This window comes from Escherichia sp. WS1265, assembly GCF_046487585.1.
GTDB classification, from domain to species: domain Bacteria; phylum Pseudomonadota; class Gammaproteobacteria; order Enterobacterales; family Enterobacteriaceae; genus Escherichia; species Escherichia coli.
On sequence record NZ_JBJQJE010000020.1, the window covers coordinates 1 to 55,371 of the forward strand.

A 55,371-nucleotide genomic window follows, 5' to 3' on the forward strand; every position below is an offset into this window, starting at 1 on the left:
CTGGTTGTTCCACTGATTCACCATATCCAGAAGCTGACTGAAAGAGTTGATGAACTTGAGTCAGAATTAAAGTTGTTATCCGTTTCCCGAAGCGATATCGGATAAAGGAGGCGTAATGGATATAACACCTTTCCTTCATGCACTTTGTGCTGTGGCTGCGCAGGTACTGGTTGGTCTTTTTACCGGAAACTGGGCTTACGGGGCGATAGCTGGTTGTACGTTCTTCATTGCGCGTGAACACACCCAGGCAGAATATCGCTGGATTGAAATGTTTGGGCATGGCAAGCGAATGAATATGCCGTGGTGGGGCGGTTTTGATCCGCGCGCTTGGGATGTGGCAAGCCTGATGGATTTTGCGATTCCACTTTTAGCGTGCACATTATTATATATTTTTATTTAATATAAGATTAACTGAGATATAGCTTACGCAAAGAAGGCAATAAATATAAAGAGAGATGTTCTGAGGTAATTTATTGTTGGTGTTTAAGTTTATTTACAGATAGGTAAGTGCATACCTATATAAAAAAGATAAAATGTGATATAAATCCGCCATCCCGATTTGACTTTTCATGGAGGAAAATATGTCGAACGAGATGGCGGGCGTAACAACAGAGCAAGTTGAGCGCATTGCCGCGATCGTTGCTCGGGAGGTTGTCGGCAAATTAGGTAAAGAGCTACGTGAAGAAATTGGCCAGGAGGTCAACGATCAGCTGAAAACCTACTTTGGTGATATGACCCCGGCGCAACATAGTATTCAACACTCCAATCTGGACAAACTCCTTAACCGGTTGGACTCCATCTCAAGTGGGTTCTTTGGCGGCATTGTTTCTAAAATAACGTCGTTCATTATTACCGCACTGCTTTTGGGGTTAGCCGCGTATGGCGTAAAAAGTGGACTGCAATAACAGGAGATCAAGGATGAAGACTCCGAGAGGCATTCGTAATAATAACCCCGGTAATCTGGATAAAGGATCACCGTGGCAAGGTCTGGTTGCGAATCCAGACGAACCGCGCTTTTGCACGTTTAAAGACCCTGTTTGGGGGATTCGTGCGCTGGCGGTGACTCTAATTACCTACCACGATAAACGTCGCGCAAAAGACGGCTCAAGTATCGATACCATTCGTGAAGTTATTGAACGCTGGGCACCGCCGAATGAAAACAATACTGACGCCTACATTAATGAGGTGTCTAAAGCCGTTGGTGTAACCGCAGACATGATCATCGATCTGCATGATTACGACATCCTTCGACCTTTGGTTGAGGCAATCATTCGCCACGAGAATGGCCGAGGCCCGCTAAAAACGCTGAACACCTGGTATACGGCAGAAGTTATTGAGGAAGGTCTGCGTCGAGCTGGCGTCGTTAAGCCGGTGAAAACCGTGAAGGCTGTTCCTGTAACTAAAGAAACCGCTGGCGCAACTGTTACAGCAGGTATTGGTCTGGCGCAGCTTGCCGATGTTATGCCGCAGGTTTCCGCTGCTATGGATAAGGCACAAGGTCATATCTCTAGCGGGGATACAGTACGCATCATCTTCGGTATTGCCACTATTGTTGTGGCAGGATTCATTGCCTGGTCGCAGGTAAGAAAACACCAGAAAGGGATGGTCTAATATGCTAGGCAGCCTGATGACAAAGCTAAAAGTTGCTTTGATTACGCTGGCTGCCGTTCTTTTCGTTCTGGTCGGCGCTTACACGATGGGCGGAAATGCGGCGCGACGAGCAATGGAAGAGAAGGCAAAACAGGAAGACAGAAAACGACTTCAAAGCACAGTGGAAGTGGTGAATGAGACGAGCAATAAAATACGTCAGAAAGATGCTTCTGCCGTTCATCGTGAGTTGTATGATAAGTGGGTGCGTCATTAAACCACAAACCGCCAGCGTATTGTTCTGCGATGGAGCTGAGCCTATCTATATCAGCAATAATGATGTAATGACTGAAGAAACCGAACGCCAAATCCTTTTTCACAATACGATGGGAGAGAGGGTTTGTGGTTGGTGATGTCGAAGTTCCCCTCAAATGAGGGGAACACATTATTCTTCGAACAATTTTTCGATAGATTTTGTAGGATAGAACAAAGAACGCTCGTTGTTACCAACCAGCTGGATAAAGCCTAAACTTTTATAAAACGCCTTGGCTTTGTCATTTAACGCCTCAACGAAAAGTCCATGAATGCCTACAGCAAGAGATGCATTGTACACAACGCGCATTGCATGTGTTACAAGCATTGAGCCAAATCCTTGACCTTGAAGGGACTTGTCCAAAGCCAGCCTACCCAAAGTAACACTTGGAACATTCCGATAAGGAACCTTCTTTTGTTTGCTTCGTGAAGGTAAGGACTCCTTTTCAAAACAACTACCTGACAAAGTGTAATACCCTAACACTTTTGGCCTTTCTTCTTGAGTGCAAAGCACATAAGCACGAAGAATTTTTCCCTCATGCTGCCTTTTTAAGTGGTTGGCTAAAAAGGCGTTTAGTGACTCTTCGCCGCAATCAAAACCGTTTAGATCATAATCTTTCTCTCCAGAGAAAATCTCTATCGTCGTATTGCTCACGAGTAAACTACTCCATGCTTTTCAGACGATTAGCAGCTCGTTTCAGCTTATCGTTCGGTGCCGGAGGATTGCTTATAGCGTCCATAACCAGATTCCAGGATTCTTCATTCAGAACTAGTCTACGGTGTTGCTCTATAACTTTCACGGCACGTTCAGATGCACTGCTAACCATAAACTGAGTAATGCTCTGGTTAGACATTGCGGCAGCTTCCTCGATGATGCTTTTATCGTCATCGGTTAATCTCAAATCGATGCGCTGCTTTTTTAGTGCTGACATGTATTCCTCCTGATGGCCGTGATGTAGGAAGGCCATCAATCTCCTCTGTTCAAACTGAGTTTTCGACTCAAAAATTACTTTAAAAGGCTATAGCCCATTACGTGTGCATTATCAAATTGTGTACGGCATATCACCGTACTTGTAATATAGAGGTCATTGTTACTTTTTTCAACAGGCAAATACAAGCAATGATTGCCAATTGTTAACCACAACCTACCATTTAACCTTTACACCGTAGCCGTAGGCATTTAGGCTATATCACATATAAGAAAACAAGTTGTTTCAGACGATAATTATATACGCAAAGGGAACTCTCCAATGACCAAGATCTTTGTGGTTGGCGGCACAAAGGGCGGGCCTGGCAAATCCACCGTTGCCCAGCAAATTGCCGTTTGCCTGAAAGTCAATAAGAAGAAGAAGGTTTATATTACCGATATAGATATTCAGCGCACGACAACGAGCTGGTGTGAAGACCGTCGACAGAACGAAGACCTTGAGCTGATTCCTTTTGCATACGTTCAGGATGACATCATTAAGCACCTAAAATCGCTTCAGGGTAGAGCTGAGTTTGTAGTGGTAGATGCTGGTGGCTTCGACTCCGAAATTCAGCGACAAGCGATGCTGATGGCTGACGTTATCATTATCCCGCTGCGTCCTAAGCGTCGTGATTTGAAATCTTTACGTGACATCGATCCTATTATCGACAATGTTCGCAATGTAAACGATAAAGTGAAGGTCCGCGCGGTCATGAACCAGTGCCCGGCTTTGCCATCACAAGTGTCTCGCATTCTGGCGGCTAAAGAGATTGTTGAGACGTTTGGAATCGAGTCTGCGCCAGTCAATCTATATAACCGCAACGTCTATGATGATGCGGAAGAGTCTGGTCGTTCTATCTTTGAAATGACCGGTAGCGAGCGCGACAAAAAGGCGGAAGCCGAGTTTGAAGAATTTGTAGATTATCTGTTGAGTCTGGAGGAAGAAGAATAATGTCCATGAAAATGGGTGACCTAGCAAAGCGCAAAGAGCCTGATGCACCGGCTAAGAACACAACTCCTTTGCGCCAACCAGTCAGACCACAGGGACGCCCGACTCGTGGCAAAGAGAAAATTAAAAGCCGCACAATGTCACTGGAGGACGAATACTTCGAACTGCTGGAGATGATGAAGTTCATCCCTCGCTTCGAGAAGTTCACTCGTTCTGACGTGATTCGAGCAGCCATTTTCCATCTGGCAGAGAAGTCACCGCAGGAAATCGAGGACATCGTGAAATTGAATGAGGCGATCACCGCTGCCGATGTCACGATGCGTACCGATGAAATCAAACGAGAGTTGATGAAGAAAGGTTAAAAATCATGCATTGGCGCGTATATTGCGCCAATGCATAACTACAGTGTCAGCTTTATGCCGCACTAACACTATGTTCAGTCCTAACCACCCCAACCTTCACAAAAGGGCTACCGTAGCTTGGTGGCTTCTTGATTAATTTGCCTACATACAGTTTTCTAATATGCTCATCGGCTATTCTGCCAACAAATTCATAACGTTTTGTGTCGGGGCCAAGAGCTATATCCCTTGTAAAGTACTGCTGAGAACCGGCTTTGACCCAGCATTCAATCTGATAAACTTCCATTATCAGCCCACCATATGTAGCGTAGGCATATTTGAGATTCTCGTCTCTTGGAACCTTTGCCCATACGCCACGCGTAGCTTCATATAATGCCAGAGCGGACATTCCTGACTTGTAGGTGCTGTTTAGCAGGAAGGCAAGACCGGCGTGCTCAGGAGCAATTTCAGTTTCCTCTTGCAGCACTAAGTGATGGTAGGCGTCCAGTGATATTCTGCCCATCATGGAACCACTTCCTCGTACCTTATTCGTAAGCTCTCCGACCCCCATAAGGTCGATGCATGTCGCCTCAACAAGTTTGGCTGTGGTTTCATCCATACCATGACGAAGAATATCTATGCCTAATTTTTTATTAGCCAAAAGTTCTTTGATCCGCATGGATTTGGGAGAGTCATCGGGATACTTGATGTGATCGAGACAACGAGTCGATTTGCCTTTTCCTATGTAAAACGGTCTTTTCATCTTGTCTTCTGTATCATAGAGACAATAAACATAGTATTTAGCCTTATCCAATGATCTCGCGTATACCGATAAATCGTCCATTATTGCATCTCTTAGCTACTGACTAATGCGTTCTATTTTACACATAAGTTTTTAATCAATTTAACAGGCTCAAAGTGTAGAGCTTCTGGGCGTCTAAGACGACAAGTTATGCCTGCTTCTGTATATATAAATAATAAGTAACTTATTAAATATATACGGAAGCAGGTCTTTTAAAAGACACCACCAGAACAACTCCCTTCCGTTTCCACTTCCAAAAACTGCCACCAGTCGCTATCATCCGCTCATTGTGATAAGTAAGTAACTACCTACCAGGTGAGCCACATGAGCCAAATCTTTTTCGATACCATCGACAACGACCAGTACGACTTCATGACAGAGTGGAATACCGCTGTTATGGACAAGTGGGTCGCTGAAAACATTGGTTTGTCGCGCTGTAAAGACGAGGCTGAACTCTTCGAGACGAAGTGGTTTGATTACCGCGACATGCATCCTCTCATGGCCACCTGCCTTTTTACGGAGGCATACAAACGTCAGTACTCAAATATCATGCTGACGCACGGTCGCGAACACTTTGAAACAGCTCCGTTCACCACCGGGTTAAAACGCCTGCCTTATCAGGAGTTGTCGACTGCCAATAAAACGTCGCTATGGAAAGCACGCCAGTTTGCGGATCGCTATTGCTGCTCATACGACTACTTTATCTCCACCGTGCTTTCCGCAGCTGCACGACGTTTGTGGGACAAGCTGCCTCGCCCACAGCATTTGTGGCAGCCAGAACTGATTGAGATATTTGAAGAGAAATTAGCCAGACGCGCAACAACCCGTCTGGATGACTCTCTGGTTAGCTTTAAGCATATGGGAGACATGCAGTTCAACCCGATTCAGGAAAGCTATTTTGAGTGGATTCTGGAGCGTTTACGCGCCATCCCCCGCAGCAAGCGCATACGCGCAATTTTCTCCGCTACCTGGCTAATGGAAATCGTTCCAGAGCGCCTTATTTCCGCCCACTTTCCAGAAGAACTGGAAGAAGCACGGCGGTTTATTGATTCCCTATCTAATTAACTAACACTAGAAAACAATTTGTTTAAAAAATAAAGGAAAGCACATGACCGAACTTTGCCATACAGGACGCGGGCTGTCCGAAGAGTTTGATGAAGATTTTCAGAACAGATTGACGGCCTATTTTTGTCGTGATCACGAGTTTCTTACTCGTGCGGGAGATCTTGTTGTGCCTAGTCAATTTGCCAATGCGGCCAATGCCATATTGGTTAATATGGTTTCGGGCTATTACCGTATGTACAAGAGCGCGCCCTCTTCATCTGCGATTCTGGATATGCTTAAGCGTGCGAAACGCGATAAGACTATCCGTGAGGAACTATTCGCCGATGTTGTTGCTGCGTTTAAGCGCATCCTTGCAGAAAAATTGTCCGATACCTCGTACATGATTGACCAGGTATCAACCTTCGCAAAAAGCGTAGCGTTTGATGATGCTCTGATTAAGGCTGCTGAACTGAAAGAGAAAGGCGACTTTCAGGGGGCGATGTCAATAATGGCCAAGGTTCAGCAGATTGGATCGAACGAAGCGACCGGAATCTATGACTACTACACCTCCGCAAGTGAGCGATTGAAAGCGCGTGAATATGAGGCTTCAGAGGAGTATGTGCCAAACAGCATTACAACTGGACTCCCTCTGCTCGATAGGTTGCTGTACCAAAAAGGCTGGGCGAAGCGTGAAATGGTGCTCTTCATGGGGTTCGCTAAATCCGGTAAATCGACCGCAATGGGTGAGTTTTCCATAAACGCTACGCTTGCTGGCTACAATGTTCTGTATCTCTCGCTGGAGGTTCACACCACCATTTTATCCGACCGTTTTGATGCAAGATTGTCGGAGACGGAAATGTCCAAGCTGGTGGAACGGCGCGATGAGGTTCATCGTAAGTTGGCAGAGTTGGGAGCCACGAAGGGGATTGGTAGTTTGTGGGTGGTTGAGCGTCCGTCAGGAAGTATGTCACCGGCAGATCTGGACCGTATGCTTAACAGCATGAAAGCCAATGGCATGGTGCCTGATATGGTTGTTGTCGACTACGCAGATTTGATGCGTGCCAGTTATGACCTTCGTGATGATCGCGCTAACATTCGTAGTATCTACACCGATTTACGTGCTCTTTATGACAAGCATAACGTTGCTGGGATCACGGCATCGCAGACAAACCGTGAAGGTGGCGCGTCAGAAGTTGCCACAATGATGCACGCCGCCGACAACATCGAAAAAGTACGTATTGCTGACCTGGTAATAACGATCAACAAAACCGAAGAAGAAGAAGCGAAAGGAGAGGCTCGTCTCTACTTTGCTGGTTCTCGTAACCAGCAGGGAGGGATCAGCATTCGCGTTAAACAAAACCTCGAACAAATGCGCTTCATTGAGCGAATCTTAGACGTTACCTAAAAAATAAGCGTGGAGAACACCTCCACGCTTGATTCATTGGTGAAACAACTTTTCTTTTGCCAAACCACAAAAGAAAAACACATGAACCTTTATATTATATCAACATTTAGGTTGGTCACAATATTGCCTATTAAAAGTGGAATTATCGTGAGCGAGCTGAAAGAGCTAATTACCGAATTAGATTTTGAACAATGGTTGGACACTGAAGGTATCGTTTATCGACGTGGAGGCGTGAGTGCTCGCGGTCGTGAAGTGAATATCAAGGAGTGTCCGGTATGTGGCAGCTCCAACTGGAAGGTATATTTCAATCTGACCAGTGGCGTCGGCAAATGCTTTGCTGGTGATCATCCCGAAGAGATTCAGTTCAATAAGCTGGTCTTCCTCAAGCACTACAGCGGTAAATCACGACGACAGTTCGAGGAATATGTGCAGAACGCGCTGATCTCACAAGGATGGGCGCCGAAGAAGGAAGAGGTCGTGCTGGCCAGCAAGGTTGAACTCGAAGGGCCAGTAGCTCTCCCTCGACATTACGAACTCCCCATTGACGGTCGTCTTCCTGATTATCTGGTGGAGCGCCATATCTCCCCGGATCTGGCCAAATACTTTGATCTGCGTTACTGCGTCGAAGGCAAGCACGCATACGTCGATCCGTACACAGACCAGGTCAAAGGGCAGATATTCGATATGCGAATACTGATACCGGTTTACGATCTGGATGGGGTAATGAAGACATTTCAGGGACGAGACATTACCGGTACAGCAGAACGCCGCTACCTCTTTCCTATGCAGCTTCCAGCTTCAGGTAAATTTCTCTACAACGGCCATAATGCGGTCGGCAAACAGACTGTAGTTGTCTGTGAGGGGGCGTTCGATGTTATGGGGGTTAAACGAGCTATTTTTGATGAAGAAACATTACGTCATTACGTGGAGCCGATAGGAACGTTCGGGATGCATCTATCTGGTAACACCACTCAGGATGCAGAAGATCAGTTAGGCGCGTTCCTGACGCTCAAGGCGCGTGGATTACGTAATGTGATCATGATGTGGGATAGTGAAAAGCAAGCTATACGAAACACTATGGCCGCAGCCAGGCGACTGACCAGTATTGGTCTTAATGTCAAAGTAGCGTGTTTGGGCGAGGAAGGACTCGACCCCGGCGATGCAACGCCAGAACAAATTATCAAAGCCTATTATCGGGCAAAACCGTATACCAAACAGTTGGAGTTGCAAAGCAAGGTTTTAGGCATTAAGGCTCTATCGTAACAAACGCCGATAAAATAAGTAGATGACTACTTATCTTTCTGTAAGAATACTTTCATCTGTTAGCTAGGAGTTGGTATGAAAGACGAAATTCAGAAATTAGCCTGCGACATCATTGATAAAACTGGTTTAGAAATCAGCGAGAGCAATCGGCTAGACATCATTGAAAAAGCCGTAAAAACAGCAATGGATCATATCGCCACTCGTTTGGTTGAGATCCCGCTACCAGGGCTACCTTATCTGAAAGTTGAGTTACACGTATGGGGTGAACCTTCTTGTGCACGGCGTTCTGCATTAGTTGTTTTTATTAGCAAAGAAAACCCGATCAGTCTTAAAGTGCAGGTTGGGGCATGGATGGATGGCAAAGTGATCTACACAAATACCGTTTTTTGTGCGTCAAATGACAGTATTATTGAAGAGGCTATTCAAGAATCACTTCTAACTATGCATAGCTTAGTTTTGCTGGAAGACAAGCAAAACTACGAAGAGTACTTACGGTCGATAAAAGGTGAGAGAACATTGTCACTTAAAGCCGATTTCGTTACCCCGACAAACCTGTTGGAAGTCTTGCTTAATAAAGGGGCTAATGATGCCGTAAATGTAATCAGAGAGAGTGAGTATGCGTCTCTTTGCGACATGTGCAAAAGCCAGTTGGATCTGGTGCATATCGTTATTGATGCTGGGAAGGCATGTGATGGCGTAATGGCGGAATTTGCTGGGAAGATGGTCAGGATTGCTAACGAATTACCGATGATAGAGCAAGAGGCTAAATCATACGCCATCAATCATGTCACAGAGCTTCTTGTCCCCTATCGCTTAGAAAGCAATCAGCGCAAGATGATTAGCTGGGGAAGTTGGTAATCTCTCCGCGCGTCGTTTTTTACGCAAATAACGATAGGTAAGTACAAGATTATTTATGGCGGTAGTTGTGAAAGCTGATTTGTCAAAAATCCCCTCTATTTCAGGAAATAATGGTTATTCACTTCGTTGTGAAGAAGTAAAGATAAACGGTGAGTCGGCATATTGCAGCTACTCCGTTTGCCAGCACACCATTCTTGCCTTCAAAGAAAACCGTCTTCCTCGAACTTCATTCCAGTCGTGCGCAACCGCTATCAAAGCAGGCAAATGCAAGGCGTTAAAAATGATGGTTGAAGAGATTCGTAAAGGAGAATCTCTGTATTTCGAAGATATGACCGCGCTCATTAAGGAGGTTGAAGAACGGAATAAACAAGCCAGAACTTTAAAACGAAAACGTGACAGTGTAACGATTAATAACATGGTTAAGAAGAGCACCACATCACAAACAGCGATCACTGACGTGTATGCGGCGTTGCTTGAAGAAACAACAAAAGAAACACATGAGCAAATCGATCAACATATGGAGGTAAAACAACAATGAAAAAGTTGATCGCACTTAAGCATAAGCTGGACGAAATGAAAGCTATGGGAACCAATGCAAAAAAAGAGGCATTGGCCAACATGGATGACTTCGAGCAAAGCATGGTTTCATTGATGCTCAACCCTTTCATCCGTTTTGGGGTAAAGAAATACAAAGTGGCAGAGCCGCTTAGTGAGTCCATCCCAAGTGACGAAAAAGCCATTGATGTACTGAATAAGCTGGCCTCTCGCGAGCTAACGGGGAACGCAGCAATAGCAGCTGTTGAGTCTATCGTGGCGTCAATGTGCGCCGATGGGCAGGACGTGTTCCGTCGTTTCCTCTTAAAAGACCCGAAAGCAGGTGTTGGGATTAGCCTATGCAACAAGGTTTTTGAAAATCCCATTCCGAAATTCGAGGTGCAGCTGGCGTCACCGTATAAAGAAAAAGGCGACAAATACCCCTTCAAGCCAAATCCTAAAGCAAAATGGCCGATGATTGGCAGTCTTAAGCTCGATGGTTTGCGAGTAATTTGCGAGGTTATTGTTGACGAGGAAGAGGTTAACTTCCTTTCTCGTACTGGTAATCCAATCACGTCTCTCGATCACCTAAAGCCAGCAATGCTCGAATTAGGCAAACTTTCAGGCCACAAACACATCTTCTTTGATGGTGAAGGAACTGCCGGTTCATTTAACCAGTCCGTATCTGCATTGCGCAAAAAGAACGTGCAGGCAATTGGCGCTATTTATCATGTTTTCGACTTCTTCCTACCGGAATGGCGAGCACAGGCTAAATCCAAAGAGTATGCAAAGACAGGTATGAAGCTGAAAGAGCGCCTGGCTATGCTGGTGGCGTTGTTCAAAAACGATCGCAGTGAAGGCTAGACACAAGACATTCACCTGCATCCGTTCTATATCATCCATAGCCACGAAGACTTCATCGAACGCTTCATGAAACGCCTGGACGATAACGAAGAAGGGGAGATGGGCAAAGATCCGAACTCTGTTTACGAGTTTAAACGTACCCGCAGCTGGTGGAAGTTAAAAGACGAAGATTCCGAAGATGGTGAAATTATCGACTTTGAGCCGGGCGACCCGGACTCTGGTTTTGCCAACACACTTGGAAAAATTGTTATTCGTCTTGAAAACGGCGTCATCGTTCGTGCGAGCGGCATTAAGCATAAATATCTGGATGAGATCTGGAACAACAAAGAGAAGTACCGTGGTCGTATTGTCGAGGTTCATTGTCACGAGAAAACACCGGACGGCAGCTTACGCCACCCACGACTGAAATGGCCGCGTTGCTTACGCGATACAGAAGATCGAATCGGAGATAAAGAATGATGCTCGGCTGGATGATTGCATTTTTAGCAGTTGGTTTTTTCATAGGTATTGTGGTGATGTCCAGTTGCATCAATGACTACATTAAAAGCGGTGTTATAGAAAGACGCGGTCGTATTTATCGCATTGTAGAAATAACCAACACCCTGAAGGAGATTAAGGATGATCGTATTAAGTAAACGGGAGAAGGAAACGCTTCATGAAATCAGTAAGTGGCCGGAGTTCCCTGAGTACTGGAAGCCTAAAACGCGAGCTAAGTTAGAGCGTTTAGGGTTGGTTGCAAACGTTTCTGAAACGTGGTGTTCGGCCAACTACCAGTTAACTGATAAAGGGAAAGTATTGCTACAGCAATTAGTAGAATCAGGAGCGTTAAAATGATTCCATACATCTCATTAGCTTTTATGGGTGGCTTCCTTATCGGCTTCGGCATCTGTCGTGATTTAATTAAGCAGGAACTTAAAACCAAAACACTGTGCATCGGAAAGCGTGTGTATCGGGTAGTTCATGAAACAAAGGTGAAAAAATGAGCAATTTAACTTCTTGGGAATGGTGGTTGGCCACCTATTTCTTAGCGGCCGGAGTCGCATTCGCCTTTTACGTAGGTCAGTTAGTCGTAAAACTGTTGCTGATTAAATTTGCTAGTCATAAACGTATCGATGATGGTCTGTGGCGTCTTGGCACCCTGGTGGAAACTCGCTACGGGCAACTTAAGGAGAACGAAACCATTACTATCCAAGCGAAACGATTCACTGCCACCATTACAAGAACACCTAGTCGCAGCGTGGCCTTGATCAAAAAAGTCACAACCGAATAAAAACATATTGATAAGTATTTACTTACTTATCTTTTGTGTATAAGATGACTTTGTTTTCGTTGAGGCGCGACTGTTTGAACTTAAATACAAGTGCAAACGAAGAAGTCTATCTGGCAGTAGCCTAATAAGCCAAACACCAGCGAGGTCAGTTTCCAGCCTCGTTACCGAAATGGGACACACTGAGCGAGTGTGATTGCAGAACGCAGGAGGGAACATTCATGTTCCCTCCGATGAAGTAACAGAATGGGCGGTTGGTATATTTTCAACTCCATATGACTCCCGGATTCTTAGCCACTGACCGCCCATTCTGTTACGTCATTTTGTTCAATTATGTCGTTTATACTGGGTTAAAAAGCGGCGACGTAGCCCGGCTGGTATGGTTAGCCAGCACACAACGTTGAGGCCATTACATTTTTATCAATTCTAAGGTTCTATTCACAGAGATACCGGCGAGCGTTGATATGTAACATGTTGGGCAAACATTCAATCGGAGTAGTGGCCTCAACGTTGTGAAGACAGGATTGTTGTGTAGGTTTAACCACTGTTGCCATTGGTGCCTGTTTTCACAACAAATGATTCCATACATCACATTGTATAAATTACAAAGTAGGTGCTGTCCTCAGAAACATCATCTACTTAAAGATTTTGCCTTCTACTATTGAGCGAAGTCGAAAGCGTCTGGCACTAACGAAAAGTGCAAGTAGCGGTGCGTTTCCTGGCAGAAACTAAACCGTCGCGATTGGCACTGTTGAGTAATAAATACTGTCAGTGCTGAATTGATGGTGTAGCTCAGCGGTAGAGCAGTTGGCTGTTAACCAACTGGTCGGTGGTTCGAATCCACCCACCATCGCCAATTTAGGGGAGTTAGTCCGTAGGGGCAGCGGGGTAGACTGTAAATCTACTGTCATTGCGACTCGGGTGGTTCGACTCCATCACTCCCCACCAAATTGCCGGTTTAGCTCAGTTGGTAGAGCGCCTGCCTTGTAAGCAGGATGTCAGCGGTTCGAGTCCGCTAACCGGCACCAATACAACGATAAGATCATTACGGTTAATCGTCGTTCATGTGCACAATGACTGGTCGAAAGGTAGTGATCTTACCGTTGTGGTGGATTCGCAGACTGATGCGATAGCTTTCTTGGATGTTAGGGAAATGCGGCCGCAAATCTTCCCTTTCGCGAGCGGTGATCGTCCGTAGTCCTAATTGGCTGCACCGTATGCCGGAGATTCAGTACCGGCCACCACAACGGCCGGAGAGTAGGGAGCATGGTGCTCAAGCGGTCTTGAAAACCGTCCCATTGCGCAAGCGATGATGGTTCGATTCCATTACTCTCCGCCAGACACAGCGTTGAGCGGTTTGGCCTTTTAATCACCCAGATTAAGACTCCGCTAACATAAACCAGACCGCTCAACGCTGTGATAGACAATTACGGCAGACGTTCTTAACCATAGCTTGCTAACATCCTAGCAACACTTTTTTTCAGCGCAAAATTCAAAGGGGCTTCGGCCCCTTTTTTGCAACTGAAAGAGTCAAGTCTACGAACTTTGTAGGAAGAAATAATGACCAGCAAAGAGAACACACCACTAAAAGTCACCCCTGAACACATTGAACAACTCATTCAAAGTGAACATTATTTCACTGCATATGATGCCAGCCACGGGGATAACTTCATCTCTGTTTACAATTCAAAAACAGATATCGACAAAGGTCATGAGTCGTTAAAACTCTTAACGTTCTGCGTTATGGTTCTCAAAAATGGATATACCGTAACGGGAAAATCTGCGTGCGTAAGACCAGAAATCTTCAACTTTGATGTTGGTCGCGAGTACGCTCGAAAAGATGCTATCGATCAAATCTGGCCCCTGGAAGGCTATCTCCTGAAGCAAAAGTGGCATGAGGCAAAGCAATGACGATCACTATCTACGGACGAGATAACTGCTCATACTGCAAACGTGCGGTCGAGCTGGCGAAGCAACTAAAGGGACATGGCTACGGTGATTATGAGTACATCGACATCACCACTGCCGGTATCGACAAGGAAAAACTAAGTGAAATTGTTGGTAAACCGGTAGAGACTATCCCCCAAGTGCTGATCGATGGCCAACCGATTGGCGGATACACAGAACTGGCTGCATACGTCAGCACCCTCTGATTTTAACGGCTCACAGGAGCCGTTTTTATTCCCACCAAACTCACTCCCGTTTCCCTTAAAATTCAAAAAACAACGTCAAAATGATTCCATACCTACTATGTATGGAATCATTACTGAAAATGAGTTACTTTTACTCTTGATCCTATAAGAATCTATGCCTAATATACTGTTTACTTATACAGTGAATCGGCGTAACTCGGTGATTGTCATATGAAAAATAGCTTTGACAGAGCACGCGCTGCGGAGAACACCTCAAAAGAGGCGATTGAGTATCTCGAAAGAGCATCTCAAATGCAGGCCGTTATGATCTCCCAGGTCAGCAATGACATGAGATTCTCGGACGCATTCATGTTATTCACTCGCTTATCTCTGCTGATAACAAGACGTCGGCCAGAGATCGCTGTTCATTGTATTTTGATACATGTTTTGCCGCACATTGCCGATGTAAAAGTAAGTGACATTAATAGGTTCATGGTGAACCAACTGGTCAACCCACTAATACTGGATGGCAAAATTGTTATGGGCCGCCGCGTTTTCTCTCTGATGAAGCAGTTCCTTAGCTGGTGCGCCTTCCAGGGGATGATAGACGTGTCACCGTTAAACGATATGTCACTTAACAAAGTTGCCGGTGGCGCAAAGCCCACACCTCGCGAGCGGAAGCTGACCGACGCAGAGGTATGGGTGTTCTGGAATATATGGGACTACTTCAATGTGTGCGCTGGTACAAAATGGGCGGCCAGGCTGTGTCTTGTATCCGCAAGACGACCTGACGAAGTACTGCGGGCTAAAAAAAGTGAGTTCAATCTTAAGCGTGGGGTTTGGAATCAAGGCAAGAGGAACAAATCTGCCCGTGAGCATTCTCTGCCTTTAAGCTCATTAATGCGCACTTGTATTGAAGAGTTGTTCGAATATGGTAAAGACAGCCAGTGGCTCGTGCCTTCGAATAAAAAAATCGGGAAAGACCTTCCTATGTCTAAAGTGGCAATAGCCCAGGCATTACGTCGTATTCTGGAACGACCAGAACTGATGGAGCTTGAGCCATTTACACCCCGAGATTTGCGCCGTACTGCGCGTAGTTACTTCCCAGCATTAGGCATAAGCCAGGAGGTATCACGTAAAATCATGAACCACAGTCTTGAGGGGATAGATCGGGTCTACGACCGGCACGATTATATGGACGAGATGCGAGACGCCTTAGAAAGTTTCTCGACGTACATCGCATCAATCGTAGAGCAACCGGATTTAGACGAAATTGACCACAAATTTAAGGGAGATCGTCTATCAACAGAGCTTATTCGTGTAAATTTTTCATAGAGACTTTATGGCCTCAACAACCTTTTGTGATGCGCCTTTCTCTTTACCGAATCGCTCGTTATATGCAGCAAGAACCTGTTTTTCGTCCTCGTTAAGAGGAGCAGTGCCTTCTTTGTATAAAAATGCTGCGAGTTCGGGTTGGCGTTCTTCCAGCACCATCATCATAAGACGACTTGGCTCAATGCCCAGTGCCAGCGCCAGCGGACGAACCTTATCGATAGGCAAAGGAATTTTGCCGCTTTTAATTAAAGAAAGGTTGTTGGCGTTTTTATACCCAATTGTTTTGGCTACCTGGGCCTGGCTCATAGGTGAGGATTCAATCAACCCTGCGATAAAAGCAGCGTAGCGACTTTCTATAAATTCAATCTTGTTATCAGACATGGTTACAACCTTTGCGCGTTCAATTCTCTCTGGTAAGTGCTTACCGATATTACATCAAAGGTTAGGGTTGTAAAGCTATTATCATTTTTTTCGATAGGCACTTAAAAGACCGGTTAAAGGCCATTGTACGGAGAAAAATTAGCCCAAAACAGGTAAGAAAATCAACTTGCATATGATATGAATGTATTCAGTATTGATACAAATTTTAGTAGTATTCCTTACCATAGTATAAGTTAGAATGGATTGATTGAATGAACACCACTATTTCCAGCCTAATCGCTCTTGAGATCGGACACGTACAGAAATTAGCTGATGAGTGTGTAGCTGACATCCTCACCGATCTACCGAATGAGCAGATTCAGGTTGGTGTGAATGACACAACTGGCTTTATATTCGAACTTAACAACAAACGCTTCACGCTTCTCAATACCGGCTCCGGGTCTTTAGCCGTCAGAATCTGTTAACCCCTCTTCTCCCTGCGCGAATGACTTAGTTCCCTGTTCGCGCAGTGCTACATTAAACACACTAGTAAATAATTTGTTTTCATAACAAAGGATTAGCCATGTCTAAAAAACGTTCCATCAAAGAGGTTCAGGACTTCCGTGACAGTGTAAAACGAGTAGTCGCTCTCCTTTCAGGTAAAAACATCCCTGTTGCAGAACGAGGGGACGACGCTTATGTACGCTATAACGATGATGGAGAGCCAATTCTCGTAAACATCCCATCAATCCCGGATAACGCAACACCGGCATTGATGAATGCTGTGCGCGGATTTCTCGATCATGAGGTTGCTCACATTTTGTTTACCGATATTCGTGTGTCCAACAAAATGAGAGAAAAAGGACGCGTTCCTTCCTGGTCGCTATGGAATGCCTTAGAAGACGTGTTCATCGAGCGAAAAATGGGGCAGGTCTTTAACGGAACAAGACGTAATCTGATGGCAACTCAGCGCCTTATAATCGAAAAAGTCTTTAAACCAAAGGCTTCAGAGGCTATTGCTTATTGTGGCAAAGATCAGCGCGCGCTTTTTCTAAACTTCTTTCTCTGTCCGGTTGTAAGAGCCTGGGATGGCCAAGCACCGTTCGTAGATTTCATGGATGAATACTGGCCTGTCATTGAGAAACCAATTTCATTATTAAAAGAACATGGTATCGATGTGGCCGTGCGTAACATGTCTTGCACCGAGGATTGTGTAAAGGTGGCTGCGACCATAGCTAAGATCCTCAAAGACACTGAAAGTGAAAGCAAAGGTAAGGAGTCAGCTCCGGGAAAAACTTCCGATCCTTCAGACGCTGACCAGACGGATGCCTCTGGAGAAAACAATGAAGACAACGAAGATCATGAGACACCCTCATCGTTAGATAACCACAAATCTATCAAATCAGAATCACATAGTAAGCACAAACATGATAATAACGACAGCGATGATTCAGATAATTCTGAATCATCAGAAACAATATTCGATGATACAGAAAATGATAAAGAGGTATCAGATTCTGATGCTTCTGATAACGCGGCGTCAGAATCATTAACCGCTGACCACGAAAAAAGAAAAACGACAGAAGACGGCTCTTCAGATATCCCAACTCCGTCAAAAATGAGTCTGGAAGAGGCTTTAGAGGAGCTGGATAGCATAGAAGATGAAGTCGGAGGCATGACAGAAGATGCTCTATCCGAAACGATTAAAAGCGAGTTAACAGAAAGCTCGAAAAGCGAATACAGGCCATACAATCGCTCATACGACTTCATCGGCTCGATTGATCAGGCAGAAGCCCATATCAAACGGCTTATTAAAACATTCTCCGATATTGATTTGGGAGGATATCCAATCAGCCGCTATCGCATCGTTCCTGAAGGCAACCAGCTCTTCGACAAATATATTGAAAAGCATCTTTCGTCAGGTGTTTCGTCGACGCTGGCAAAAGACCTGGAACGTGCAATAGCAAGCAGAAACAGAGTTCAGTTTATACCTGGCCAGCGTCGGGGGCGCATTCATGGTTCAAGTATCTACAGATTAACAATGAATGATGATCGCGTGTTTCGTAAAAAAGAAGAATCTAAAGCCGTTAACGCCTGTGTTCAACAAGTGATTAATTTATCGGGTTCAATGAGTGGCGAAACGATAAAACTAGCTCTTGCAAGTGCATATACCATCGCCGATGCACTTGATCGAATAAATGTTCCCAACATTATCACCGGCTTCACTACATTTGGCAGTCATATGGCAGCAGGAGAACTTAAGGCTATCAAATATGAGTTCTCTCGCTTTGAATCTTTAATGCTACCTATCATCAAAAATTGGAATGAAAAAGCAAATTCTCGCGAAGTTCGCTCACGTATGGGGTGCGTAGGCTACACATTCCCACTTCTTAATAACGTGGATGGTGAAAGCATAGCCAGCCTTGCATCGTTATTTTCCGGTCGCTTGGAGGACAGGAAGATCATGCTTGTTCTGAGCGATGGCGCGCCGTGGGCTGTTGGGAGAGGTTTTGACGCTCATTTGCGTTCGGTTGCGAAGCAAATTGAAACGCAGACTGACATTGATTTGATGGCAATTGGCATCATGACTGACGCACCGGAGAGATTTTACTCAAATCATGCCCTGGTAACGAGCGTTGATAGTCTTGGTTCATCTGTAGTTACTGAACTATCTCGTATCATTTTGAAGTGAATAAAACAGCCTTAATGATAAGTAAGCACTTACGATAGTTAATGGTATATTTATATAAGAAGTTGAACGCTCATTAGAGAACAAAGGAAAAACGCATGACGACTACTGCACTGCAAAATGAAAAAAATCATTCTGATTACCTTGTTTGCAAGTGGTGCGGCAAATCATTTCACTATTTTAAGTCCCATGTAGCCAATGGTAATTGCGAGGGCATTCCTGAGTCAGTAAAAGATGCCGATCCTGACACCGTACTGAAAATGTACACAACGCAGTTTCCAGATGAGCCAACGCTATCGAAAAAGGCACTTGATGCAATTCAAGCTAAACGTGCCGAGCAAAAAAGCGAAATGGCCAAATCTTCTGGCTTGACCAGTAGCCCTGGTTACACAGGCACAGTTGAGTACAAGACAGATCTGGTCGCAGCTCACGAACTGCTAAACGTAACGGTGGAAGAACTCGGAACAAAACGTGGGACGCCGCTCATGGTTAGCGTCAACGTCAATACGCCGTATCCAGAGTTCGTTCCAGAAGTGAAGAAGGGCTACGTATATGGCGACTTCGAACTGATCAAAGATATTTTCATGATGCTTGAACTTGGCATACCTGGCTATTTGTGGGGTCATGCAGGAACAGGCAAATCGTCATTGCCTACACAGCTATGTGCTTTGCTCAATCGTCCGTTGATCCGTGCCCAACATACAGCATCAATGGAAGAGGCACATGTTACGGGGCAAATTCTGGCGCGTGATGGCTCTACGTATTTCGAGCCTGGCTTGCTTGCGCTCGCAATGAAGCATGGCTGGGTTTACCTCGCGGATGAATACGACTTTGCGTTTCCACAAATTCTTGGCGTGTATCAGCCAGTGCTGGAAGGTGAGGCGTTGGTCATCAAAGAGGCGACTCCAGAATGGCGTCGCATTACTCCGCATGAACGGTTTGCTTTCATTGGCACTGGCAACACGAACGGATCTGGTGATGAAACCGGCTTGTACCAGGGTACAAACATCCAGAACGCCGCGAACTTTTCGCGTTTTGGCATCGTTTCGAATGTGAAATACATGAGCAAAGACGCAGAGATCAACATGTTGATAAATGCAGGCATCGTGGATGAATACGCTGAAAAGATGGTTAAGTTTGCCGGTATCGTTCGCGATGGATACGAAGAACACCTTATTAGTCAGCCAATTGGCCCTCGTGAACTTTTGTTGTCGGCCAAGATTGGAATGATGCGAGGCGACTTTGTGACAGGTATTGAGCGTTCTTTCATTAACAAACTCCCTTCAGCTTCTGCACAAGCGGCTCGTGAAGTTGTTCAAAAAATATTTGGTTAATCGTGCGTAAAGGATGTTTCGGCTCTCTTATCGCTGCTTCTGAAACTGGTAAGGCTTGTCTGGTGTGTCCAGACAAGCCCGATTGTCACCAATCAGCAAAAGAAGTTGCGATTTCGATGCATGGGAAGTTCGTAGGCTTCCCCAATGACAAAATCAAAAAAACCAGAAAGGTAAAAACACATGAAGGCACTGATGGTTCGAACTGACTTCTCACTTGGGGAGTCGGCTCTAAAAGCAGAAAACGCGGTGAAGATTGCCAGAGAAGCTGGCTACACCGCTGTAATTTCAGCAGATAGCATGAATATTGCGAGCGTTATTCCACTACAACGTGCCGCTGGTGACGACATGGCGGTTATTTGTGGTGTGAAACTAAACATTGTTGATGATCCCACATACGAGCACCGGGCTAAACTTGCTAAAGAATCTATGAGATGTATGGAATCATTAGAGCGGGGACGTAACTACTCGTTTACCGCTCTAATTAAAAATGAGCAAGGATATCGCGACATCTGCGAACTAATGACGGCGGCCAACACACGAGAACAGTTCTACTTTGTACCGCGTCTCTCGCTCGAACAGTTGGTTTCTACATATGCCAAAGGCAACATCATCCTGCTTACTTCCGACATCGGTAGCGTGTTCCAACGCAACGATTTTGCAAAAATCATAAGCACACTGATTACAGCGGGTGGAAAAGACAACTTCTATAGTGTGGTTTATCCGCACCCTACCCCATTCTACGACCAGATTAACGTCCGGGCGATGAAAGTCGCCAGCGCATTGAAAATAGAGCCAGTGGCGTTCTATCCCGCTTATTACGAATCGATCGACGATGCAGACATTAAAGACATTGCGCACATGGTTACGAACAACATCAAAATCGACCAGCCGCATCGTCTGCGTATCCCCCACCAGCGAGATAACGCCGTCAATGGTCGCCGCCATCTCCTTGAGGCGCTTAAAGCCTTCTCCGTTCGCATGGATGTGCCGGTAACAGCTGCAATGGCCTCAACAACGCAGGATACCATTATCGATGCCTGCACATGGCGCTGGCATGAATTGCCGCCAGCACTGCCAAAGATGGCAGACGACGAGCCTGCAACGCTTATGAAACTGGCTGTTGCAGGGCTGCGTAAACGTCTTACCACAAAAGAGTTTGGATACACACCACCTGCTTCTGAGAACAGGGTTTATGTTGAGCGGCTAAAGTACGAAATGGACACGCTGACTCGCCTGGGATTCTGTGGTTACTTCCTGATGGTGCGCGATCTGATGAATCATAGTCGTGAAACTGGCATTCCCGTTGGGCCTGGTCGTGGTTCCTCTGCCGGTTCTCTGGTGGCGTGGTGCATAGGCATAACCAACGTCGACCCAATCCGTCACGGTCTTCTGTTTGAGCGTTTCATCAACCCTGAGCGTCTCGACTTGCCAGATGCGGATTTGGACTTCAGCCAGGCACGTCGCCATGAGGTGATCGAGTATCTGAATGAACGCTACGGCGAAGATTACGTTGCAGGCATTCCGAACTTCACCTACCTGGGCGCAGCCTCTGCACTACGTGACACCGCTCGTATTTATGGTGTGGAGTCCGCAGATATGGCGGTATCAAAAGAACTGAAGAACGCTGAGGATGATAGCCTTCCATTGGAAGAACTGCGCGAACAACTGGCAAGTCTCGACAAATACGCAACAAAATATCCTGATGCATTCAATGCAGCCTGCAAGTTACAAAGCCTTATGCGTGGCTTTGGTAGACATGCGGCAGGGATGATCGTAGCAGGTGTTCCTCTGACAGAACGTACACCGGTTGAGCGCCGTGGTGACGCGCGTTGTATCGCATTTGACAAGCGTTACTGCGAGGCTATGGGCCTAATTAAGCTGGACGTGCTTGGCCTGGCAACTCTCGATTTGCTCGATAGTGCAAAACGCTACATAAAAGAGAACACAGGTGAAGATATCAATCTTGATGCCATTTCTCTTGAAGATCGCAAGGTGCTGGATGGTTTTGCTGCTGGGTACACTCAAGGTGTTTTCCAGCTTGAATCAGGCCCAATGCGCAAGCTGCTTAAAGATTTAGGTGGTGGAATTGAGCCAATGAGCTTTAAAACGGTCGTCGCTACAACTGCGCTCTTCCGGCCGGGGCCAATTCAATCAGGCATGTTGGATGACTATGTTTCTGTCGCCAAAGGCTTTATGACGCCGGAATCATTACACCCCGTTCTTGATAAACTTACCGCGGAAACAAATGGCGTGATTCTCTATCAGGAACAGACGATGAACGCGACTCGATTGCTTGCCGGCTTCACAATGGCTGAAGCTGACGCTGTGCGTTCCGCAATCGGTAAGAAGAACATGGAAAAAATGAAGAGCATGGGCGAGAAGTTCATCGTTCAGGCTCAAGCTGGCTGGATAGACGTTGAGCTGGAAGATGGCACTACACAGCGCATTCACCGTGCGGAACATTTTAAATGCGAAGACGGAACTCTGAAAACTGTCGAAGAGGCACTTGAGCACGGCGCAAAACTACCTATAAACGCAGTACGCGTTACAGCGTCACATCCAGGGCTATCAGAGATGAAAGCGAAGGAGATCTGGACCGCATTTGAGAAAAACGGAGCCTATCAGTTCAATAAATCACACTCCGTTGCTTATTCTTTAATCAGTTATCAGTCTATGTGGCTAAAGACGCACTACCCTGCTGAGTTCTTCGCAGCTGCGCTCACCATTCTGGGCGAGGATAAGCATCAGGGGCTGGTGAAGGATGCGCTGACCTATGGCATTCGCGTATTGCCACCAGACGTTAATGTGTCATCTAACCGAATTGAGATCCGCACACTCGAAGACGGCAGTCAGGCACTGTATGCGCCATTCTCTGCTGTGAAAGGCTGTTCTGAAAATGGTTGTCAGGCAATTATGCGTGCGCGTGAGAAAGTTGGTGGCAAATTCGAGTCAGTGGCACAATTCGATGAAGCGGTCGAGAAGCGTGCATGTAACAGTCGTGTACGCGAGTCGCTTCATAAAGTAGGGGCTTTTGCGTCAATTGAGCCAGGCAGTCTGCCAGCAACTGATCCTGAACGACTGCGCGACCAGGCTGAGCTGATGGGCAATCTCATCATTGACGCTGTTAAAGCATCACGTCCGTTCGAAATGAATCCTAAGCGTTCTGCCGAAATCAACGTACTCATGACACGTATGGCGGCTGAAATGGGCTTGGGTGAGGAGTTGATACGCCCGACTATTGGTATTAAACCCAAAATCATGATCATTCTGGACAATGCGAACGGCAATGACGCTCGTACCGGCTACTTCATGGAGAACGGATACGACGACTTTAAGGCAAAACTACTGACAGTTGGAGATCTGCGCATGGGCGATCTTTATGTCACGGGTGTTTGTAAGAAGGTTAAGGACAAAGAGAAAGACTATACCAAAGACGAGATAGGCCAGTTCACAGACTTTATGCGGGAAGAAATTAATCTTGTACGACCAACCTACATTTTGACGTGTGGTAGTCGTTCAACCGCACTATTTAACAATAAGAGTAAACCATCAGATCTGATTGGTCGTAAGGAGTACTTCCCAGAGCTTGATGCAACCGTCTTCTACGGATTTAACCCGAATATCCTGTACTTCCGACCGGAAGAAGGAGAGCGACTGGAGGCCATTCTGGCTGATATCGCGGAGACAATAAATAAGTAATAAAGAAAACCCGCCTGTTGGCGGGTTTATAAAGAATTATGGCGCTTGTTGAGGAAGTCACTCCTCTTACGCACTTTGTTTTGCCATGCCGGCAGTTAGCTTCTGCCTTTGACTATTCATGCGGCAACCCCGCATTTCGCCACAATGGGCAATTCACTTTTATGGAATAAACTGGCCGTTGTGTCGATTTAATTAGCATGGCCTTACCATGCTAATTTATTCAACTTGTACAATCCTACAAATCTATCCACTCAGGCTTACACCGTCTTCGTTATTGTAGAAATGAGGATCATCAGCGTTGAATCAGCTTAGAGCAACGACATTTGCTGCTGCTGGGCCTTTAGCCCCATTCTCGATAGAGAATTCGACCTGCTGGCCTTCTTCCAAAGTGCGGAAATTATTACTCTGAATTGCCGAAAAATGTACAAAAACATCTTTACTGCCATCAGCAGGAGAAATAAAGCCAAAGCCTTTATCAGAGTTAAACCATTTTACTAAACCAGTCATTTTATTAGACATAGATATTACCTTCTTAATTTTGTGAGCCACATAGTGCGGCGAGAATTTGATCTGTATAGATTGGGACTTACTTAGGCACTTAAGGAGGAGACTCACGAAGAAGGGAAATCAGAAGATAACACTGAACTGAGACTGCTTTACTAAAACTGCTTACATAAGGTCTGTCTTGCAAACCAACGATGCTATTAACGCATACCCCTTCTTTTCATGCAACCTTTATTTTTCAAAGATAACTAATTTTTGTCACCATTGGTTTAGTAAACGTTAACGAACCAGACGATGCCAGACACCTTTACAGAGAACAGATGCCCGCCAATTGGCGGGCATCATTATGCGCATTTCGCAATATCTTTGCGGCGTTTAATCAGTTTCTCCGCAATTTGCTCTATTTCGTTGAAATCTTTCGAGACGCTGTTTCGAAGCGCCAGATTCCATTTACTCAAAGTTCGGGCATTTTGGACAATTTGATCGCCCTCTTTAAGTCGTCCGTTATTCATGAGCCATTCAGCCACATCAGCCCAATCCCAGAGAGGAGACTGGCCTTTTATGCGTTGTACAGGGCAAGGGAAGTCGCCGCTTCCGCGCTTACCGTCTTTGAGCAACGCCACTGCCTGGCGAGACAGGTCTGTCAGTTCCGCGATATCGCTTAAGCCCACAAGAGCCGAGTCGACGGATTCAACAATTGCACCGATACCGGCTGATTCAATATTGTCGACCGCAGATGCGATAGCTGCATCAAGTGATTGTGCTTCGCGGTCAAATTCTACATAGACGGAGTTTCCATATGCGCAAATTAGCGCATCGTCACAGCCGTTTTGGTACAGCGCGTCTTCCAGTCCTTCCGTCTCATACGATACGCCTGAGAGCGTCAGAGTGAAGTTATAAAGCGCCATAGTTTTCCTTTGAAGATAGTTGGACAGTTTCTGCAAAAGGCGGCTAATGCCGCCTTGAAATCATTTACAACGATCAACCATTCGTTTGATCTGTTTGGCATGGTTTTCGGGATTACCCGGAGTCGACCATACGCTCATTTGGTGAGTTTTGTGTTCACCTTCTGGATTACCGCATCGCAGTCTGCAAAAACAATGTGCAGCACCACCAGCTGCTACCCAGATCCAGCCTTTACTTAATGCATAGTCAATGGCTGCTTGAATATGCTTATTCGGATGTTGCTTCATTCGCCTCCGATAATAGTATTCTATTCACAGTGTTGACATCTGTCAACGGCGACTGAATTTCATCCGTTCATGCCACACCCCCATCCATCTCATGTATGTGACCTAAAGATGGTCAGCACAGCTTACCAAAATAAGACAACTAATTATCTTCGGTGATCTCAATATTTTCCCCTGAACAAAGTTGACATGACGCCATAAACCCGTTCTCTGTTTGATATAATTGATACAGATTTTATAAGTAGGAACCTATTAGAGTGAACACTGATATTTTTTCTAAAATCATGGCCGATCTGGAGTTCGACCGCGACAACCTTGAGGAAGTATGGCGTAAACAGCCACGGCTTTTAATGGAGTATGGGTCAAAACTAGCGCAGGCAGATCGAGATGTCGCAGAGGCAAAACTTAACCTTGAAGCTGTTGAAGCAAAGCTATACGACACAGAGCGTAAGAACTTGAGTATGAACGGCATTAAGTTCAACGAGTCTGTACTGGACGCTAAGGTTAAAACAAACCCACAGTATCTGTCTAAACGGCAGAAGTTGGATGAAGCACGGCACATCGCAGACATATACAAACATGCTGTCGCCGCCTTTTCGCATCGCCGAGACATGATCGTTCAGGCGTCAAAGATGGCCATCGTTGAATTAGAGCGATTAGGCTCTGAACGCTTTATTACTCCCCGTTGATTTTTGATAGATAATAAGTAAGTACTGATCTATCATTTAACAGCTCGAAAGAGCCACGAATGAACGAAAGCCCAACGCGCATAGCGCCATCGGCCAAATCACAACAAGGAGAAACACATGTCTAAGACATTACTTGATTTGCTTAACAAAACTCGTGAAGACATTGCCGCCAAACGTGGCAACAACGTTGATCTGACTCGCTTAAAAGACGGCGTCAACTATATCCGCATCTTCCCGAATAAAGACGACCCAAACGGTAAGTTCTTCCAGACTTTCGGTATGCACTACGTTAAGTATCAGAACGAGGAAGGTAAAGAAGCAACCAACGCTTATATTTGTGAGCAACATACTCACGGTCGCGCTTGTCAGCTATGCGAAATGGTTATGGAAGGTCGCGCTCGTCACAAGGGTAACAAAGCAATGGAAGAACGCATCGGTCAAATGCGTGCCACTCCTCGCTACCTGGTCAACGGCATTCTTTCTGCTCGTGAGGATTTCGCAGATGCTGAGAAATGCCAGTTAATCGAGCTGCCGTCTACTGTATTCGATGATATCTGCAAAGCAATCACCGAAGACATCGCTGATGATATCGGCAATCCACTGAGCAAAGAGGAAGGCTACGCATTCCTGATTAAACGTACTGGCTCTGGTCGCGATACCAAATATGACGTCTCGCCTAAGCGTAAAGTCTACAAAGGCGATATCGAAGATAAATTCTGGAACACCCAGCATGATCTGATCGCATACGCAAATCAGGCTGATGAAACTCGTCTTCTGTCGACAGTTCGCACTATGGGTCGTCTGATTGGCATCGCTGCACCAACTGCCGCAGCATCTGCACCAGCAATTTCCTCAACCGCGAAAACATCGGCTGCGGCACTACCTGGATTTGGCTCTGTCACTGGTCATACAGAAGGAGCGACGGCTGTAGCAACCGCGCACACACCGGCTTCTGAACCAACCAGTCTGGTTGATGAAGAAATCCTCCGTGCCGTTGAAACTGAATTTAAACCAGAGGCAAGTTCCGCTGCCGTTGCCGTATCAGTCAAAGAGTCTGAAGCAGTCGCAGCGACATCTGTAGCAACCGCATCTGCGACGGAAGATGAAGGTCTGGATGACCTACTGAGAGAGCTGGACTCTCTGTAATCCCATTACGTGACCAGTAAGGCGTCTACGGACGCCTTACTTTTTGGAAGGAATGTACCGGTGAATTATCTCTTCGTAGATGGCAATAGCCTGGGTTATTACCATCAACAATCTGACAAATTGCACAACGGCGAAATGGAAGTACAGGCTGCTTTCGGCTTTGTTAAGAACGTCCGTCGTTATGCCTCCATCCTCCATGCCCGACCTATGATTCTTTGGGATGGATTTAGTGACAAGCGTCGCGACTTTTACCCGGACTACAAAGCAAATCGCGACGGCGATCCTGATATGAAAAAGATGAAGGAAGGCTTTGCTATCCAGAAGCCATACATCCTCAAAATGATGACCGCGCTTGGAGTTACCCAACTCATTGCAAAAGATGCAGAAGCGGATGATCTGGCCGGGCTGCTGGTATCCCGCATGGCACCGCAGCCAACCGTTGAACACATCTATCTGTTAACAGGCGATAGCGACTGGCTTCAGTTAGTTCGTGAAAACGTAAGCTGGGTAAGCCTGCGTGAAGACGCCAAAAACAAGCAGGTTAATTTTGAGCAATTTGCGGAGCTGACAGGATTCGCCACGCCTCGCGCATTTTTGGAAGCAAAAGCATTACAAGGCGATAACTCGGACAACATTAGCGGTGTTGGTGGCATTGGTGCTGGCGGTGCGAAAGAGCTGCTGCATGAATGGGGAAGTGTCGCAACGATGGTACGCGGCATCAACGACGGCTCAATCGTGGTTAATAAAGGGCGTCATAAGACCGCCTTCAACAAACTAGCGAAGAATGCCTTCAACGAGAAAACAGGCTGTCGAATGCTCGAAGCGTTCAAGAGAAACATCACGCTAATGAACCTGATTGAGACGAAGTTTCCGCCTACCGAAATCGAAACAATCAAAGGCAATCGTGACGTGAAAGCATTCGAGCAACTGTGCTACGAGCTGAATTTCCGTTCGTTCCTTGAAGACCTTGAAGTGTTTGTTCTTCCATTCGAAAGGTATTGCTAATGCTTAAATCGATTATCAATGGCGCTACAACCACCCCTGCCCAACTGGCAAAAGAGATTGTCTTTTATCACGGTGAGTACGCTGTCATCGCACTGCCGTCAATTCTGGGCGCTGTCGGAATGAAAGCGACAGATCGCGAGTTTGGATTAGTCAGCGAGCAAGTCGTAAAAATCCTCGCTCGTGTATCCAGACTCCTTAACCACGATGCGATTGTATTCGATGAATCCGCCGCTTTAAAACGAATCAACGAAACAAAAGGAGCCTGATCATGGCAAAAGGAAAATCCGCACTGGCACTTGCTCTGAAAAAGAAAATCGGTAGCAACGACGAAATTCAGAAAGTAACTCATTGGATTGATACAGGCTTTCCACCGTTAAACAAAGCTATTTCTGGTCGTTACGATGGCGGCTTCCCATGTGGTCGTATCGTCGAAGTATTCGGTCCTCCAAGTGCGGGGAAATGTGTTACCGCAGACACCATGCTGCTGACGGAGCGTGGAATGGTAACAGTGAAAGAGTTGTTTGAGATTGAAGGGTACAAAGCGACATGCACTACTCGCGATGTAGAGCATAACGTTGGACTCATCAATGAAAATGGCGTGATAGAGAAGACCTCACACCTGACATGGAACAACCGTCGCAAATTCAAGCGTATTAAGCTGGCATCAGGCGGTTATATCGAGGCTACGTTCCGTCACCCAATCCGTGTGGTTGACGACTTAGGTAATGTCGTCTGGCGACATGCTGAAAAAATCAGTGTAGGCGACACGATTCCTTCAATGGTTGGCACACATCAATTCGGCGATCAGCACCTGGATGCCAATATCGCAAAACTGATGGGCTATTTAATTGCTGACGGATACGTGGCCTCTGAAAATTCAGTGAATTTTTCTAACACAGATCCTTTCATCAAGGATGAGTACTACCGCCTCATTTCGCTGGTATCAGACAAGATGCCAGTTACGAGAAAACATAACGGCTCGGAAGACCATGTGCTGTTTAGCAAAGAGGTGCGTTCGCTGCTTTTTAAAGAATATGGTCTGGAGTATGAGAAAGCTGCTGGCAAGCAGGTTCCGTTGAGTGTGCGTCGCGCCAATAGCGAGGCTCAAATTGCATTCCTTCGCGGCTACTTTGAGCTGGAATGCCACGTCAATGATGGTCGCTGCATTGAGGTTGTGAGCGCGAGTGGGCTGCTGCTACAGCAAATTCGCCTCATGCTCCTGAATCTGGGGATTACGTCAACTATCTCTGAAAAACACGTCGCGGGTTATGAAAATACATATTACCGGCTGTCATTCAGTGGCTCTAATTACGACCTTTTTCTGTCAACGATTGGTTTCGAATCTCCGGCACGTTTATCAGTGGCAACCAAACGGGACATTGGTTTTGACCGCACTTACTCAGGCTATGTTCCGCACATCAGCGGCTTAGTGAAATCACTCTACGAGTCGCTCACCAAGACCACCCGTGAAGACTACGCTCTGGTAGACCACGTTATTGGCCGCGGCGATCGTGTCGGAATAGACAAACTGCGAGAAATCTATGTCTCCTTCATTGGCAGAAAGAATCGTTTTAACGAGCATCTGTTTGCACAACTGGCAGCGGTAATTGGCTCTAACTTGTTCTACGACGAAGTCGTGGCTATTGAGGAAGGTGAAGCACCAACGTTCGACGTAGCGATGCCGGAAACACACTCTTTCTGGTCTAACGGGATTATCAGCCACAACACATTCCTTGCAACAGCAGCGATGATCTCCGCTCAAAAACAAGATGGTCTGGCGGTATTCCTCGATCATGAAAACAGTTTTGACGTTGGCCTGGCTGTAGCCAATGGTTTGAATGCAGATGAGGATGACGGTCAGTGGGTATACAAGCAGCCTGATACCTTCGAAGACTCTGTAGAGTTGATCGGCACAATTCTTAAATTGGTACGTGATGAAGAGCTTATTCCTGAATCAGCACCTATCTGTATCGTGGCTGACTCACTTGCGTCTATGGTTCCGAACTCCAAAGCCGAGAAGTTCGAAAAGATGGCTGAAGGCACTGCCAAAGACAAAGATCAGCTAAACATGAACGACAATACGGCGCTGGCTCGTGCGACGAGTGCGAACTTCCCCACTCTGGCTTTGTGGGCACGCAAATACAACGCCTGCATCATCTTCTTGAATCAGGTTCGCACAAAAATCGGTGTAATGTTTGGCGACCCTACTACGTCTCCAGGCGGCGATTCACCGAAGTTTTACGCTTCTGTGCGCATCCGTCTCGGTGCATCGGTGATGAAGGATGGGAAAGAGAAGATCGGTCAGGACGTAGGCGCAGAGTGCATCAAAAACAAAGTTGCACCACCGTATGGCAAATGCACCTGGAAATTCTACTTCGATCCTACTCGTGGCCTCGACGTTATCGAGTCGCTCGTCGAGTACATGCTGGAAGAAGGATACCTGCCAAAGAACGCCAGCGGTCGAGTAGAAATTGGTGACAAGAAATACACCAAATCACAGATCGTCGAGATGTATCGGGAGAAGCCACTAGCTGAAATCATTGCGGCTTTACAGGCAATCGACGACCGGAGATCAAAAGACAATCCCACCGAGTCAGTAGAAGAGTAAACACAAGGCGTCCACAGGACGCCTTTTTTATTTCTTGAAAATATATAAGTGCTTACTTATCATTTTCACATAACAACCACATAGGAAAACACATGATCAAAATCTATCTATTGGCAGTAGCCACAGGCCTTTCAGTGGCTCTCATCTACGGATTACTGGTTCCGTCGCTGATTTCTACCAAGAGTGATTTAGCCGTCATGTTTGGAGTTATCGTTGGTTTTGGTGCTCCTGTAATCGGTCTTATTGCTGGTCGTAAGTTTATCAACTCATTAATCAAAGCAAAGGGGAAATAAGTAATGAAGAAAGGTTTACTTGCAGTTGCTCTGGCGGCTATTTGCACAATGGGTCTTACTGGCTGCGATCGCGTGGAGCCTGGATACGTTGGCATCAAAGTAAACAAATTAGGTGAAGACAAAGGGATTGGTGAAGTGGTTGGCGTTGGTCGCCAATGGACAGGTCTTAACACCGAACTTTACGTATTCCCGACCTTCAAACAAATGAAGACCTACGACGAGCCGTTCACATTCCAGATGAGTGACGGTACTGCTATTGGTCACAAAATTGGCGTTGCGTATCTGGTTAATCGTGACAAGGTAACGACGGTGTTCCAGACCTATCGCAAAGGCGTAGACGATATCACCGAATCAGATCTGCGTCAGAAAATTGCCGACTCTCTAAACCGTTTGGCCAGCCGTATGACCACTGACTCATTTATCGACGGTGGTAAGGCACAATTGCTGGACAACGCACTGAAAGATATTCAGAAAGAGATGTCTCCGGTTGGTATTGAGGTACTGAGCTTGTCATGGGTTGGAAAGCCTGATTACCCAAAAACCGTCATTGAATCTATTAACGCCAAAGTAACGGCTAACCAGCGTACTCTGCAACGTCAGCAGGAAGTTGAACAACGTAAAGCTGAGGCGAATATGCTGCGTGAACAGGCTAATGGTGAAGCTGATGCTATCCGTGCTCGTGCGCAAGCAGAAGCAGACGCCATTCGTCTGCGCGGTGAAGCTCTGCGTCAAAACCCGAACGTTATGGAGCTGGAAGCCATCAATAAATGGAATGGCCAGTTACCGCAGTACATGACTCAAGGGGCTAACACTCCTTTCATTACAGTGAAATAACTCCCCTTAAAAGTTCAGGCGTCCAGTTGGACGCCTTTTTTATCGCAATTATCCTATTAAGAAAACAACTTGTTTAAAGTGTTAAGAAAACATGACAGCTATTAAGAAACTCTACGATGCCGCAAACGTGGCTCTGGATGTTATTGATGATGAAGTAGCAAAAGGCTTTCCTGAACCTGATTGGGCGCATCAGCTGCGAAAAGCTATCGCCGAAATGAATCCACCAGATCCAACTCCCGACGAGACAGACTGGCAGCGATTCATCCGTATGTACGCTCAGGAAATAGGCCCAACGCCAACGGCAGAGCAGGCAATGCTGCTGAAATACTTCAAAGAGGCGGGAGAGGATTTACCAATTGATGACTCAGCATATTGGTTCCACTGCGCATGGCGTAAGTATGACGTGATATTCACACAAGGCATGGGAAGCAAAGATATGGTTGTGTGGCATCTACTCCATATAGACACAGCCGTTGACAGAGTTATTGAACAGTTTTTCCCTAAACAAGAAGATTGATCGCCTATTCATAACTAACAAAATAAGTAAACACTAACCACAAAAGGAAAAACACATGAGAGTTTTAGTTCGAATCGTTACCAGCACTGTCTATGACGTGTTTCCGGTTTTTATGGTCAAAGCCGATGGCCTTAACGACGAAGAAACTGACGCGCTGATCCAGCGTATTCTCGTTGAATATACAGGTCATGACGCTGATTCAGTGATGGTTGATGATGATGGTGTTTGTTGGCATAACGGCAACTGTTGGTACGTAGAAGAGACTCAACAAATCAGTGATGAAGATGCCGCACATCTTGAGCGTATTTTAAGCATCAGCACTTTTGAGTGAGTTTACAGTAAAATTTATATAAGTTAGTATCTACCTATCATGAAGATTTTTATTGAATACTTGTTACTCATCGTTTCAATAGCTTTTGTCATCGACTGCATTTTCACCGGTGTCATTCGTAAAGTCTTTTCCCCGGTGAACGACGTAGTCATAAACGCTTTGGCTATCGTGCTCGTATTTAATTCAGCATTTGATGTAATCAAAGAGGTGGCAGCATGAAGGCCATCCCATTCGCGCTGTTGTTCCTTTCTTCGATCGTTGTGGCCGACACCACTGTTTATCAGTGTGAAATGTCTGTAGCCGACGTTAAGAATGGCGCTCTTACCGACGTCATAAAAGCACCATATGGAGCGATGGTCGTAGACAGCGGCGACCAGTTCTATGTTGTGCGTGACGATCGAGTGTTGTCATCCCCATATCTCACAAACCGTAATGGCAAATTAACCGGCGTCGGAGAAGACCACTTCGTATACAACAAATACAAGGGCTTCTATGGCGTTCACGCTTCTCAGCAAAGCTACCTTTTCGATGACTGCAAGGAGGTTGAATAATGGCATTAACACTGGCAGGTCTGGAAATCGAGAAAACAAGCGGCTACTGGCGTGCTAAGGGTTTCAAGCAACCTGGCATTCTTGAGCGTCTGGAACGTGAAGATGGGTATATCGTCCACCAGCGGCGTGAATGGCGTATGTACGATCCAGAAACAGGAAAACTGACTACAAAAGCCGGAACACTTTGGGGTCTGTTAAAGAAAATACACTAAATGCAAACTGACTGCGGCACGTTCCGCAGTCATATTTCATAGTCGTCACCGCTGACAGCATACACAATCAACTACCGCTGATAGCATATCGAGAGTCTATCTCACCGCTCACAGCATACTTTACTCGATTTTTTACCGCTGACAGCATACTTAAGACATTGCATGAATAATGTGTACCGGTATGGGTATAACCAGAACAAAATTACCGCTGGCAGCATACGAAGGTCTGACATATACCATTAATTACCGCTGATAGCATATCCAAACAAAAATTCCTCAATAAAACACCGCTGACAGCATACGTTCTATCAGGGAGCAGCAGGCAATAAATGCCTTTCACTACAAGCAATCAGCGCAATAGCAATAGAATGTTAGTGAGCGCAAACCTATATGGAATGCACTCTTCGAGGTTAGTAACCACTGGGGAGGTATGACAGAGCATTGAGTGGTGATAGATGATTTACCGCTCACAGCATACGTTCATCTCACTATACCGCTGGTAGCATATCTTTAACCGTTCACAGCATACTTTTCAGAAAAATAGCCGCTGATAGCATACATTTCACCGCTGACAGCATATCAAAGCAGTTTGAGACTATTGGAAAGGATCTCAATCATCTTGATATTTTCAGGCGTCAAATTCTGCGAAAGCTCAGTTATCTTGTTGATAATGTTCTGTTTAGCATCAATTTCCCCGGCTTTCTCATCTGTTTTTTTGGGTTCGATGTCTTCAGGTTTTGGCGGTGCGACTTTAAGTTTTGGATTACGGCTGTGAATCTGGATATAGATCGACCGCCCTCGCTTAATCTCGCTGTATTCGAGATAGCCCAAATCTTGGAGAGCTTTTAAGCCGTTGCGTATAGTCTGATTCTGCGAGCTGACATTCCTGCTACTCAAATTGAGTCGCGCACGCAATCGAGCAAGCGACACCGGCGCAGGCTTGGTTGGAAGACTTTCGATGAAGGTGTACAGAGCCTGTGCTGTTTCTTTGCGTGGTAGCTTATTGATAACCTTTAACTGCAAAAGAACCTTATGGTCAAAGCGATATAGTTCGGCCAGCTTCGGTTCTGCATAGAACACCACCGTATCTTTCTGCTCGTTGTAGTCCACGCTATTGATGAGGTGCACCATCAGAAGCGAGATCTTGTTAGAGCCGTCGACGTTCTTTTCTTCATATGTTCTCTGGAAAGACAGAGTTGTACGCATGATCTTCAAAAGACTGTTTGTAAGCCGGTCGCGGAGTGTTTTGCGGATCTGTGACGATGGATAGCCACAAAACTTCGCAAATTTCGTGATGCTTAACTCGACACGACCGTTAGGTTCGCCGTATTCTGCCAGCGAACGCACAACGCCCACCCACGTTTTGAAATCATGATCCATGTCGAGACGAGGACCGGTTATCTTGATATCGGAATAGCCTTCAGAACGGGCTACTTCGAGCTGAACAAGCTCCTTTGAAGCATCGATCTCATTTGGCTTGTTACGCTTGCTGTATTTTGTCCCCTTGAGCGTGGGCACGAACAATCCCAGCCGCATCAACGCAATTGGTTGGACTGTATTGTTGCTATTAGGGACAAGTTCCCCTGTGTACAATTCAAGGGAACCTTCTTCAAAGTTGTCGAGATTATCTTCTACTTCTTTGTTATTTTTACCTTTTTTATTTTTTGTGGACATGTGGACACCTTTGTCATTCAACCGCTGACAGCATACTTGATTTGCCGCTGACAGAATACCAAAAACAGTTGGCAGCATACGGTGAACCGCTGACAGACTATCAATTACCGCTGACAGCATACATGAACATGGCTTCAGACCAGTCGTGGCGCGGCTTACAGCGATCGGGGATCTTATTTGATCTATACAAGGATCTATCTATGGATCTCTTTATTAGGATCTATCCTGTGGATATGTGAATAATTAAAACAGGCATTTACTACCTTCGGCGCACCTGGTGGGTTATCGTTGCCTCGGCTAACAATCACAGAAAAATGACATATGGATCTAAAACGCACGCGCTGGGTTCGTCGTCTTGAAGACGGCTCCTACACTATCGAATCAAATTCCAACCTGAATAAGCAGAAGTTGCTTTGTGACATCTGCGGTATAGCGGCGAAGTGCCCGATCTACGAAACCAGAATTAAACTTGATAAGGCTGGTGTGAATTTTCATTTAAACAGTTGCATCAGGTACGTTCCATTACTCGCATTTCGTAAACCGATCATCGGATTGGATGCCCCCTACTTCAACACACTCCGTTCAGGTGTGACGTGGCGAGATCGTTTATCACCAGACAAGCTGATTTGCCTCGTATCCGCAGACACAGGAAAAATCATCCGTTTTGGGAAAGTAGACAAGGTTTACTCAGGCCCAGTAGACGAAATGTTGCGGAAACACAGCCGGTTTAATCATCTCTGTATGGGTGGTGAGAAAATCGAGAAGGTAGAAGAAGTGATCCGCAAATCCTACGGACACTTTCTGACCAAAGATAGCCTGCTCACCGCAATCTACATCAGACATGTAAAACGTGAGTTCGACCTCGAATACCACAGTGAAGAAGAACTTAACCTTGTTGACCCACGTCCAAAAGCTGGCGTCATAAGCATAAACGCAGCGCGTAAAAAGACCACTGACGCGCTGTAACCCTCCAGATCGCATATTGGCGTAGATAGAATCTACGCCTCCTCAAAATCGCTCTCATTTCGTTCTACAGTGACGTTGTCTTATTTTTAGCCATATAGACAAGCAACTTCACGCCAAAATAAATAGGTATATACTTACTTATAAATTTTGTATATTAAGGCACTCGTTTCATTCCTAACATACCGTTATGCATAGTTGTTTACCTCCTCATTGCTCTTAGAATTTGTATCAAAATAACCACAAAGGAAAAATACATGACTTTGCCATACGGCGTCATTTCTGACTGCCACTACCACAAATGGGATGCGTTCTCCACGACGAACGCTGAGGGGCTTAACTCCAGACTTGAAATACAGTTGGAAGCAACGAAAGAAGCAGCCATCGCCATGAAGAAGGCCGGTTGTAAGTACATGTTGGTTGCCGGTGATACATTTCACGTCCGAGGAACTGTGTCCCCTTCTGTTTTGCATTACGTAACTGAAACGTACAAGTGGATTATCAACGAGCTTGATCTGACAGTAGTAATGCTGGCCGGTAATCACGATCTTGAAACCAACGATTCAGTATATAGCGCCAACGCAGCAGCATCGCTGAGTTCTATCGGCGTGGTAATCGTATGTGGCAAGCGCCCACACTCAATAAAAATTGGTGATGTGACTGTCCACCTGATTAGCTGGCGTAACAATCATGCGGAGCTTATCAGCGATCTGAAAGCATTACGTAAGAGCGTAGAAGGTGATAACCATGACGTTGTTATCCATACATCCATTAACAAAGCCATTCCAACAATGCCTGACGTCGGTATCGATGCGCAGGAGTTAAAGGATATCGGCTTTCGTCTCGTGCTTAGTGGGCATTACCACAACCACAAAGAGGTCATTCCTGGAGTTATCAGTGTCGGTGCACTGACTCATCAAAATTGGGGAGATGTTGGATCTCTGGCTGGCTACATGATCGTAAACCCGGACGGCAGTTTCAGTCACTACGAAACCAGTGCGCCTAAATTCATTAACCTGGAAGATGATGTTGCTGATGACCAAATTCGCGGCAACTACGTGCGTTTCCGCGCCGTAATTGAGAACGATGAAGAAGGCATTAAGTACCAGAACATCCTCAAAACAATGGGTGCAAAAGGTGTCGTGTGCAACTTCATCCGTAAGTCATCAATGATGGAAGGGACAGCCAGCACAACTGAAACCAGCAAAATCGATAGCCTGGGAGAGTCGGTATCTGCTTATTGCAAGATTGTCCACGATACTGACGGCGGATTTGATCTGAGCAAATTGGATATTTTGTGTCAGGAAATCCTCACCGAAGCGGAGAGTTCGGAGGCTGTGTGAAGCAAAGTCGTTATGGGAGCTTTCGAGACTTTGCCATCACGATGAAAAGACTTGAACGAGGCCAGACGGTGATGTTTCACAAGCCCTACCCCCCACAAGGAAATCCCGTAGCGTTTTATCTTGGAAGGTTAACAAGAAAAGGCGTATTGAGGCGCAGATCCTTCCCGGCGCATACGGAGTTCAGATTGAAAGAAGGCCAAAAGCTAACACACGGTATCAGAGGTGTTATATGAAGTTTTTAAAGCTCCAGGTTGAGAATTTTATGGCTATCGCCAGCGCGGAGGTCGAGTTAGATCAGCGTGGTTTAGTGCTCATTCAGGGTGTTAATAGTGATGATAGTTCCGCATCAAGTAATGGCTCTGGAAAGTCAACTCTAATGAATAGCCTGATGTGGTGTCTTTATGGCGAAACAGCTCATGGTGTGAAGGGTGACGATGTGTTGTCTACCGACCATGAAAAGAACTGTCGTGTTGCAGTAACCATCGAGGATGAAGGCAAGAGATACGCAATCATTCGTCACCGTAAACACAAAGAGTTCAAAAATCGTCTTATCGTTCGTGGTGAAGATGGCGATATGACGAAAGGCAAAGATGCGCTGACGCAGGAGTTCGTCGAGCGTCTGATCGGTGCATCTAAAGAGGTTTTCATGGCTTCCATCTATGCGAGCCAAGAAGCTATGCCAGATTTACCTGGAATGTCCGACAAAAACCTCAAAACCATCGTAGAAGAAGCCGCTGGCGTTGACAGACTGACACGCGCCTACGCTATTGCTCGTGAGCGAGCTAATGCAGCTGCCGCACGTATGGATGTGGTTAAAACCAAATTGGAGTCGACAATCTCGACCATTGAGGCAACACAGTCAGAAATTGAGTCAGCGAAAGCCTCCTCTGAATCATGGGAGCAAGAGCGTTCTAAACGTTATGACGATGCCCAGGCTGGGCTGGCCAGTGCCGAAGTTGAGTTAACGGAAGTTGAACTTGAGATCCGCACTCTTCCCGAACAGATACGTGATACCGAGAAGGCAATCGAAAGGGAGCGCAAAAAGTTAGCCTCAAAAGAAGAACATGACGCCAAGTTGCTCAAAGTTCGTGGTGCGATAACTGATATTCGGGCAAGCATCAAAGCTACAGAAAATAGTCAGGCTGATGCAATGAACCGCGCGCGTAATTTTAAGACCAAAGCAGAAGAGGTTGGTACTAAAGTGGGATCACCATGCCCTACTTGTGGCAAAGCCTACTGCGAAGAAGATCTATCAACGGTGAAGGAGAATTTCATTGAACAAGCACGTCAGGAAATTGGTCAGGCGAAGACACTTGCAGAGGCAATGGCTAAACACAAAACGAATCTTGAGAAAGCGTTAAGCATTGAGTCTGCCCTTGTTAAAACGACACCTGATGTAACTGCTATCATTGCCCGGATTGAAGAGCTTACGAAACAACTCTCATCTTTGCGTCATCGTGAGAAGGAGGTTGTTGCTATTGAGTCTCTTGTGACTCGTGCTCGCACTGAGGTCGATCGTATATCAAAAGAGATTAATCCGTTTATTGCTCTTATCGCCAGACACGAAGATAACCTGGTATCCAGTAAGTCTACCTTCAAGTCCTTAAAAGATGAGTTGAAGGCTATTCAGGAACAAACGTTGCTATTGGAAAAAGCTCGTCAGGTCTACTCTCCTGCCGGGGTGCGTTCTCATATTTTGACGTCTGTTACGCCTTTCCTGAATACACGCACAGCCGAATATCTCAATACGTTGTCTGACGGGAACATTACTGCTGAGTGGTCGACGATGGATGTCACTAAAAAAGGTGAGTATCGCGACAAATTCAACATTAGTGTGCAGAAGAAAGGTTCAAGTAAGTCGTTCCAAACCCTCTCTGGTGGTGAGAAGCGGAAGGTTCGCATTGCGTGTTCTTTGGCATTGCAGGATCTGGTTAGTAACCGGGCGAGTAAAAACATCGATTTGTTTATCGGCGACGAAATTGACGATGCACTCGATACAGCCGGTCTTGAACGCCTCATGGGTATTCTGGAGTCCAAAGCTCGCGAGCGAGGTACTGTGCTGATTATCTCCCATAAAGAGATGAAGTCATGGTTCCGGGAAACTATTACGCTGGAAGTTAAAGAGGGGCGCAGCTATGTCGTTTAAATTAAGCCGCTCGCAGTTTTTGCAGGTATTTGCAGTGATGCAGTCGATAAAACTGATCAATGGGCATACTTCCAATGGTGCGGCTCCACGTATTCTGTGGGGCAGCAACAATATTGACGGAGTACAATTCGCCGCGTTGCTTGGTCTAATATCCGAGACACCATTGATGCAAAGTTTGAAATCACTACCACCTGGATGTATTGCGCCGATCCTGATTAATCCTTTTGTTGAGGGGGGGTATCTTCCCAACGTCGGGCCTGGGTTTATTGCATCCCATGAAACTGAAGATCTTAACATTAATAGCGAAGGGTTCTTTGGGGGAATGGGTGCGCATCACTGTATGGCTTTCACGAACCTTATTCGACTTGCCAATAAGCGGGTGGATAGTTTGGCATCGCCAGGTGATGCTTTTACTGGTTTCCTTATCCAAAGGAGGGATAAAAAGTACAGTGCGGACAAACTACAGTTTGTTGGTAAGTATGGGGAAATGGTGGAAATCGAACTTCAGCTCCCTCATGTTTTAGCAAACGATAGTGCAGACAGTCGGAGGCTGTTGGGCATCATGCGTCATTTCATAGCAAGTGGCGTTAAACATGCCGTAGATAAACGTGTCACGCAGGAAAATGAGTATTCAGACTTTGCAAACTATCCCCAACCAACGTTGCAAACGGCAATAGTAACCAATTCGTTGGAGGCGAGATTATTGGAAAACCCTATATGGGGAACATGGTAAGGAGACTATATGAGTAAAAAAATCAGCGTAGTTGGTGTTGATCCCTCAATGAGCAACTTTGGGCTTGCTGTGGGCACTTTAGACCTTGAAACGGACGAACTTGAGATTCACGGCCTTACTCTTGTTGAGACTAAAGCGGGGAGTAACAAAAAGACCGTTCGTGTGAACAGTGACGATCTGCGCCGTGCCAGTGAAATATGGCGTGTTGCGAAGCCAATCATTGATAAGGCAAATATGGTTTTTTGTGAGCTACCGGTTGGGAGCCAAAACTCTCGTTCGCAGACGTCTTACGGTATTTGCATCGGTGTACTTGCGTGCGTAGATAAGCCATTGATCCAGGTTACTCCAAACGAAATTAAACATTTTATCGGCAATAAACTTACAACATCGAAAGAAGAGATTATCCAGTGGGCTACGAAAAAACACCCTAAAGCACCGTGGCTGCGTCGTAAGCAATCTGGACAGGATGTTCTCGTGAACAAAAACGAACATTTGGCTGATGCGGTGGCTGCCATCCATACCGGTATGCAAACAGATCAGTTTCGCCAGGTGCGCGATGTTCTCAAGTCTCTCATTTGATCTCATTGATAGGTAAGTGCTTATCTATTAATATGGGCCACTAAATATAGTGGCCCTCTTTATTTGGTGATACATGATAAGCATCGTAAAACGTAACGGCCAAACAGAGCCGTTATCCGAAGATAAATACAACCGCGTCGTAATGTATGGCGTAGAAGACATTCGTGGCGTAAGCGCATCCGCTGTAGCAATGGGAGCTGCGGCCAGCATTTTTGATGGGATTACCACCAGCCAGTTGCATGAGGCTTTGGTTAAATCTGCCGCTGATTTGATCTCACCAGAAGCACCAAATTACTCACAGGTGGCTGCCCGCCTGAACATTTTTAAAATCCGCAAAGATGCCTTCGGTCGTTACGACTATCCGAACTTCTACCAACACATTGTCAAGAACGTTAACAAGGGCGTTTATGACAAGGATTTGCTGACACATTATTCATTTGAAGAGATCGAAGAACTCGGCAATTACATTAAGCCTAAACGTGACGATCTTTTTGGCTATGCAGCTACGGTGCAATTGCAAAGCAAATACCTCGTTCAAAACCGCGTTACTGGTGAGATTCATGAGGGGCCGCAACATATCTATATGCTGGTAGGCATGTGTCTGTTCCAGAATTGGGAAGACGACTGCGCTGGCAAAACACGTATGGAGATGGTCAAAGGTTTCTATGACGTTACAAGTACGTTCAAACTGTCTCTGCCCACACCAATCATGGCCGGCGTCCGTACTCCAACCCGTCAGTTCTCCAGTTGTGTGCTGATTGAGTCTGGCGATAGTCTGAAAGGGATTAGTGCAGCTTCAGCCGCAATTATCGACTACGTTTCACGTCGTGCTGGAATTGGTATTGGTTTTGGCCGTATCCGTGCGCTGGGCAGCGAGATCCGCAATGGTGAAGCCACCCATACCGGAGTTATTCCATTCCTGAAGCATTTCCAGACGGCTGTTAAATCTTGTTCGCAAGGTGGTGTTCGTGGTGGCGCAGCAACAGCGTTTTACCCGATCTGGCATCTTGAAGTTGAAAGTCTGCTGGTGGTGAAAAATAACCGTGGTATTGATGAAAACCGCGTTCGCCATCTTGATTACGGCGTCATGAGTAACCGTCTAATGTACCGTCGACTCGTCAGAAGCGAGAACATCACTCTGTTCAGCCCGCGTGATGTGCCTGATATGTACGAAGCCTTCTTCACAGACCAGGATCTGTTTGAAAAGCTGTACCATAAATACGAAGCCGATGATTCAATTCGCAAGAAGTCAGTACCTGCCATTGAGCTGTTCTCATCTCTGATGCAGGAACGAGCGTCCACGGGCCGAATTTATATTGCGAACGTCGATCATATTAACGAGCATGGCGCTTTCATTCCTGCTCTTGCACCTGTTCGCCAGTCAAACCTGTGCATGGAGATCACTCTACCCACTCGTCCACTGGCATTTACCGACGACCCGAACGGTGAGATCGCGCTTTGCACTTTATCCGCTTTTAACCTCGGAGCCATCCGTTCACTGGAGTCTCTTAAAGAGGTGGCGTTCTATGCCGTTGCTGCACTGGATTCGTTACTGGATTATCAAGACTATCCGATGGAGGCAGCCGAAGTGCCAGCCAAAGCTCGCCGTAGCCTGGGAATCGGTGTAACCAACTTTGCTTATTACCTGGCAAAGAATGGCGTTCGTTATTCTGATACCGCTGGCAATAAACTGGTGCATGAAACGTTCGAAGCTATCCAGTATTACCTTCTTGATGCCAGCTGCCGACTTGCTGAAGCAAAAGGTGAGTGTGACTGGTTTGAGCAGACCAAGTACGCAATTGGTCAGTTGCCGATCGACCATTATCGTTCTTCATTAGACGAAAGTGGCGAAACCAACTTTGAGTTAAAGATGCCGTGGGAAGAACTGCGTGAACGTATTGCAAAATACGGTCTTCGCAACTCCACACTGACGGCACAAATGCCATGCGAGACTTCCAGCCAGATCACTAATTCCACCAACGGCATCGAACCGCCTCGTGGCCCGGTGTCGGTGAAATCTTCTAAGGACGGCATCGTTAAGATGGTCGTGCCTGAGTTTGAAAAACTGAAGGAACAGTATGAATACCTGTGGGATATGCCGGACAACCGCGGCTATCTGACAAAGGTGGCGATCATCCAGAAGTTCTTTGACCAGGCTATTTCAGCCAATACCAACTATGACCCTTCTCGCTTTGAAGGCGATAAAGTCCCAATGATGACGCTACTGTCAGATTTGCTTCTCGCCTACAAGATGGGAGTTAAAACGCTTTACTACCACAACACCAGAGATGGGGCAGGAAAGCGTGATGACGACGAACCGCAGAATCCAATGACGCAAGCTGTAGCCGTCGAGCCAGAAGATGAGTGCGACGGAGCCTGCAAAATCTGACATATGGTGGGGTGTATCCCACCTTCTCTTTGATTTGTAAGCCTTGTTTAAACAAATAAGATAACAACTTGTTTAAACACATCAAAAAGCAAAAGGAAAAACACATGTCATATTCAACGTTCCGTTTGGGTGCTAATGATGCAACCAAAGAGCCTATGTTCCTCGGACAATCTGTCAACGTGGCACGTTACGATCAGCAAAAATACCGTGATTTTGAAAAGTTGATTGAACGTCAATTGTCTTTCTTCTGGCGGCCGGAAGAAGTTGATATTTCGAGCGATCGTATCGACTTCAACACGAAGCTGCGGGACCACGAACGTCACATTTTTCTGAGCAATCTCCGTTATCAAACGTTACTCGACTCAGTTCAGGGACGTAGCCCAAATGCAACGCTGCTGCCGCTTATCTCTATTCCTGAACTGGAAACGTGGGTTGAAACATGGTCTTTCTCTGAGACTATCCATAGCCGCAGCTACACCCACATTATTCGTGGCATGGTGGACGATCCGAGCATTGTTTTTGACGGTATTGTTACGGATGAAGAAATCATCAACCGAGCGATCAGTATCTCTGCTGAATATGACAGGCTTTATGGGATGACCTGCGAGCGCCAGTCGTTAGGTGAGAAAGAGTTTGAACGTCTGTACGTAAATGAATATGGCTGGGAGCCATACCCTTTGCACCGTCAGCTTTTCCGCACGTTGGTGTCCATTAATGCGCTTGAGGCGATCCGTTTCTATGTAAGTTTTGCATGTACGTTTGCCTTTGGCGAACGGAAGTTGCTTGAGGGTAACACCAAAATTATGCGCTTTATTGCTCGTGATGAAGCTCTGCATTGCGAAGGAACTGAACGCATGATCCGCTTCATGCGTACCGGTCGCGAAGGTTTATTGTGGAAAGAGATTGCTGCTGATGAAGAAAGCGTCATTTACGACACCATGAAATCAGTCGCCGAACAAGAAATGAACTGGGCAGACTATCTCTTCAAAGACGGTTCGATGATTGGTTTAAACGCGGATATTCTGAAGACCTATGTAAAATACCGAACCAATCTGGCTATGAATCGTCTTGGCCTGAAGGCTTTATTTCCAGAAGTTACCACAGATCCGCTGGTCTGGATGAACAAGTGGTTGTTAACCGACACACTGCAAATTGCACCACAAGAGGCAGAGCAAAGCACATATCTGGTAGGTCAGATCGATTCTACCGTGGATAAGGCTTCTCTAAGCCAGTTTGCAGACCTGTAAACCGATACAAAGCATTATGTGGCCTGGCAACGCTGGGCCACAATGGATCACAAGAATTAAGAAGGAACAAAACTAGCATGAACTTTACCAAACTGACTGACCACCTGAAACTTGCCACCGAGCGACTCATTGGATTTAAGCCAGAACCATATGAGTTGCATGAAGGTCATGGTGTAGCTACTGAAAGTATTTACAAGATGGTCGATCAGTTTCATGAACTCTTCCAGCATCCGAGACGCGTTATGCCGACACCAGAGCTGCTTCGTCTCCGTGCAAGCCTGATTCATGAAGAAGCTGTAGTGGAAGGTATTCCAGCCGCAATGAATGGGGATATTGAGCAACTGCTGGATGCAATGGCCGACTTTTTATACGTTGGTGTTGGTACGATGGTCGCCATCAAAGGTGGTATTTCTACCGGCATGACCTATTACACGCAGGAACAGAGCATTGATCGCTTTATTCAGACAATTTTTGTGCCCGGTAACACTGTTTTCGATGATATGGCAATGCCATTTCAGGAAGCTCGTGAGGCGTCATGTATGCTCGAAGAGCTGGCAGATAAACTTGAGAACAAGACTGTTAAGGATTCTGAGCTGATTCAGGAACTGCGCCGTGTCATGAACAAAATCTATGTGGCGTGCATGATGACCTATCGACTGGCTGATTTCCTCGGCATCAATGTAGTCGAGCTGGTTGGCGAAATTCATCGGTCTAACATGACAAAATTATGGCCTGCTGATGTCGAGGAACGTCGCCAGGCTGTGGCCAACTGCAAATACGACTCTTCAGACCTGGGATTTCGCCATGCTGATGGTACCGATAAGATGATCGGTTTTCGAATTTCCGATGGAAAGATTCTGAAGTCTCCAACCTATAGTGATGTCGATTTATCCTCCTTTGTTGAGCAAGCTAAAGCCTCAGCAATGTACGGAATGATCAAAAAATAATTGTAGGTAGTTATCTATCTATGTATATTGTGTTGGCGCGTTAAATTCCTGAAGCAACTATTCGTTTTTGGTGGCCATAGGCCACCATTTTTTATCTATCTGGCCTTGTTCCCTCAATAAATGTAAACTCACTTAATGAATAAGTGATTACTTATCTTTGTGAGGTTTTTGTGTCACTCCTTTTGAATCGTGAGCATACGAACGGTCAGGTAACAAACGCATCGTATGCAAAAGTTATTGAGACGGTGCTTAAAAGCGGCGTGCAGGCTGATGATCGCACAGGCACTGGTACTTTAAGCACCTGCTACGTTCCCTCTTACTACATGCTTACTGGTGGGACTGTGCCGCTTATTTCTGGAAAGGCGGTAAATCTTAAGCCACTGCTTGTCGAACTTGAGTGGTATCTGAAAGGCACGGGCAACATCCAATTTCTCAAGGATAACGGCGTTAAGATTTGGGATGCATGGGCCGATGAGAATGGCGATTTGGGGCCGGTTTACGGTAAGCAGTGGCGTCGATGGGAAGATACCCGCATCGTGAGCCATAGTGAATATCTGAGCAAGATCGCTACTTTCCGTGAACGCGGGTACAAAGTCGAGGGATACCTGGGTATCAGTGAAGATCGCGTAGTGCTGTCCCGTGAAATCGATCAGCTACAGCGTATTGTCGATACACTGCGCACGAACCCTACCGATCGTCGCATCATGCTTAACGCATGGAACGTAGGCGAGCTTGAGGATATGAAACTGCCACCTTGCCACTTTGTCTTCTCTTTGTGGAGTCGTGAGCTGGATTTTGAAACCCGTTTAACGATGGCAACTGACATTGGTCTTCAACACAGTCGCCTCGGTTACGAGTCTATCTACACCAAGATGCTATACGATCTGGAGATGGACGGCAGTGTTACTGAAGCTGAACTGGATGAACTTGGAATCCCCAAACGCATCCTCAACTCCTGCCTCGTACAGCGTAGCGTAGACACTTTTGTTGGTATGCCATTCAATATTGCTGGCTATGGCATTCTCACTCATTTTCTCGCGAAGATTACGGGTCACATGGCCGGTGCATTTGTGCATTTTGGCTTTGACGTGCATTTGTACAACAACCACATGGAAGGTGTGTGTGAGCTAATGAAACGACAGGCTCCAGAGCATTCAGATCCGGTCGTTATTTTCCCTCATGAATGGTCAGAGTTGGATGATTTCAAATGGGACGAGGTTTTAATTCTTGGCTATGACCCTCTACCGTGGATCAAGGTTCCAGTGGCGGTGTGATATGGCAAGAGGTATGTATGTCTTATGCGAAATTGAAGGTGTGCTGGCAAATGCCAGCCATCGTAAATCAGTATCTGACGCGGATGCAGGCCAGCTCATTGCCGGTGATGAACTCATTTTCCCCACCAGCCGTATGTTGCGTGGTTTTGCTCGCTCAGGGGCTGAAGTGGTGCTTATCAGTAGCCGCTCTGAAACTCTTGAAGCGCCAACTAAACGATGGCTGAAAGATTTTGGCGTTGATTATGACTGGCTTCATCTCGTACCGAATGGCACCAGTTATGAGAAGCATATTAAGCGCACATTAGCGGAGCATAAAGGCGATCTGCTTATCGCTGCGCTGGTGCACGATCCTCGACTCCGTGCCGCCTTAGCTGACTCTCATCATAGACCGGTCATCTATGAGGTGAGCAAATGAAGATGATAGCTGCTGTTGGCCGTAACTATGAGATCGGCATAGCGAACGAACTGCCCTGGCGTTGTTCTACCGATCTGAAGCTATTTAAGAGACTCACCAAAAACGCCACTGTCGTTATGGGGCGTAAAACGATGGAAAGTCTCAAACGCCCTCTTCCAGAGCGTCATAACCTCGTTTTGACGCGCTCTCATGGCTTTGTACCAAATGGATTCTACCCTGCTGGTGTGGATGATGTGTTGCGATTACCAGAGCCTGTGTGGGTGATTGGCGGGGAACAAATTTACTCGCTATTCATGCCGCATGTTGAAGAGATTTGGCTCTCCCACATCGGCGTTGATGTGCCAAACGCCGATGCATTCTTCCCGGCAAGCATGATGCGTAATTTAGGCTTTGTGCCTGTTGAAACAGCTTATACCCAACGAGCCAGCGAGGAAGAGCCTGGCTTTTCGCAGATCGTATACAGAAGGTCGTAATGGATTACCGGATTGGGATCACTGGTGCTCAGGGCAGTGGGAAAACAACCCTGGCAAAATATATCGACAAACATTACGGAATCCCTTACGTGGATGCTGGTGTCGGAAGTTTGATGAGCCGACTCGGTGTTCGAGTAGGTGAGTCTATGTCTCTATATGAGCGGCTTCAGATTCAAATGGAAATAGCAAAGCATATAGAGCTACTTACGCGTGGTGTTGAAGGCTTTGTTATCGATCGCACACCTGCTGATGTTATGGCCTACACGTTGGATTTGGTCGGCCATACCAATGAAGATCGATGTATTGAGTTAGCCCTCGATATCGAAAAGTTTTGCCACAAAACTGCTATTTCAAACTTTAACGCCATTGCTGGCCTACGCCCGGGAGTCGCTCTCTCAGAGCGAGATTACTTGCGATCACAACGAGCATCATTAGACCGTCTGTATGTCGCTCGTATTGATGCGTTGATGTGCGGGGAACTGACAAAAATTCACCTGCATCCGCAAAGGGGGGATCTGCAAACCTTCGTCGTTTCCAACCGATATCGCACGGTTGAAGCAAGAGCCAGATCAGTGATGAGAATGCTAGATAACGCTGTAGAAAAGATAGAAAACCGGTTCTGTGGCCGAGTGACCGTTCATTAGAAATTGTTCGCCTCTTCGACATTGCGACAATAAAACTCTCAAAATGGGTTAAGGATAAAAAATGTTTAGTGAAATGTTGCTTGAAGATGAACTGGATCGGAAAACAACAGAGGCTTTGATTCGTGTAGCGGACGAACATTCCCGGTCGCTTATGAGCGATCGAGAGGCTCGTCTGGCTATTCGTGCCATATTCGAAACTGCGCAGGGGCTTGTTGGTACACAAGTGGGTGAAGCCATTAACATCGCCATGTCTCAGTTCAGTGAAGACAGTAAAAAGCCTCTGTTTCCTATGCATTTGATGCTGGCTGGTGGCACGGTGCTTTATATCTCTGTTTGTCTGGATAGCAACCAAATCAATATTCTCAATACTGCGTCAGGTAAGTGGAAAGATCCGATTGTCTGTGAAACCAGTGAAGAAACTTTGAAAAAAGCGGCTCAATTTGTACGTAGTGCACTACTCAAGGGCGCTAAGAAGTTGTAAGGAGTAGTAATGGGACAACCGGTAGATATAACAGGTAAACGTTTTGGAAAGTTGGTTGCACTTAAATATTCCGGTATTTCAAACAAACAAGGGCGACTTTGGGATTGCATCTGCGATTGCGGCAACACCTGTCTGGTTAGTTACGGGAAGCTAAATCACGGGGCGACAATATCGTGTGGCTGTGTCTACAACGCACATCGCCGTAGCGTAAAGCCTCATGGTATGAGTAAAACGCCAATTTATCGTATATGGCTGGGTATGCGGGAACGATGTGAAAAACCAACCCATCACGCCTATAAGTGGTATGGCGGCCGAGGTATCAAAGTCTGCGAGCGGTGGCAAATATTTGAAAACTTTTATGCTGACATGGGAGAGCGACCAGAGGGGATGTCTCTTGATCGCAAAGATGTGAATGGTGACTACGAACCTGAAAATTGCAGATGGGCGACTTTTGAAGAACAGGCCAATAACACGCGTTCAAACTTAATTTTGGAGCATAAGGGGGAAAAGCTGACTCTCTCACAATGGGCTAAAAGAGCCGGGATTCAGACATCAACTCTTCACTATCGAATCAAGAAAGGGTGGCCATTAGATCGCGCGCTTAACGCCAGCGTCGACACGTATGCCAACCGAGATAGTAAGCGTCTGATCGAGTGTCGCGGCAGAACTCAGCGAATTACCGAATGGGCTAGAGAGGTTGGCTTGACTGCGACCATTATCTCGCAGCGAATTTTGAGGGGGTGGGATGTTGAAGCTGCCATCTTCACACCGTCCAAACGACCAGTAAAAGGAGATAAAAAGTGATTGCTACAGGGGTGGACATCGAATCAACAGGTCTTGATTTCCTCTCAGGCCATAAAATCATTGAAATCGCAATGGTGAAGTACGAAATTGAGACACAGACAATGGTTGATAGTTTTGTAATGCGGTTCAACCCGCGTCGCAGTATCGATCCGAAAGCGCAAGCGGTACACGGCATCAGTCTTGAAGATTTAGCCGCCGAGCCGTTACTAGCCGATCACGCTTCATCTGTCGCTTCGTATCTCTCTTCTTCCGATATTTGGATAGCCCACAACGGCGAAGCGTTCGATATTCCGTTTATTAGGCATGAGCTGAAAAGTTACGGTTTTTCGCTTCCAGACATCCCATTGATTGACACTCTATTTTCCCTGTGGGCCACAGAAGACGGTAAACGTCCCCGCCTTGAAGAGTTGGCCTTCTCTCTTGGCTTTATATACGATCATGCCAAAGCACATAGTGCCTTATATGACACAAACTTAATGATGCAATGCTTCTTTAAGGCACGTAATAAGTACGGATTTTTTAAATTACCCTCTGAAATTGTGTAAAACAAAAGCCTACTTTAAAAAGTTTAAAGTAGGCTTTCTTTTAAAGAACAGTCGCCTTTCAATCATTTCCTGCCTGTATTTAATACTTTTCCGCCTGATAGGTTTAGTCAAAATGTAGCCATCGAAACGCAAATGTAACCAAACAGAAGGAGACTTACATGAGTTCGGTTGAAAATGTAATGACAAATGATGATCTGGACGAACTGACAGCTATGTTGCAATCACTTGATGAACCGGTAAAAAAAGCTGCACAGGTCGAAAATACTGATGATATTGACGATCTGCTTCTAGGCCTCGATGCTGGCGTAGCCATGAGTTCTGATGATGTTGCCGAAGAACTGTTCAATGAAGAAAAAGCAGGTGATTTCAGCTCAGCTTTAAATGAGTTGGAGTTAGCGCATGAGCCTATAAACGTAATTAACGCTGAAAGTGGTGAAGCTGCCGAAAACGAACCAGAACAGTTGGGGATCATCGAGGTTGAAGGGTGTGTTGAGATTAATGATGAATTAAAAGTTCAACAGTCAAATGATAGCAACACAAATAAAAAAGCGCGTACTGCAAGAGGTCCTCGTTTTACTCTAAGTGATAAAGATGATGCGTTTTTCAATAAAGCGGGTTTAGATAAAGATATTTTTTTAGATGCTTATGAGAACGCGCCTGTCAAAGCAAAGGATAAGATATTAAACCTTCTTAATTGGTTTAGCGGAGGTCCAGATATTAGTGTTTACACGGTAATTTCCATGAGACACCTTCTCACAGAAAAGAAGGCTACAAGTAATAGTATTAAGATTGCTTTAATGAGCAATCCAGAAAAACCGTATCCGCTTAACACTGCGTCAACTCAGGCTGGGCAAATGATGGCTGTATTTCCAGCGACAGGAATTGCCGTTAGAGACGGTGGAAATCTAACATTGAACGAAGAATCACCGATCGTTAAGAAGTTTGTCGCGGAGTACACTATTGGATGACGTTCCCCTACTGAAAATAAAGCCCATAGAGAGCTTTATAGTGCTGGGTAAGCCAATTACATACCCAGCACCACAAAAACGCGCCAGAGAGCTTCTCGTTTGCATTTCTGGCGCGTTTTATTTGATTGCCAGACATAAAATCAAATGCAAAAATAGGTATTTACTTACCTATCGAGAGAGAAGATGATTGCAGCCGAAAAAATCAAACAGCGAAAGCGCGACAACTCTCTTCGTGACCTCTGGAGAACACCTGACTGGCTGTTTTCTGCCATTCAACGTTATCTTGGAGTGACATTTGATGTTGACGTTGCCTGCAACAAGGACAATGCAAAGCTGCCTAATTTCATAGGCGTTGAGCGTGATGCTTTGAAATCTGAATGGGGACAGCCAGGTACAATTGCCTTCCTCAATCCCTAGATACAAAGTGGTATGAGCGTGCAACAGAGTGTGCGAATGAGACGATTATTCTGTCTGGTGGCCGCGTAGCGTTTGTCGAGCCTGACGTCAATCTGGGTCAGGTAGAAGTAAACATCAACCCCGGTGGCAGTATGCTCGTTGTTTTTCGAGGATTCTGTCAGGACGCTGGGCACTCTATAAGCAAGATCCCTTTGGACGTCATGAAAAGTCTGGGAGGGTATGATCCTGCGAATGTGGTCAGAAAAAAAAAGACCATCAAAGAAGGCTGCTTAGTTTGTTCTGGCGTCTGTAATTAGCCTGCTTCTGTATATATAAATAACTACATATTAATTATTAATATACGGAAACAGGCTGTTTTGTATCAGAGACTCCAGACCTGAACATCACTACAGAATCCACTAGAACCCCTTCCCAGACGCTTTAAAATCGATTTTATGAACCACTTTAAGGAAAACTAACATGCCATACCCGACCAATGTTGTTGCGCTCGTAGAGAGCGATTTTCTGGCTAAGGCTCGTGAAATGATGAAAGACCGCGAGCAGGCTTTCAACTTGTACGAATGGGCAATTAAGTGCTTGCATCTTGGGGAGCATCGCGAACTTGTTGAACAGCTTTTAGGTGAGTTGATCAACGAGGTGTTTGCCTTGAATGTTCAACTACATGGTCGAGAAAATAATCAATCGAAATGATAGATAAGTACAAACTATTCATAAAATGAATTGTAAGTGCTAAGATCTGATAGTTTCCAGTCGTAGACTGGAGACTCGACCTGATGGGTGGGGGTAAGCGTCACTGGCGTCAGGTTTAAAAAAGCTCACTACCAGCGTAGAACCGGTGCCGTTTAGGTGTCGGGGAAGGGGGAACCAAAGTGAGCGGAGACAAGGGTCACTTTATGATTGTCGAGTCTGGGGTGTTTCGAGAGGTTGAATCCAGTACTCCCCTTCATAAAGTGTGGGAAGATCTCGGTTCTGGGGTGCTGTCATCCATAACTTCCCAAGTCTAAGCTGGCAGTAGACTTAGGCCATAACTTTTCAGGTTATGAAACGACCAGGTTGGTGAGGGATTTTTATACTCACCTCCCTGGGAGAGTATTACCTGAAAAGACAACCTCTCACTTCGTTCGAGGTGAACTTCACTCACTTCGTTCGTTCAGTTCAGGTTTATAAAAACCTGTTCTGGGAAGTAATTTGTTTATTTTAATAATTATTAACACGCACGCGTGTGCGCACGCGCGAGGAAAAAAATCGGCGCGGCGCTTGATTCAGGAGTTTATATGACGACGAAGACACCAGCCCGATCGCAAGAAAAAACTCGCAAAAAAGCCAAAAACAAAAATTCTCCCCGCACCAATCCCACAACGCCTGTCGTAGAGTTCAATCCCCAGCTTAAAACCGTGAAAATCTTCAGTGATGGCTCTTGCCTTAAAAATCCGGGTGGCCCAGGCGGTTACGGTATCGTTCTCCAGTATCGTGGAGAGGAACGCGAGTTCTCAGATGGTTTTCATAGCACCACCAATAACCGCATGGAGATGATGGGGGCACTTATCGGGCTGGAGCGTTTGAAATATCCATGCAACGTTATTTTGCACTCTGATAGCCAGTATCTGAAAAACGGCATGACACAGTGGATGAAATGGTGGAAACGTAATGGATGGATGACTTCTGATAAAAAACCAGTAAAGAATGTTGATCTGTGGAAGCGTCTGGATGAGGCTGCCAGTCGACATAATGTTCGCTGGAAGTGGGTTAAAGGCCACGCCGGGCATCGTGAAAATGAAATCTGTGATCGACTGGCGAAGATCGCAGCTTTTTCCGCAGCAGATACGCCTCACAAGAAAGATATTGGTTTTGTTTACAATAATCAGTAAGTAAGTGTTTACCTATTATGTTAAATCATGTATCTTATCGGCGTCAGGATGACAATGTGTCGGTAAGACACAGTTCCAGGATGGAACGAGAAAGGCGGCTGGCAATCGCCAGCCGCAACTCTTTCTGACACTGGATGGAGTCCACATGGCACGTCAATTTTTTTTAACTCCTGCAACTAAACGCCCTCGTTCTTTACGTCAAATTTTGGCCGAATTATTTAGCGGTCGCCTTCTGTCACGTCTTGATGAATTGGAAACTACCGTTCTGGTGCTGAAGGCACGTTTAGATAAGCAAGCGTCAGTTGTTGCGAACGTGGGGGCGATTGTAACCTCCAGTTCTTCATGTGAAGCGAAAAATGCACGGCCTTTAGTGAAGGAGAAAAACAACAAGGACCGTTCGGATGGAAAATTTTCAAAGAAAGAGGCTGAAACCAATGGCCTACGTTCTCATTATAGTTTCACTGGCGACGGTAGCCGTTCCAGCCGGTCAGAGCCTTTTGATGCCGGATTCATCCATCACCACACCTTCGTCGACGACAATTACCACCACTCCAGTGGAGCGTCCTGTCACTCTGGATGGGATGGCGGTGGATGCGATACCTCAAGTTCATCCAGTTACTCAGGATCATGCTGTGACTAAGGCGGTTGTATGAACTGGTTTTCAAATCACTTTGGAAAAATTTGGCTGGCAATTCTGGCCCTCATGGCCGCCGGTTGGGTATCGAACATTATAAAACTTGTTTGCTCTGGCGATCTCCAGTTTCAGGCTGGCATGACCTTGGCTCGTGTAGTTGGGATTTTTATTTTTCCAGTCGGTTCGGTACTTGGTTATTTCTGACGGTTGTTAGTGCATATGCATTGACCATCTTTGCGCAAGCAATATATGAAACTAGAAAACAACTTGTTTTGACAAATAATAAAAGGAAAACACATGTTAGGTTTCTTCAAAAAGAAAACTCGTAAAGCTGTTATTGAAGTCAAAAAAATGGAGAACCGTGATGCGGTTGAGGCCACCGTGTGGGGCGCGTACATGATCTCCTATGCCGACGGCACATGTGACGCAAAAGAAATTGCCATTCTTGAGAAAACAATTGCAGCTCTGCCTGCGTTTTCTCCGTTTGCTGGTGAAATTGCCCAAATGAGCGCCAATATCCGTGCTCGTTACGAAGCGTCCCCTCGTTCCGCTAATGCACAGGCTATGCGTGAGCTGGCTGATATTGCGGGCACTCCAGAGGCGGTCGATGTTCTGTGTCTGTGCCTTGATATTGCCGACCAGGACGGCATTGGTGAACAAGAAGAGCAGGCGCTGAAAAAGATCGCCCAGGCGCTTCAGTTGTCACTGGATGCTTATCTCTAATGCTTGAGAGATTCCGGCTTGTGACCGTCATTGCTCTTCTGGTGATGGCGGTGTTGGTTGATTTCACGGGAAAGATGATGTCTGTCATTTCTGATGGCGTCCTCATTGGTTTGGCGATCTACTTCGCCTATCCGCTAGTCCGTAAAGCAACGTGTTAATGACAAGGGCCAAATGGCCCTTGTGTTTCGTTGACCAAAATAGAGAGTTTGCACCTTTACGTTTAGCTTGCTCCCCTTATATGCCACATCACAATAAAGCACATAAGAAAACAACTTGTTTAAGCATTAAGGAAAACACATGTGCGAGAAATGCAAAGCAATAGCTGATGAACAAAACGCCCTATTCGAAGAAATGGATGCTAATGAACTTGTCAAAATGTTAGGCATTGTTCGGGGAACAGAAGACGTTTCCATATTTGAGAGACTGTTTACAGTACTTAATTTTAATTCCACCTTTGAAGAACCAACTCAGGTTGTAGCTTTAGC

Annotated in this window: 65 protein-coding genes, 4 tRNA genes and 3 pseudogenes (1 of these 72 only partly in view); 64 read left to right on the forward strand and 8 right to left on the reverse strand. The window is 46.0% G+C overall.

Features of this window, described 5'->3' with window-relative positions; translation table 11 throughout:
* The 5 genes and pseudogenes from ACJHX3_RS18350 to ACJHX3_RS18370 all read left to right on the forward strand — a co-directional run.
* Positions 1–105: pseudogene (locus ACJHX3_RS18350) on the forward strand (tail fiber domain-containing protein); the annotation flags it as partial.
* Positions 106–115: 10 nt separating this feature from the next.
* Complete coding sequence (locus ACJHX3_RS18355; protein WP_021520115.1) at positions 116–400, forward strand: hypothetical protein; 285 nt, start codon at positions 116–118, stop codon at positions 398–400.
* Positions 401–581: 181 nt separating this feature from the next.
* Entirely contained in the window at positions 582–905 is a 324-nt protein-coding gene (locus ACJHX3_RS18360) for a hypothetical protein (RefSeq protein WP_000064175.1), read from the forward strand.
* Between the two features lie 13 nt (positions 906–918).
* Positions 919–1,611: a membrane protein gene (locus ACJHX3_RS18365; protein ID WP_042063115.1), complete on the forward strand. Its 693-nt coding sequence runs from the start codon at positions 919–921 to the stop codon at positions 1,609–1,611.
* 1 nt (position 1,612) lies between these two features.
* Positions 1,613–1,864, forward strand: a complete 252-nt coding sequence (locus ACJHX3_RS18370) for a hypothetical protein (RefSeq protein WP_001404395.1) — start codon at positions 1,613–1,615, stop codon at positions 1,862–1,864.
* A gap of 168 nt (positions 1,865–2,032) precedes the next feature.
* Here ACJHX3_RS18370 and ACJHX3_RS18375 read toward each other — a convergent pair whose 3' ends face one another.
* Together ACJHX3_RS18375 and ACJHX3_RS18380 are read right to left on the reverse strand one after the other, a co-directional pair.
* Positions 2,033–2,554, reverse strand: coding sequence for a GNAT family N-acetyltransferase (locus ACJHX3_RS18375; protein WP_000072677.1), 522 nt, complete (start codon positions 2,552–2,554; stop codon positions 2,033–2,035).
* A 7-nt stretch (positions 2,555–2,561) separates the two neighbouring features.
* The gene (locus ACJHX3_RS18380) at positions 2,562–2,831 is read right to left on the reverse strand and encodes a DUF1778 domain-containing protein (RefSeq protein WP_042063163.1); all 270 of its coding nucleotides are present in this window, start codon (positions 2,829–2,831) and stop codon (positions 2,562–2,564) included.
* A 318-nt stretch (positions 2,832–3,149) separates the two neighbouring features.
* On the opposite strand from ACJHX3_RS18380, the gene ACJHX3_RS18385 reads away from it, so the two are divergent.
* Together ACJHX3_RS18385 and ACJHX3_RS18390 are read left to right on the forward strand one after the other, a co-directional pair.
* Positions 3,150–3,818, forward strand: a complete 669-nt coding sequence (locus ACJHX3_RS18385) for a division plane positioning ATPase MipZ (RefSeq protein WP_042063113.1) — start codon at positions 3,150–3,152, stop codon at positions 3,816–3,818.
* Positions 3,819–3,823: 5 nt separating this feature from the next.
* The gene (locus tag ACJHX3_RS18390) at positions 3,824–4,177 is read left to right on the forward strand and encodes a hypothetical protein (protein ID WP_160378290.1); all 354 of its coding nucleotides are present in this window, start codon (positions 3,824–3,826) and stop codon (positions 4,175–4,177) included.
* A gap of 52 nt (positions 4,178–4,229) precedes the next feature.
* Here the strand turns inward: ACJHX3_RS18390 and ACJHX3_RS18395 are convergent, their stop codons facing one another.
* A complete protein-coding gene (locus ACJHX3_RS18395) occupies positions 4,230–4,997 on the reverse strand; it encodes an LEM-3-like GIY-YIG domain-containing protein (RefSeq protein WP_000342417.1) in 768 nt (255 codons plus the stop codon).
* 282 nt (positions 4,998–5,279) lie between these two features.
* Between ACJHX3_RS18395 and ACJHX3_RS18400 the strand changes: the two genes are divergently transcribed.
* From ACJHX3_RS18400 to ACJHX3_RS18480, 17 genes and pseudogenes are all read left to right on the forward strand, one after another.
* The gene (locus ACJHX3_RS18400; RefSeq protein WP_094308011.1) at positions 5,280–6,020 is read left to right on the forward strand and encodes a hypothetical protein; all 741 of its coding nucleotides are present in this window, start codon (positions 5,280–5,282) and stop codon (positions 6,018–6,020) included.
* Between the two features lie 43 nt (positions 6,021–6,063).
* Positions 6,064–7,404 carry a DnaB-like helicase C-terminal domain-containing protein gene (locus tag ACJHX3_RS18405; RefSeq protein WP_094308010.1) on the forward strand — a complete coding sequence of 447 codons (1,341 nt, stop codon included), beginning with the start codon at positions 6,064–6,066 and terminating at the stop codon, positions 7,402–7,404.
* A gap of 147 nt (positions 7,405–7,551) precedes the next feature.
* Positions 7,552–8,667 (forward strand): DNA primase, encoded by a 1,116-nt coding sequence (locus ACJHX3_RS18410; RefSeq protein ID WP_162535814.1) that lies wholly within the window; start codon positions 7,552–7,554, stop codon positions 8,665–8,667.
* Between the two features lie 75 nt (positions 8,668–8,742).
* Positions 8,743–9,525, forward strand: coding sequence for a hypothetical protein (locus ACJHX3_RS18415; RefSeq protein WP_094308008.1), 783 nt, complete (start codon positions 8,743–8,745; stop codon positions 9,523–9,525).
* A 55-nt stretch (positions 9,526–9,580) separates the two neighbouring features.
* Positions 9,581–10,063, forward strand: coding sequence for a hypothetical protein (locus ACJHX3_RS18420; RefSeq protein WP_162861444.1), 483 nt, complete (start codon positions 9,581–9,583; stop codon positions 10,061–10,063).
* A pseudogene (locus tag ACJHX3_RS18425) lies at positions 10,060–11,382 on the forward strand (DNA ligase). The gene ACJHX3_RS18420 and the pseudogene ACJHX3_RS18425 overlap by 4 nt, the downstream one beginning before the upstream one ends.
* A complete protein-coding gene (locus ACJHX3_RS18430) occupies positions 11,382–11,558 on the forward strand; it encodes a hypothetical protein (RefSeq protein ID WP_085949093.1) in 177 nt (58 codons plus the stop codon). Before ACJHX3_RS18425 ends, ACJHX3_RS18430 begins: the two are co-directional and overlap by 1 nt.
* Positions 11,542–11,757, forward strand: a complete 216-nt coding sequence (locus ACJHX3_RS18435) for a hypothetical protein (RefSeq protein ID WP_000636535.1) — start codon at positions 11,542–11,544, stop codon at positions 11,755–11,757. Before ACJHX3_RS18430 ends, ACJHX3_RS18435 begins: the two co-directional genes overlap by 17 nt.
* Positions 11,754–11,906, forward strand: a complete 153-nt coding sequence (locus tag ACJHX3_RS18440; protein ID WP_000613553.1) for a hypothetical protein — start codon at positions 11,754–11,756, stop codon at positions 11,904–11,906. The genes ACJHX3_RS18435 and ACJHX3_RS18440 overlap by 4 nt, the downstream gene beginning before the upstream one ends.
* The gene (locus tag ACJHX3_RS18445) at positions 11,903–12,193 is read left to right on the forward strand and encodes a C-type natriuretic protein (RefSeq protein ID WP_094321825.1); all 291 of its coding nucleotides are present in this window, start codon (positions 11,903–11,905) and stop codon (positions 12,191–12,193) included. Before ACJHX3_RS18440 ends, ACJHX3_RS18445 begins: the two co-directional genes overlap by 4 nt.
* A gap of 778 nt (positions 12,194–12,971) precedes the next feature.
* Positions 12,972–13,046 (forward strand) — tRNA-Asn (locus tag ACJHX3_RS18450).
* A 5-nt stretch (positions 13,047–13,051) separates the two neighbouring features.
* Positions 13,052–13,138, forward strand: a tRNA-Tyr gene (locus ACJHX3_RS18455).
* 4 nt (positions 13,139–13,142) lie between these two features.
* Positions 13,143–13,218: transfer RNA gene (locus ACJHX3_RS18460), tRNA-Thr, on the forward strand.
* 224 nt (positions 13,219–13,442) lie between these two features.
* Positions 13,443–13,529: transfer RNA gene (locus tag ACJHX3_RS18465), tRNA-Ser, on the forward strand.
* 221 nt (positions 13,530–13,750) lie between these two features.
* Positions 13,751–14,101: a Gp49 family protein gene (locus ACJHX3_RS18470; protein WP_000200984.1), complete on the forward strand. Its 351-nt coding sequence runs from the start codon at positions 13,751–13,753 to the stop codon at positions 14,099–14,101.
* Entirely contained in the window at positions 14,098–14,343 is a 246-nt protein-coding gene (locus ACJHX3_RS18475) for a GrxA family glutaredoxin (protein WP_000156433.1), read from the forward strand. The genes ACJHX3_RS18470 and ACJHX3_RS18475 overlap by 4 nt, the downstream gene beginning before the upstream one ends.
* Positions 14,344–14,553: 210 nt before the next feature.
* Complete coding sequence (locus ACJHX3_RS18480) at positions 14,554–15,657, forward strand: tyrosine-type recombinase/integrase (protein WP_000797845.1); 1,104 nt, start codon at positions 14,554–14,556, stop codon at positions 15,655–15,657.
* On the opposite strand, the gene ACJHX3_RS18485 is transcribed toward ACJHX3_RS18480, so the two are convergent.
* A complete protein-coding gene (locus ACJHX3_RS18485) occupies positions 15,652–16,038 on the reverse strand; it encodes a multiprotein-bridging factor 1 family protein (RefSeq protein ID WP_094321824.1) in 387 nt (128 codons plus the stop codon). The two genes, ACJHX3_RS18480 and ACJHX3_RS18485, sit on opposite strands and share 6 nt — an antisense overlap.
* 251 nt (positions 16,039–16,289) lie before the next feature.
* Here ACJHX3_RS18485 and ACJHX3_RS18490 point away from each other — a divergent pair, with 251 nt between their 5' ends.
* The 4 genes from ACJHX3_RS18490 (at position 16,290) to dnaE (ending at position 23,739) form a co-directional block, all read left to right on the forward strand.
* On the forward strand, positions 16,290–16,502 hold the full coding sequence (locus tag ACJHX3_RS18490) for a hypothetical protein (RefSeq protein WP_001098353.1): 213 nt from the start codon (positions 16,290–16,292) through the stop codon (positions 16,500–16,502).
* A 98-nt stretch (positions 16,503–16,600) separates the two neighbouring features.
* Positions 16,601–18,709 carry a cobaltochelatase CobT-related protein gene (locus ACJHX3_RS18495; protein WP_094321823.1) on the forward strand — a complete coding sequence of 703 codons (2,109 nt, stop codon included), beginning with the start codon at positions 16,601–16,603 and terminating at the stop codon, positions 18,707–18,709.
* A gap of 95 nt (positions 18,710–18,804) precedes the next feature.
* Complete coding sequence (locus ACJHX3_RS18500; RefSeq protein WP_063116778.1) at positions 18,805–20,040, forward strand: AAA family ATPase; 1,236 nt, start codon at positions 18,805–18,807, stop codon at positions 20,038–20,040.
* Positions 20,041–20,220: 180 nt separating this feature from the next.
* Complete coding sequence (gene dnaE / locus ACJHX3_RS18505; protein WP_042063077.1) at positions 20,221–23,739, forward strand: DNA polymerase III subunit alpha; 3,519 nt, start codon at positions 20,221–20,223, stop codon at positions 23,737–23,739.
* A gap of 303 nt (positions 23,740–24,042) precedes the next feature.
* Here dnaE and cspG read toward each other — a convergent pair whose 3' ends face one another.
* The 3 genes from cspG to ACJHX3_RS18520 form a co-directional block, all read right to left on the reverse strand.
* A complete protein-coding gene (gene cspG / locus ACJHX3_RS18510; protein ID WP_000066497.1) occupies positions 24,043–24,258 on the reverse strand; it encodes a cold shock protein CspG in 216 nt (71 codons plus the stop codon).
* Between the two features lie 329 nt (positions 24,259–24,587).
* Complete coding sequence (locus ACJHX3_RS18515) at positions 24,588–25,151, reverse strand: helix-turn-helix transcriptional regulator (RefSeq protein WP_001240351.1); 564 nt, start codon at positions 25,149–25,151, stop codon at positions 24,588–24,590.
* 60 nt (positions 25,152–25,211) lie between these two features.
* Positions 25,212–25,436 (reverse strand): hypothetical protein, encoded by a 225-nt coding sequence (locus tag ACJHX3_RS18520; RefSeq protein ID WP_001351985.1) that lies wholly within the window; start codon positions 25,434–25,436, stop codon positions 25,212–25,214.
* 281 nt (positions 25,437–25,717) lie between these two features.
* On the opposite strand from ACJHX3_RS18520, the gene ACJHX3_RS18525 reads away from it, so the two are divergent.
* The 11 genes from ACJHX3_RS18525 to ACJHX3_RS18575 all read left to right on the forward strand — a co-directional run bounded on the left by ACJHX3_RS18525 (position 25,718) and on the right by ACJHX3_RS18575 (position 33,619).
* A complete protein-coding gene (locus ACJHX3_RS18525) occupies positions 25,718–26,122 on the forward strand; it encodes a hypothetical protein (RefSeq protein ID WP_001351984.1) in 405 nt (134 codons plus the stop codon).
* A gap of 117 nt (positions 26,123–26,239) precedes the next feature.
* Entirely contained in the window at positions 26,240–27,268 is a 1,029-nt protein-coding gene (locus ACJHX3_RS18530) for a hypothetical protein (protein WP_001717300.1), read from the forward strand.
* A gap of 60 nt (positions 27,269–27,328) precedes the next feature.
* Positions 27,329–28,273: a 5'-3' exonuclease H3TH domain-containing protein gene (locus ACJHX3_RS18535; protein WP_042063073.1), complete on the forward strand. Its 945-nt coding sequence runs from the start codon at positions 27,329–27,331 to the stop codon at positions 28,271–28,273.
* The gene (locus ACJHX3_RS18540; RefSeq protein WP_042063070.1) at positions 28,273–28,539 is read left to right on the forward strand and encodes a hypothetical protein; all 267 of its coding nucleotides are present in this window, start codon (positions 28,273–28,275) and stop codon (positions 28,537–28,539) included. Before ACJHX3_RS18535 ends, ACJHX3_RS18540 begins: the two co-directional genes overlap by 1 nt.
* A gap of 2 nt (positions 28,540–28,541) precedes the next feature.
* Positions 28,542–30,881 carry an LAGLIDADG family homing endonuclease gene (locus ACJHX3_RS18545; protein WP_042063068.1) on the forward strand — a complete coding sequence of 780 codons (2,340 nt, stop codon included), beginning with the start codon at positions 28,542–28,544 and terminating at the stop codon, positions 30,879–30,881.
* A gap of 92 nt (positions 30,882–30,973) precedes the next feature.
* Positions 30,974–31,174 (forward strand): hypothetical protein, encoded by a 201-nt coding sequence (locus ACJHX3_RS18550; protein ID WP_021533191.1) that lies wholly within the window; start codon positions 30,974–30,976, stop codon positions 31,172–31,174.
* Positions 31,175–31,177: 3 nt separating this feature from the next.
* On the forward strand, positions 31,178–32,008 hold the full coding sequence (locus ACJHX3_RS18555; protein ID WP_000715581.1) for an SPFH domain-containing protein: 831 nt from the start codon (positions 31,178–31,180) through the stop codon (positions 32,006–32,008).
* A gap of 91 nt (positions 32,009–32,099) precedes the next feature.
* The gene (locus ACJHX3_RS18560) at positions 32,100–32,525 is read left to right on the forward strand and encodes a hypothetical protein (RefSeq protein WP_042063064.1); all 426 of its coding nucleotides are present in this window, start codon (positions 32,100–32,102) and stop codon (positions 32,523–32,525) included.
* A 55-nt stretch (positions 32,526–32,580) separates the two neighbouring features.
* Complete coding sequence (locus tag ACJHX3_RS18565) at positions 32,581–32,856, forward strand: hypothetical protein (protein WP_042063062.1); 276 nt, start codon at positions 32,581–32,583, stop codon at positions 32,854–32,856.
* 215 nt (positions 32,857–33,071) lie between these two features.
* On the forward strand, positions 33,072–33,407 hold the full coding sequence (locus tag ACJHX3_RS18570) for a hypothetical protein (protein WP_094307997.1): 336 nt from the start codon (positions 33,072–33,074) through the stop codon (positions 33,405–33,407).
* On the forward strand, positions 33,407–33,619 hold the full coding sequence (locus tag ACJHX3_RS18575; protein ID WP_001229345.1) for a hypothetical protein: 213 nt from the start codon (positions 33,407–33,409) through the stop codon (positions 33,617–33,619). The genes ACJHX3_RS18570 and ACJHX3_RS18575 overlap by 1 nt, the downstream gene beginning before the upstream one ends.
* Positions 33,620–34,198: 579 nt before the next feature.
* Here the strand turns inward: ACJHX3_RS18575 and ACJHX3_RS18580 are convergent.
* Positions 34,199–35,413, reverse strand: a complete 1,215-nt coding sequence (locus ACJHX3_RS18580) for a RepB family plasmid replication initiator protein (RefSeq protein WP_162535819.1) — start codon at positions 35,411–35,413, stop codon at positions 34,199–34,201.
* A gap of 201 nt (positions 35,414–35,614) precedes the next feature.
* On the opposite strand from ACJHX3_RS18580, the gene ACJHX3_RS18585 reads away from it, so the two are divergent.
* From ACJHX3_RS18585 to ACJHX3_RS18705, 25 genes and pseudogenes are all read left to right on the forward strand, one after another.
* Positions 35,615–36,259 carry a hypothetical protein gene (locus ACJHX3_RS18585; RefSeq protein ID WP_042063059.1) on the forward strand — a complete coding sequence of 215 codons (645 nt, stop codon included), beginning with the start codon at positions 35,615–35,617 and terminating at the stop codon, positions 36,257–36,259.
* Positions 36,260–36,513: 254 nt separating this feature from the next.
* Complete coding sequence (locus ACJHX3_RS18590; RefSeq protein ID WP_000174803.1) at positions 36,514–37,599, forward strand: exonuclease SbcCD subunit D; 1,086 nt, start codon at positions 36,514–36,516, stop codon at positions 37,597–37,599.
* Entirely contained in the window at positions 37,554–37,832 is a 279-nt protein-coding gene (locus ACJHX3_RS18595) for a hypothetical protein (RefSeq protein WP_001308884.1), read from the forward strand. Before ACJHX3_RS18590 ends, ACJHX3_RS18595 begins: the two co-directional genes overlap by 46 nt.
* On the forward strand, positions 37,829–39,745 hold the full coding sequence (locus tag ACJHX3_RS18600) for an AAA family ATPase (RefSeq protein WP_042063055.1): 1,917 nt from the start codon (positions 37,829–37,831) through the stop codon (positions 39,743–39,745). Before ACJHX3_RS18595 ends, ACJHX3_RS18600 begins: the two co-directional genes overlap by 4 nt.
* On the forward strand, positions 39,735–40,478 hold the full coding sequence (locus ACJHX3_RS18605; protein ID WP_033803586.1) for a hypothetical protein: 744 nt from the start codon (positions 39,735–39,737) through the stop codon (positions 40,476–40,478). Before ACJHX3_RS18600 ends, ACJHX3_RS18605 begins: the two co-directional genes overlap by 11 nt.
* A gap of 9 nt (positions 40,479–40,487) precedes the next feature.
* On the forward strand, positions 40,488–41,057 hold the full coding sequence (locus ACJHX3_RS18610) for a hypothetical protein (RefSeq protein WP_085460900.1): 570 nt from the start codon (positions 40,488–40,490) through the stop codon (positions 41,055–41,057).
* A gap of 73 nt (positions 41,058–41,130) precedes the next feature.
* Positions 41,131–43,446, forward strand: coding sequence for a class 1a ribonucleoside-diphosphate reductase subunit alpha (gene nrdA / locus ACJHX3_RS18615; protein WP_042063053.1), 2,316 nt, complete (start codon positions 41,131–41,133; stop codon positions 43,444–43,446).
* Between the two features lie 104 nt (positions 43,447–43,550).
* A complete protein-coding gene (gene nrdB, locus ACJHX3_RS18620; protein WP_042063052.1) occupies positions 43,551–44,693 on the forward strand; it encodes a class Ia ribonucleoside-diphosphate reductase subunit beta in 1,143 nt (380 codons plus the stop codon).
* 77 nt (positions 44,694–44,770) lie between these two features.
* On the forward strand, positions 44,771–45,640 hold the full coding sequence (locus ACJHX3_RS18625) for a phosphoribosyl-ATP pyrophosphohydrolase (RefSeq protein ID WP_042063049.1): 870 nt from the start codon (positions 44,771–44,773) through the stop codon (positions 45,638–45,640).
* Positions 45,641–45,810: 170 nt separating this feature from the next.
* The gene (locus ACJHX3_RS18630; protein WP_001308885.1) at positions 45,811–46,914 is read left to right on the forward strand and encodes a thymidylate synthase; all 1,104 of its coding nucleotides are present in this window, start codon (positions 45,811–45,813) and stop codon (positions 46,912–46,914) included.
* A 1-nt stretch (position 46,915) separates the two neighbouring features.
* Positions 46,916–47,329: a hypothetical protein gene (locus ACJHX3_RS18635; protein ID WP_001308886.1), complete on the forward strand. Its 414-nt coding sequence runs from the start codon at positions 46,916–46,918 to the stop codon at positions 47,327–47,329.
* Positions 47,326–47,802 (forward strand): trimethoprim-resistant dihydrofolate reductase DfrA51, encoded by a 477-nt coding sequence (dfrA51, locus tag ACJHX3_RS18640; protein ID WP_000781810.1) that lies wholly within the window; start codon positions 47,326–47,328, stop codon positions 47,800–47,802. The genes ACJHX3_RS18635 and dfrA51 overlap by 4 nt, the downstream gene beginning before the upstream one ends.
* Positions 47,802–48,446, forward strand: a complete 645-nt coding sequence (locus tag ACJHX3_RS18645) for an AAA family ATPase (RefSeq protein WP_042063041.1) — start codon at positions 47,802–47,804, stop codon at positions 48,444–48,446. The genes dfrA51 and ACJHX3_RS18645 overlap by 1 nt, the downstream gene beginning before the upstream one ends.
* A gap of 61 nt (positions 48,447–48,507) precedes the next feature.
* Positions 48,508–48,927 carry a hypothetical protein gene (locus tag ACJHX3_RS18650; protein WP_042063038.1) on the forward strand — a complete coding sequence of 140 codons (420 nt, stop codon included), beginning with the start codon at positions 48,508–48,510 and terminating at the stop codon, positions 48,925–48,927.
* Between the two features lie 9 nt (positions 48,928–48,936).
* Entirely contained in the window at positions 48,937–49,731 is a 795-nt protein-coding gene (locus tag ACJHX3_RS18655; protein WP_001404446.1) for a hypothetical protein, read from the forward strand.
* Complete coding sequence (locus tag ACJHX3_RS18660) at positions 49,728–50,276, forward strand: 3'-5' exonuclease (protein WP_000562104.1); 549 nt, start codon at positions 49,728–49,730, stop codon at positions 50,274–50,276. The genes ACJHX3_RS18655 and ACJHX3_RS18660 overlap by 4 nt, the downstream gene beginning before the upstream one ends.
* A 158-nt stretch (positions 50,277–50,434) precedes the next feature.
* On the forward strand, positions 50,435–51,244 hold the full coding sequence (locus ACJHX3_RS18665) for a hypothetical protein (RefSeq protein WP_042063035.1): 810 nt from the start codon (positions 50,435–50,437) through the stop codon (positions 51,242–51,244).
* A gap of 183 nt (positions 51,245–51,427) precedes the next feature.
* A pseudogene (locus ACJHX3_RS18670) lies at positions 51,428–51,934 on the forward strand (DNA N-6-adenine-methyltransferase).
* Between the two features lie 186 nt (positions 51,935–52,120).
* Positions 52,121–52,351 carry a hypothetical protein gene (locus ACJHX3_RS18675; RefSeq protein ID WP_052924303.1) on the forward strand — a complete coding sequence of 77 codons (231 nt, stop codon included), beginning with the start codon at positions 52,121–52,123 and terminating at the stop codon, positions 52,349–52,351.
* 584 nt (positions 52,352–52,935) lie between these two features.
* Positions 52,936–53,529: a ribonuclease HI gene (gene rnhA / locus ACJHX3_RS18680; protein ID WP_042063031.1), complete on the forward strand. Its 594-nt coding sequence runs from the start codon at positions 52,936–52,938 to the stop codon at positions 53,527–53,529.
* A gap of 145 nt (positions 53,530–53,674) precedes the next feature.
* On the forward strand, positions 53,675–54,169 hold the full coding sequence (locus ACJHX3_RS18685) for a BRCT domain-containing protein (protein WP_059244852.1): 495 nt from the start codon (positions 53,675–53,677) through the stop codon (positions 54,167–54,169).
* 9 nt (positions 54,170–54,178) lie between these two features.
* Entirely contained in the window at positions 54,179–54,367 is a 189-nt protein-coding gene (locus tag ACJHX3_RS18690) for a hypothetical protein (RefSeq protein WP_014962274.1), read from the forward strand.
* A gap of 93 nt (positions 54,368–54,460) precedes the next feature.
* Positions 54,461–54,886: a tellurite resistance TerB family protein gene (locus ACJHX3_RS18695; RefSeq protein WP_025670506.1), complete on the forward strand. Its 426-nt coding sequence runs from the start codon at positions 54,461–54,463 to the stop codon at positions 54,884–54,886.
* On the forward strand, positions 54,886–55,044 hold the full coding sequence (locus tag ACJHX3_RS18700; RefSeq protein ID WP_014962273.1) for a DUF3927 family protein: 159 nt from the start codon (positions 54,886–54,888) through the stop codon (positions 55,042–55,044). Before ACJHX3_RS18695 ends, ACJHX3_RS18700 begins: the two co-directional genes overlap by 1 nt.
* Before the next feature lie 139 nt (positions 55,045–55,183).
* Positions 55,184–55,371, forward strand: the beginning of a protein-coding gene (locus ACJHX3_RS18705; RefSeq protein WP_042063026.1) for a hypothetical protein. The gene runs 382 nt beyond the window's last position; only the first 188 of its 570 coding nucleotides appear in the window; the start codon lies at positions 55,184–55,186; its stop codon lies off the right edge, out of view.

Excerpts from the sequence above, each read along its gene's own strand:
- ACJHX3_RS18355 (WP_021520115.1), top strand. The coding sequence starts at position 116 with ATGGATATAACACCTTTCCTTCATGCACTTTGTGCTGTGGCTGCGCAG.
- ACJHX3_RS18360 (WP_000064175.1), top strand. The coding sequence starts at position 582 with ATGTCGAACGAGATGGCGGGCGTAACAACAGAGCAAGTTGAGCGCATT.
- ACJHX3_RS18365 (WP_042063115.1), top strand. The coding sequence starts at position 919 with ATGAAGACTCCGAGAGGCATTCGTAATAATAACCCCGGTAATCTGGAT.
- ACJHX3_RS18370 (WP_001404395.1), top strand. The coding sequence starts at position 1,613 with ATGCTAGGCAGCCTGATGACAAAGCTAAAAGTTGCTTTGATTACGCTG.
- ACJHX3_RS18380 (WP_042063163.1), bottom strand. The coding sequence starts at position 2,831 with ATGTCAGCACTAAAAAAGCAGCGCATCGATTTGAGATTAACCGATGAC.
- ACJHX3_RS18385 (WP_042063113.1), top strand. The coding sequence starts at position 3,150 with ATGACCAAGATCTTTGTGGTTGGCGGCACAAAGGGCGGGCCTGGCAAA.
- ACJHX3_RS18390 (WP_160378290.1), top strand. The coding sequence starts at position 3,824 with ATGAAAATGGGTGACCTAGCAAAGCGCAAAGAGCCTGATGCACCGGCT.
- ACJHX3_RS18395 (WP_000342417.1), bottom strand. The coding sequence starts at position 4,997 with ATGGACGATTTATCGGTATACGCGAGATCATTGGATAAGGCTAAATAC.
- ACJHX3_RS18400 (WP_094308011.1), top strand. The coding sequence starts at position 5,280 with ATGAGCCAAATCTTTTTCGATACCATCGACAACGACCAGTACGACTTC.
- ACJHX3_RS18405 (WP_094308010.1), top strand. The coding sequence starts at position 6,064 with ATGACCGAACTTTGCCATACAGGACGCGGGCTGTCCGAAGAGTTTGAT.
- ACJHX3_RS18415 (WP_094308008.1), top strand. The coding sequence starts at position 8,743 with ATGAAAGACGAAATTCAGAAATTAGCCTGCGACATCATTGATAAAACT.
- ACJHX3_RS18420 (WP_162861444.1), top strand. The coding sequence starts at position 9,581 with ATGGCGGTAGTTGTGAAAGCTGATTTGTCAAAAATCCCCTCTATTTCA.
- ACJHX3_RS18430 (WP_085949093.1), top strand. The coding sequence starts at position 11,382 with ATGCTCGGCTGGATGATTGCATTTTTAGCAGTTGGTTTTTTCATAGGT.
- ACJHX3_RS18435 (WP_000636535.1), top strand. The coding sequence starts at position 11,542 with ATGATCGTATTAAGTAAACGGGAGAAGGAAACGCTTCATGAAATCAGT.
- ACJHX3_RS18440 (WP_000613553.1), top strand. The coding sequence starts at position 11,754 with ATGATTCCATACATCTCATTAGCTTTTATGGGTGGCTTCCTTATCGGC.
- ACJHX3_RS18445 (WP_094321825.1), top strand. The coding sequence starts at position 11,903 with ATGAGCAATTTAACTTCTTGGGAATGGTGGTTGGCCACCTATTTCTTA.
- ACJHX3_RS18470 (WP_000200984.1), top strand. The coding sequence starts at position 13,751 with ATGACCAGCAAAGAGAACACACCACTAAAAGTCACCCCTGAACACATT.
- ACJHX3_RS18475 (WP_000156433.1), top strand. The coding sequence starts at position 14,098 with ATGACGATCACTATCTACGGACGAGATAACTGCTCATACTGCAAACGT.
- ACJHX3_RS18480 (WP_000797845.1), top strand. The coding sequence starts at position 14,554 with ATGAAAAATAGCTTTGACAGAGCACGCGCTGCGGAGAACACCTCAAAA.
- ACJHX3_RS18485 (WP_094321824.1), bottom strand. The coding sequence starts at position 16,038 with ATGTCTGATAACAAGATTGAATTTATAGAAAGTCGCTACGCTGCTTTT.
- ACJHX3_RS18490 (WP_001098353.1), top strand. The coding sequence starts at position 16,290 with ATGAACACCACTATTTCCAGCCTAATCGCTCTTGAGATCGGACACGTA.
- ACJHX3_RS18495 (WP_094321823.1), top strand. The coding sequence starts at position 16,601 with ATGTCTAAAAAACGTTCCATCAAAGAGGTTCAGGACTTCCGTGACAGT.
- ACJHX3_RS18500 (WP_063116778.1), top strand. The coding sequence starts at position 18,805 with ATGACGACTACTGCACTGCAAAATGAAAAAAATCATTCTGATTACCTT.
- dnaE (WP_042063077.1), top strand. The coding sequence starts at position 20,221 with ATGAAGGCACTGATGGTTCGAACTGACTTCTCACTTGGGGAGTCGGCT.
- cspG (WP_000066497.1), bottom strand. The coding sequence starts at position 24,258 with ATGTCTAATAAAATGACTGGTTTAGTAAAATGGTTTAACTCTGATAAA.
- ACJHX3_RS18515 (WP_001240351.1), bottom strand. The coding sequence starts at position 25,151 with ATGGCGCTTTATAACTTCACTCTGACGCTCTCAGGCGTATCGTATGAG.
- ACJHX3_RS18520 (WP_001351985.1), bottom strand. The coding sequence starts at position 25,436 with ATGAAGCAACATCCGAATAAGCATATTCAAGCAGCCATTGACTATGCA.
- ACJHX3_RS18525 (WP_001351984.1), top strand. The coding sequence starts at position 25,718 with ATGGCCGATCTGGAGTTCGACCGCGACAACCTTGAGGAAGTATGGCGT.
- ACJHX3_RS18530 (WP_001717300.1), top strand. The coding sequence starts at position 26,240 with ATGTCTAAGACATTACTTGATTTGCTTAACAAAACTCGTGAAGACATT.
- ACJHX3_RS18540 (WP_042063070.1), top strand. The coding sequence starts at position 28,273 with ATGCTTAAATCGATTATCAATGGCGCTACAACCACCCCTGCCCAACTG.
- ACJHX3_RS18545 (WP_042063068.1), top strand. The coding sequence starts at position 28,542 with ATGGCAAAAGGAAAATCCGCACTGGCACTTGCTCTGAAAAAGAAAATC.
- ACJHX3_RS18550 (WP_021533191.1), top strand. The coding sequence starts at position 30,974 with ATGATCAAAATCTATCTATTGGCAGTAGCCACAGGCCTTTCAGTGGCT.
- ACJHX3_RS18555 (WP_000715581.1), top strand. The coding sequence starts at position 31,178 with ATGAAGAAAGGTTTACTTGCAGTTGCTCTGGCGGCTATTTGCACAATG.
- ACJHX3_RS18560 (WP_042063064.1), top strand. The coding sequence starts at position 32,100 with ATGACAGCTATTAAGAAACTCTACGATGCCGCAAACGTGGCTCTGGAT.
- ACJHX3_RS18565 (WP_042063062.1), top strand. The coding sequence starts at position 32,581 with ATGAGAGTTTTAGTTCGAATCGTTACCAGCACTGTCTATGACGTGTTT.
- ACJHX3_RS18570 (WP_094307997.1), top strand. The coding sequence starts at position 33,072 with ATGAAGGCCATCCCATTCGCGCTGTTGTTCCTTTCTTCGATCGTTGTG.
- ACJHX3_RS18575 (WP_001229345.1), top strand. The coding sequence starts at position 33,407 with ATGGCATTAACACTGGCAGGTCTGGAAATCGAGAAAACAAGCGGCTAC.
- ACJHX3_RS18580 (WP_162535819.1), bottom strand. The coding sequence starts at position 35,413 with ATGCTGTCAGCGGTAATTGATAGTCTGTCAGCGGTTCACCGTATGCTG.
- ACJHX3_RS18585 (WP_042063059.1), top strand. The coding sequence starts at position 35,615 with ATGGATCTAAAACGCACGCGCTGGGTTCGTCGTCTTGAAGACGGCTCC.
- ACJHX3_RS18590 (WP_000174803.1), top strand. The coding sequence starts at position 36,514 with ATGACTTTGCCATACGGCGTCATTTCTGACTGCCACTACCACAAATGG.
- ACJHX3_RS18600 (WP_042063055.1), top strand. The coding sequence starts at position 37,829 with ATGAAGTTTTTAAAGCTCCAGGTTGAGAATTTTATGGCTATCGCCAGC.
- ACJHX3_RS18605 (WP_033803586.1), top strand. The coding sequence starts at position 39,735 with ATGTCGTTTAAATTAAGCCGCTCGCAGTTTTTGCAGGTATTTGCAGTG.
- ACJHX3_RS18610 (WP_085460900.1), top strand. The coding sequence starts at position 40,488 with ATGAGTAAAAAAATCAGCGTAGTTGGTGTTGATCCCTCAATGAGCAAC.
- nrdA (WP_042063053.1), top strand. The coding sequence starts at position 41,131 with ATGATAAGCATCGTAAAACGTAACGGCCAAACAGAGCCGTTATCCGAA.
- nrdB (WP_042063052.1), top strand. The coding sequence starts at position 43,551 with ATGTCATATTCAACGTTCCGTTTGGGTGCTAATGATGCAACCAAAGAG.
- ACJHX3_RS18625 (WP_042063049.1), top strand. The coding sequence starts at position 44,771 with ATGAACTTTACCAAACTGACTGACCACCTGAAACTTGCCACCGAGCGA.
- ACJHX3_RS18635 (WP_001308886.1), top strand. The coding sequence starts at position 46,916 with ATGGCAAGAGGTATGTATGTCTTATGCGAAATTGAAGGTGTGCTGGCA.
- dfrA51 (WP_000781810.1), top strand. The coding sequence starts at position 47,326 with ATGAAGATGATAGCTGCTGTTGGCCGTAACTATGAGATCGGCATAGCG.
- ACJHX3_RS18645 (WP_042063041.1), top strand. The coding sequence starts at position 47,802 with ATGGATTACCGGATTGGGATCACTGGTGCTCAGGGCAGTGGGAAAACA.
- ACJHX3_RS18650 (WP_042063038.1), top strand. The coding sequence starts at position 48,508 with ATGTTTAGTGAAATGTTGCTTGAAGATGAACTGGATCGGAAAACAACA.
- ACJHX3_RS18655 (WP_001404446.1), top strand. The coding sequence starts at position 48,937 with ATGGGACAACCGGTAGATATAACAGGTAAACGTTTTGGAAAGTTGGTT.
- ACJHX3_RS18665 (WP_042063035.1), top strand. The coding sequence starts at position 50,435 with ATGAGTTCGGTTGAAAATGTAATGACAAATGATGATCTGGACGAACTG.
- ACJHX3_RS18675 (WP_052924303.1), top strand. The coding sequence starts at position 52,121 with ATGCCATACCCGACCAATGTTGTTGCGCTCGTAGAGAGCGATTTTCTG.
- rnhA (WP_042063031.1), top strand. The coding sequence starts at position 52,936 with ATGACGACGAAGACACCAGCCCGATCGCAAGAAAAAACTCGCAAAAAA.
- ACJHX3_RS18685 (WP_059244852.1), top strand. The coding sequence starts at position 53,675 with ATGGCACGTCAATTTTTTTTAACTCCTGCAACTAAACGCCCTCGTTCT.
- ACJHX3_RS18690 (WP_014962274.1), top strand. The coding sequence starts at position 54,179 with ATGAACTGGTTTTCAAATCACTTTGGAAAAATTTGGCTGGCAATTCTG.
- ACJHX3_RS18695 (WP_025670506.1), top strand. The coding sequence starts at position 54,461 with ATGTTAGGTTTCTTCAAAAAGAAAACTCGTAAAGCTGTTATTGAAGTC.
- ACJHX3_RS18700 (WP_014962273.1), top strand. The coding sequence starts at position 54,886 with ATGCTTGAGAGATTCCGGCTTGTGACCGTCATTGCTCTTCTGGTGATG.